39 protein-coding genes and 2 pseudogenes (2 of these 41 cut by a window edge) are annotated in these 57671 nt (G+C 73.4%); 8 read left to right on the top strand and 33 right to left on the bottom strand.

The window, feature by feature from the left end:
* Positions 1-380 carry the 3' portion of a protein translocase subunit SecD gene (secD, locus tag AAFN69_RS29275; protein ID WP_347731878.1) on the top strand. It extends 1900 nt beyond the left edge of the window, so only the last 380 of its 2280 coding nucleotides appear in the window; its start codon lies beyond the left edge, outside the window; its stop codon occupies positions 378-380.
* Positions 381-437: 57 nt separating this feature from the next.
* Here the strand turns inward: secD and AAFN69_RS29270 are convergent, their stop codons facing one another.
* The 5 genes from AAFN69_RS29270 to ligA all read right to left on the bottom strand — a co-directional run bounded on the left by AAFN69_RS29270 (position 438) and on the right by ligA (position 6019).
* Positions 438-947, bottom strand: coding sequence for a GNAT family N-acetyltransferase (locus AAFN69_RS29270; RefSeq protein WP_347731877.1), 510 nt, complete (start codon positions 945-947; stop codon positions 438-440).
* 10 nt (positions 948-957) lie between these two features.
* Complete coding sequence (locus tag AAFN69_RS29265) at positions 958-1356, bottom strand: VOC family protein (RefSeq protein WP_347731876.1); 399 nt, start codon at positions 1354-1356, stop codon at positions 958-960.
* Between the two features lie 251 nt (positions 1357-1607).
* On the bottom strand, positions 1608-2330 hold the full coding sequence (locus tag AAFN69_RS29260) for a siderophore-interacting protein (RefSeq protein WP_347731875.1): 723 nt from the start codon (positions 2328-2330) through the stop codon (positions 1608-1610).
* Positions 2331-2492: 162 nt separating this feature from the next.
* Positions 2493-3746 carry an acyl-CoA thioesterase/bile acid-CoA:amino acid N-acyltransferase family protein gene (locus AAFN69_RS29255; protein ID WP_347731874.1) on the bottom strand — a complete coding sequence of 418 codons (1254 nt, stop codon included), beginning with the start codon at positions 3744-3746 and terminating at the stop codon, positions 2493-2495.
* An 89-nt stretch (positions 3747-3835) separates the two neighbouring features.
* On the bottom strand, positions 3836-6019 hold the full coding sequence (gene ligA, locus AAFN69_RS29250; protein WP_347731873.1) for an NAD-dependent DNA ligase LigA: 2184 nt from the start codon (positions 6017-6019) through the stop codon (positions 3836-3838).
* A 535-nt stretch (positions 6020-6554) separates the two neighbouring features.
* Between ligA and AAFN69_RS29245 the strand changes: the two genes are divergently transcribed.
* Entirely contained in the window at positions 6555-7994 is a 1440-nt protein-coding gene (locus tag AAFN69_RS29245) for a SpoIIE family protein phosphatase (RefSeq protein ID WP_347731872.1), read from the top strand.
* Between the two features lie 94 nt (positions 7995-8088).
* Here the strand turns inward: AAFN69_RS29245 and AAFN69_RS29240 are convergent, their stop codons facing one another.
* Positions 8089-9582, bottom strand: coding sequence for a hypothetical protein (locus AAFN69_RS29240; RefSeq protein WP_347731871.1), 1494 nt, complete (start codon positions 9580-9582; stop codon positions 8089-8091).
* A gap of 244 nt (positions 9583-9826) precedes the next feature.
* Here AAFN69_RS29240 and AAFN69_RS29235 point away from each other — a divergent pair, with 244 nt between their 5' ends.
* Both AAFN69_RS29235 and AAFN69_RS29230 read left to right on the top strand, forming a co-directional pair.
* Positions 9827-10939 (top strand): aminoglycoside phosphotransferase family protein, encoded by a 1113-nt coding sequence (locus tag AAFN69_RS29235; protein WP_347731870.1) that lies wholly within the window; start codon positions 9827-9829, stop codon positions 10937-10939.
* Positions 10940-11134: 195 nt separating this feature from the next.
* A complete protein-coding gene (locus tag AAFN69_RS29230) occupies positions 11135-13360 on the top strand; it encodes a terpene synthase family protein (RefSeq protein ID WP_347731869.1) in 2226 nt (741 codons plus the stop codon).
* 84 nt (positions 13361-13444) lie between these two features.
* Here AAFN69_RS29230 and AAFN69_RS29225 read toward each other — a convergent pair whose 3' ends face one another.
* The gene (locus tag AAFN69_RS29225; RefSeq protein WP_347731868.1) at positions 13445-13945 is read right to left on the bottom strand and encodes a hypothetical protein; all 501 of its coding nucleotides are present in this window, start codon (positions 13943-13945) and stop codon (positions 13445-13447) included.
* Between the two features lie 247 nt (positions 13946-14192).
* Positions 14193-14501 (bottom strand): annotated as a pseudogene (locus AAFN69_RS29220) (lipid-transfer protein); the annotation flags it as partial.
* Between the two features lie 291 nt (positions 14502-14792).
* On the opposite strand from AAFN69_RS29220, the gene AAFN69_RS29215 reads away from it, so the two are divergent.
* The gene (locus tag AAFN69_RS29215) at positions 14793-15893 is read left to right on the top strand and encodes an ionic transporter y4hA (RefSeq protein ID WP_347731867.1); all 1101 of its coding nucleotides are present in this window, start codon (positions 14793-14795) and stop codon (positions 15891-15893) included.
* 522 nt (positions 15894-16415) lie between these two features.
* Here AAFN69_RS29215 and AAFN69_RS29210 read toward each other — a convergent pair.
* Positions 16416-16580 (bottom strand): annotated as a pseudogene (locus AAFN69_RS29210) (nitronate monooxygenase); the annotation flags it as partial.
* A 180-nt stretch (positions 16581-16760) separates the two neighbouring features.
* Between AAFN69_RS29210 and AAFN69_RS29205 the strand changes: the two are divergent.
* A complete protein-coding gene (locus AAFN69_RS29205) occupies positions 16761-18608 on the top strand; it encodes a serine hydrolase (RefSeq protein WP_347731866.1) in 1848 nt (615 codons plus the stop codon).
* Between the two features lie 47 nt (positions 18609-18655).
* On the opposite strand, the gene AAFN69_RS29200 is transcribed toward AAFN69_RS29205, so the two are convergent.
* Together AAFN69_RS29200 and AAFN69_RS29195 are read right to left on the bottom strand one after the other, a co-directional pair.
* On the bottom strand, positions 18656-20197 hold the full coding sequence (locus AAFN69_RS29200; RefSeq protein WP_347731865.1) for an NAD(P)/FAD-dependent oxidoreductase: 1542 nt from the start codon (positions 20195-20197) through the stop codon (positions 18656-18658).
* Between the two features lie 64 nt (positions 20198-20261).
* Positions 20262-22511 (bottom strand): serine/threonine-protein kinase, encoded by a 2250-nt coding sequence (locus AAFN69_RS29195; RefSeq protein WP_347731864.1) that lies wholly within the window; start codon positions 22509-22511, stop codon positions 20262-20264.
* A 695-nt stretch (positions 22512-23206) separates the two neighbouring features.
* On the opposite strand from AAFN69_RS29195, the gene AAFN69_RS29190 reads away from it, so the two are divergent.
* The gene (locus tag AAFN69_RS29190; protein ID WP_347731863.1) at positions 23207-23848 is read left to right on the top strand and encodes a phosphatase PAP2 family protein; all 642 of its coding nucleotides are present in this window, start codon (positions 23207-23209) and stop codon (positions 23846-23848) included.
* A 34-nt stretch (positions 23849-23882) separates the two neighbouring features.
* On the opposite strand, the gene AAFN69_RS29185 is transcribed toward AAFN69_RS29190, so the two are convergent.
* The 20 genes from AAFN69_RS29185 to AAFN69_RS29090 all read right to left on the bottom strand — a co-directional run bounded on the left by AAFN69_RS29185 (position 23883) and on the right by AAFN69_RS29090 (position 50089).
* Positions 23883-25208 (bottom strand): glutamate-1-semialdehyde 2,1-aminomutase, encoded by a 1326-nt coding sequence (locus AAFN69_RS29185; RefSeq protein WP_347731862.1) that lies wholly within the window; start codon positions 25206-25208, stop codon positions 23883-23885.
* A complete protein-coding gene (gene rfbC / locus AAFN69_RS29180; protein WP_347731861.1) occupies positions 25205-25768 on the bottom strand; it encodes a dTDP-4-dehydrorhamnose 3,5-epimerase in 564 nt (187 codons plus the stop codon). The genes AAFN69_RS29185 and rfbC overlap by 4 nt, the downstream gene beginning before the upstream one ends.
* Positions 25765-27021 (bottom strand): polysaccharide pyruvyl transferase family protein, encoded by a 1257-nt coding sequence (locus AAFN69_RS29175; protein WP_347731860.1) that lies wholly within the window; start codon positions 27019-27021, stop codon positions 25765-25767. Before AAFN69_RS29175 ends, rfbC begins: the two co-directional genes overlap by 4 nt.
* Positions 27018-27965, bottom strand: coding sequence for a glycosyltransferase family 2 protein (locus AAFN69_RS29170; protein ID WP_347731859.1), 948 nt, complete (start codon positions 27963-27965; stop codon positions 27018-27020). Before AAFN69_RS29170 ends, AAFN69_RS29175 begins: the two co-directional genes overlap by 4 nt.
* On the bottom strand, positions 27962-29272 hold the full coding sequence (locus tag AAFN69_RS29165) for a hypothetical protein (RefSeq protein ID WP_347731858.1): 1311 nt from the start codon (positions 29270-29272) through the stop codon (positions 27962-27964). The genes AAFN69_RS29170 and AAFN69_RS29165 overlap by 4 nt, the downstream gene beginning before the upstream one ends.
* Positions 29269-30552 carry a DUF4910 domain-containing protein gene (locus AAFN69_RS29160; protein ID WP_347731857.1) on the bottom strand — a complete coding sequence of 428 codons (1284 nt, stop codon included), beginning with the start codon at positions 30550-30552 and terminating at the stop codon, positions 29269-29271. Before AAFN69_RS29160 ends, AAFN69_RS29165 begins: the two co-directional genes overlap by 4 nt.
* A complete protein-coding gene (locus tag AAFN69_RS29155; RefSeq protein WP_347731856.1) occupies positions 30540-31565 on the bottom strand; it encodes an SDR family oxidoreductase in 1026 nt (341 codons plus the stop codon). The genes AAFN69_RS29160 and AAFN69_RS29155 overlap by 13 nt, the downstream gene beginning before the upstream one ends.
* Positions 31566-31568: 3 nt before the next feature.
* A complete protein-coding gene (locus AAFN69_RS29150) occupies positions 31569-32216 on the bottom strand; it encodes a PIG-L family deacetylase (protein WP_347731855.1) in 648 nt (215 codons plus the stop codon).
* Positions 32213-33010 carry a glucose-1-phosphate cytidylyltransferase gene (locus AAFN69_RS29145; protein ID WP_347731854.1) on the bottom strand — a complete coding sequence of 266 codons (798 nt, stop codon included), beginning with the start codon at positions 33008-33010 and terminating at the stop codon, positions 32213-32215. Before AAFN69_RS29145 ends, AAFN69_RS29150 begins: the two co-directional genes overlap by 4 nt.
* A 13-nt stretch (positions 33011-33023) precedes the next feature.
* Positions 33024-34259: a class I SAM-dependent methyltransferase gene (locus AAFN69_RS29140; RefSeq protein WP_347731853.1), complete on the bottom strand. Its 1236-nt coding sequence runs from the start codon at positions 34257-34259 to the stop codon at positions 33024-33026.
* Positions 34256-35533, bottom strand: coding sequence for a glycosyltransferase (locus AAFN69_RS29135; protein WP_347731852.1), 1278 nt, complete (start codon positions 35531-35533; stop codon positions 34256-34258). The genes AAFN69_RS29140 and AAFN69_RS29135 overlap by 4 nt, the downstream gene beginning before the upstream one ends.
* Positions 35534-35541: 8 nt before the next feature.
* Positions 35542-36822 carry an O-antigen ligase domain-containing protein gene (locus tag AAFN69_RS29130; RefSeq protein WP_347731851.1) on the bottom strand — a complete coding sequence of 427 codons (1281 nt, stop codon included), beginning with the start codon at positions 36820-36822 and terminating at the stop codon, positions 35542-35544.
* Between the two features lie 101 nt (positions 36823-36923).
* Entirely contained in the window at positions 36924-38873 is a 1950-nt protein-coding gene (locus AAFN69_RS29125) for an alginate lyase family protein (protein WP_347731850.1), read from the bottom strand.
* A complete protein-coding gene (locus tag AAFN69_RS29120; RefSeq protein WP_347731849.1) occupies positions 38870-41050 on the bottom strand; it encodes a bi-domain-containing oxidoreductase in 2181 nt (726 codons plus the stop codon). Before AAFN69_RS29120 ends, AAFN69_RS29125 begins: the two co-directional genes overlap by 4 nt.
* Positions 41051-41077: 27 nt before the next feature.
* Positions 41078-43006, bottom strand: coding sequence for an asparagine synthase (glutamine-hydrolyzing) (gene asnB / locus AAFN69_RS29115; protein WP_347731848.1), 1929 nt, complete (start codon positions 43004-43006; stop codon positions 41078-41080).
* Between the two features lie 3 nt (positions 43007-43009).
* Complete coding sequence (locus AAFN69_RS29110) at positions 43010-44581, bottom strand: Wzz/FepE/Etk N-terminal domain-containing protein (RefSeq protein WP_347731847.1); 1572 nt, start codon at positions 44579-44581, stop codon at positions 43010-43012.
* On the bottom strand, positions 44578-45969 hold the full coding sequence (locus AAFN69_RS29105) for a Wzz/FepE/Etk N-terminal domain-containing protein (protein ID WP_347731846.1): 1392 nt from the start codon (positions 45967-45969) through the stop codon (positions 44578-44580). The genes AAFN69_RS29110 and AAFN69_RS29105 overlap by 4 nt, the downstream gene beginning before the upstream one ends.
* On the bottom strand, positions 45966-47255 hold the full coding sequence (locus AAFN69_RS29100) for a glycosyltransferase family 4 protein (RefSeq protein ID WP_347731845.1): 1290 nt from the start codon (positions 47253-47255) through the stop codon (positions 45966-45968). The genes AAFN69_RS29105 and AAFN69_RS29100 overlap by 4 nt, the downstream gene beginning before the upstream one ends.
* On the bottom strand, positions 47212-48537 hold the full coding sequence (locus AAFN69_RS29095) for a nucleotide sugar dehydrogenase (protein WP_347731844.1): 1326 nt from the start codon (positions 48535-48537) through the stop codon (positions 47212-47214). Before AAFN69_RS29095 ends, AAFN69_RS29100 begins: the two co-directional genes overlap by 44 nt.
* A 73-nt stretch (positions 48538-48610) precedes the next feature.
* A complete protein-coding gene (locus tag AAFN69_RS29090) occupies positions 48611-50089 on the bottom strand; it encodes a sugar transferase (protein WP_347731843.1) in 1479 nt (492 codons plus the stop codon).
* A gap of 1168 nt (positions 50090-51257) precedes the next feature.
* On the opposite strand from AAFN69_RS29090, the gene AAFN69_RS29085 reads away from it, so the two are divergent.
* Entirely contained in the window at positions 51258-52316 is a 1059-nt protein-coding gene (locus AAFN69_RS29085; RefSeq protein ID WP_347731842.1) for an enoyl-CoA hydratase/isomerase family protein, read from the top strand.
* A gap of 72 nt (positions 52317-52388) precedes the next feature.
* On the opposite strand, the gene AAFN69_RS29080 is transcribed toward AAFN69_RS29085, so the two are convergent.
* Both AAFN69_RS29080 and AAFN69_RS29075 read right to left on the bottom strand, forming a co-directional pair.
* A complete protein-coding gene (locus AAFN69_RS29080; RefSeq protein ID WP_347731917.1) occupies positions 52389-54530 on the bottom strand; it encodes a SpoIIE family protein phosphatase in 2142 nt (713 codons plus the stop codon).
* 230 nt (positions 54531-54760) lie between these two features.
* Positions 54761-57671: the 3' portion of a phosphodiester glycosidase family protein gene (locus AAFN69_RS29075; protein WP_347731841.1), read on the bottom strand. Its footprint extends 635 nt past the window's final position; the window shows 2911 of its 3546 coding nt (coding positions 636-3546); its start codon lies off the right edge, out of view; the stop codon is at positions 54761-54763.

Genomic DNA, 57671 nt, shown 5'->3' with positions numbered 1-57671 from the left:
TCCTCGCCGCCCTGCTGACGGTGGTCGGCTACTCGGTCAATGACACGGTGGTCGTCCTGGACCGGCTGCGCGAGCTCCGGCGGGCGTTCCCGCGCGGGGCATGGCCGGAGCTGGCGGACCGGGCGGTGGCCCAGACTCTGCCGCGTACGGTCAACACCGGTATGGGCGCGCTCTTCGTCCTGGTGGCGCTGGCCGTGCTCGGCGGGGACTCACTGGCCGACTTCGCCGTGGCGCTGCTGGCGGGGGTGGTGGTCGGCATCGCCTCGACGGTGTTCACCGCGATGCCTCTGGCGGTGGCGCTCCAGCACCGTCATCCGGACCGCCCGCGCGCCGCGACGGCGCGCGGGCGCGACCGGAGCGGTACGGGGGCGGTCGTCTGACCGGTGCGGCCCGGGCGGGACCGGCCCGATCCGCGAGGGGAGACCCCGGGTCGTTTCCTACGGATCCGGCTGGGTGATCGGCAGCAGCAGTTCGGGGCGGTCCCAGGGCACGGCGGGCGGATTGGCCCGGACGGTGCCGGTGCGCCGGGCGCCCATGCCGAGGTAGAAGCCCTCGGCGGGCGGGTGGGAGACGATCCGCACGGCGGGGATCCCGGCGGCGCGTGCCTCGCCGGTCAGATGCCGGATGAGGCGGCGTCCGATGCCCAGGCCCTGTGCGGCGTCCGAGACGAACATCAGATCCAGTTCGGGCGGGCTGAGCAGCAGGGCGTAGAAGCCGAGCACGGTGTCGTCCGCGTCGACGGCGGTGAAGACCGGGTGGGTCTCGATGTAATCGGGCCCCACCCGGTAGCCGGCCACCATCGGCGCGTACCGGCCCTCGTAGGCGCGCGAACGGCGGACCAGCGCGGTCAGCCGCCTGGCATCGGAGGCGGTGGCCCGGCGGATCCGTGTCGCGTCCGGCCCTTGCCGGGTCGCCCGGCGGCCGGCGCCTGTCAGCTGTGACGTCATCGATCGAGTATTACACCTGCTGGTCGGCGACTGCCGTGAGGAAGAGACAGAAGGGGTGGCCGGCCGGATCCAGCAGGACGCGTACGTCGTCGTGCTCCCGGTCACCCGCCTCGGTGGCGCCGAGGGAGACGGCGAGCCGGGCCGCCGAGTCGAGGTCGTCCACCCGGATGTCCAGATGGAGCATCTTCTGCTGCGCACCGCGCACCTCGGGCCAGTGCGGGGGCTCGTACCCCGGCTCGCTCTGGAACGAGAGCCCGAGGGCACCGTCCGGGGACCGCAGATGGACCCAGTCGGCCTCGCTGGACCTCACCTCCCAGCCGAGGAGCCGTCCGTAGAACCCGGCAAGGGCATGGGCGTCCCGGCAGTCGATGACGATGCTCGCCAGCGACAGCCGAGGGGAGCCGGTCATGGGTGTGTCCTTCCGGGGTGCGGATGGGAGGGACCAGCATGCCGGGAGGTGTCTCACAGGACCAGTGCGGATACGGGGTTGGCCGGGCGGTGCGGGTGGCCCGCTGCCCCACTGGCCCGTCGGGCCCGGGGGACGGACCGCCGCACGCCCTGTGCGTGTGTCCGGCCCGGATGGCCGGAACCGGCGGAGCCCCGGACCGCCCCGGGCGCGCGGGCGCCGGACCCGCACCCGCGCGGCGGGTGTGCGCGCGGTCAGGCGGCGGCGCGCCAGTAGCCGAGCGCGTTCACCCGCTCCTTCGGGAGGCCGAGTTCCTTGCGGGCCCAGCCGGCGAGGGCGCGGGTCGTGGCGGTGTCGCAGGCTATCCAGACATACGCCTCCGAAGGGTCGCCCAGGAGGCCGGGCAGGGCGGACTTGACCTCGGAGACCAGGTGCCGGCCGCGGCGCGGCACGAGGTGAAGTTCGTGGTGGGCGGCCTCCAGCCGCAGGGGCAGTTCCTCGCCGGTGTCGTGGCCGGTCTCGAACCAGATGGTGGCGGGCACCCCGGGGAACGCCTCCAGAAGGGAGTTGACCGCGGGGAGGGAGGCGGGGTCGCCGATGACGAAGAGTCTGGCGGGGAGCGGGGCGGGCGCGGCGAAGCCGGTGCCCTGGAGGGTGGCGTCGACGGTGTCGCCGGGGGCGGCGGCACGTGCCCAGTCGCATGCGCGGCCGTCGTGCAGGGCGAAGTCCATGCCGAAGGTGCCGGCTTCGGGGTCCGGGTCGACCAGGGTGTAGGCGCGCTGATGCGGTTTGTCGCCGTTGTCGAACCAGACGCGGACCCACATGGTGGGGTGGACTCCGGTCCGGGCGAGCATGCCGCCGTCGGAGAAGTGCACCCGGCGGAAGTGCTCCGTGATCTGTTCGGCCCCGGTCACCGTGAAGGTGAAGTCCTTGCCGCGCATCAGTTTGAGGACGACGCCCTCCCAGCCGTGCCCCATGGACCGCTCCTCCCCGGTGGGTCCGGCTCTTCCTGGCCGCCGAACGCGCGAAATTTAGGTCAGCCTAACCTAACTTTCCACGGAGGGAAGCCGCCGGTGCGGAAGAGCCGCGGGCATCGCGCCGAGAGGCACGCCCGCGCCGGCCCGGCCGGCCGCCGCCGGTCAGGGGCGGGCGATGAGTTCGAGTATCTCCGGCCAGCTCTCCGCCCGGCCCTCGGCGTCGAGCGCCCGGGTACCGCCCAGGTCCAGCTCCTCGCCCTCCACCGGGTGCACGAACCTGATGCCGCCGGGGGTGTAGGGCCGCCCTCCGGCGGCGTGACCGGCGTCGGGGTGGAGGAGGGAGCGGTGCGGGCCCGAGACGCCGCGCTTGCGGCCGATGGATTCGGCGGACTTCAGGGAGTCCCAGAGACGGTCGTCCCCGGCGCCGATCGCGAGCACGGTGCCCCGGACCCGGTCGAGGGGTATCTCCTCACCGGGCTCCAGGCCCTTGCCGCGCTGGGTCCAGGCGAACCCGCCCTCGGGATAGCTGCCGTGGACCCGGTCCCCCGGGACCACGGCGATGGCGTCGCGCACCAGCTCCGGATAGCGCTGGGCCAGCAGCTGGGCGGCCTCGCTGCCCCGCGAGACCCCCACGACCGCCGTCTTCGCCGGGTCCGCGCCCCGCTGGGAGCCCAGCAGCCGGACGGCCTTGACGAAGTACTCCAGTGGTATGTCCTTCAGCGTCCTGGGCAGCCCGGGGCAGCGGAAGTAGCAGAGGGCCAGGGTCGGGTGGCCCCGGGAGGCGAGCAGTGCCGCCTCCCAGTCGTCGGCCGTACCGCCGTCGGAACCGCCGAGAAGAAGGACCGGGGCACGGCGCGGCCCGCCGGAGCGCGGCAGATAGAGGGATCCGCTCACCTTGTCGTCCGCCAGGGTGACCTCCCGCATCTCGACGCCCTCCCGCATCCACTCCCGGGTGAGCACCTGGGCCGTCTCGCTCCCGTCCGCCCGCCGTACGGAGATCCGCAGGGTGAACGACGCCTCCCTCGACGGATAGTCGGTGTGGAACCACTGCTCGTCGGGATCCCCCTCGGGCGGGACCATGGACCAGAACAGCCCCATCCCGTCCGCCTTCCGGTAGGTGCCCGACAGCGGCTGGGCACGGGTGAGGTCCACCGTGCCCGCGCTGTCGGCCCGGAAGACCGCCCTGCCCTCCCAGTCGGCGCCCTTCCAGTCGGTGGCGTCGGAGCTGACGGTGATCCTCTCCCCCGCGCCGAGTCCGCCGATCCGCACCCGGACCGGCTCATCGGCGAGCGCGGTCCGTTTGTCGACCCGGATCACGGTTGCGCCGCCGGCGGGCTCCGCCCGCGCCGTGCATCCGGTGGCGGCCAGCGCGATGACGAGTCCGGCCGACAGCGCTGTGCTCCCCCTGTGTCCCATGCCCTCAATCGTGCCGATGATCTTGCGAAACGACCAGCCGGAACGGCGTGATGACCACCTCGGATTCCACCCGGCCCGGGGGCCCGGACTCAGGAACCGCTCCCCGGGAAGTCCGCGACCATGAGCGCGAATTCGTCCGGGGTGGCCGTCCGGGTGCCCAGCTGCTCGGCCTTGGCCCGCTTGGAGCCGGCGTTCTCCCCGGCCACCAGGAGAGAGGTGCGCTTGGAGACCGTGGACGAGGACTTGCCGCCGGCCCGCTCGATGAGCTCATTCATCTGATTGCGGGTGAGCTTCTCCAGTGCGCCGGTCATCGCTCCCGTCACCACCACGGTCATCCCGGCGAGCGGACCGCCCGCGGCGGAGCCGGTGTCACCCGCGCTCTCCTCGGTCTCGGCGGCGGGCGGGGTGGCTCCCGGTTCGTCCATCCGGACGCCCGCGGCGATCAGCTTCTCCAGCAGCGGCGCCAGTTCGGCCAGTTCGGCGACGACCATCGCGGCCTTCTCCACCCCGATGCCGTCCACGCGCTGGAGGGCATCGGCGTCGGCCGCCCGGATCAGCTCCATCGTGGCGAAGTGACGGGCGATCCGCCGGGACATGGACCGGCCGGTGCCCCGCACACCCAGCGCGCAGAAGACCCGGGACAGCGGCCGGTCCTTCGCCGCCCCGATGGCCGCGAGCAGATTGTCGGTACTGGTCTCCCCCATGCGCTCCAGACCCAGCAGCTCCTCCCGGGTGAGAGTGAAGAGATCGGCGAAGTCGCTCACCAGGGCCGCCTCCACCAGCTGGACGACGCGCGTGGTGCCGAGTCCCTCGATGTCGAGCTGGTCGCGCCCGGCCGCGTACGAAATGGAGGCCACCAGGCGGCAGTCGCGCCCGCGCACACATCTCCACCGCTGTTCGGAGCTGTCGATCCCGGAGCCGCACTGGGGGCACACCTCGGGGAAGACGATCGGCAGCTCCGCGCCCGTCCGCAGATGGACGACCGGCGCCTCGATCCGCGGAATGATGTCACCGGCCTTGTGGACCATCACCCGGTCGCCGATGCGCAGATCGCGGCGGGTGATGTCGGCGGGATTGTGCAGGGTGGCGTGGGTGACGGTCGACCCGTCGATCTCGACCGGCTCCAGCACGGCCCGGGGCGCGATGGCGCCGGTGCGCCCCACATTCCACTCCACCGCCAGCAGGGTGGTGACCTTCTCCACGGCGGGCAGCTTGTAGGCGATGGCCCACCGCGGCGCGCGGGACCCGGAACCGGCGGCGTCCCGGTCCGCGGCGAGGTCGGCCCGGACGACGATGCCGTCGATGCCGAAGGGCAGCACGGGACGGAGCGCGGCGATCTCCTCGATCCGGGCCCGGACCGCCTCCACACCGGTCAGCGCGCGCGGCGGGACCTCGGTCTCCCGGGCGGTGTGGATTCCGAGGCCGGAGACATATGCCAGCAGCTCACTGTGCGGCGCCTCCGACAGCTTCCCGGTGAGCTCCGGCCCCGATTCGGCCAGCGGCAGCACGCCGTAGCCGAAGAAGGTCATCTCCACCCGGTACTCGCGGTCCCTCGCCCGGAGGGTCCCCGCCGCGCCGTTGCGCGGATTGGCGAACGGGGCGCCGCCGTGCTCCGTGCGCACGGCATTGGCGCGCTCGAACTGCTCCCGGGTCATCAGGACCTCACCGCGCACTTCGAGCGTGACCGCCTCGGTGAGCCGGCCGGGCAGTCCGACGACGGTGCCGATGGCGTGCGAGACGTCCTCGCCCGCGGTGCCGTCCCCCCGGGTGATCAGACGGGCGAGGCGGCCCTCCTCGTAGCGGGCGGCGACGGCGAGGCCGTCCAGCTTCGGTTCGACGCTCCACTGTTCGACGGGGCGGCCGATCCGGCGCTCCAGGGAAGCGGTCCAGCTCAGCAGCTGTTCGGGGGAGAAGGCATTGTCCAGGGAGAGCATCGCCGCGGTGTGCGGCACATCCCCCGTCGCCGCGCCGCCCGCGACCTTGCCCGTCGGTGAATCGGCCGCCACCTCGCCGGGGTGGGCGGATTCGTACACCGCGATGCCGCGCGCCAGCCGGTCGTACGCGTCGTCGTCGAGGTCGCTCTCCCCGTTCGCGTAGTACGCGGCGGCGGCACGGGCCGCGGTCTCCACCGCGGCCGTGTACGCGGCGGGGTCGGCGGGAACCTCCGCGGGGGAGACCGGCCCGCCGGCCGGGAGGCCGGCGGCCTCGTCGGGTGCCGCGGCGGCGGAAACCGAAGGCGCGGCGACGGCAGGAACAGCAGTGCGAATCGTCATGGTCCACATACTGACTCCCCCCACTGACAATCGCCGTGACCTGCGATTTCACCGGCAGTCGGCACATCACGCGGGCCACCGCGGCGACACGTACCACACGCCACGCCCGCCCCCTGGGCAACACCCAGAGTGCCTCCGGGCACCCCCGAACGCCCTCGAACAGACGGTGAACACCGTGTGGCCGGCGGAATCTTTCCCGCCCCGTCGGCCGGTCCCGTCCCGCCGGCCGCTCCCGCCCGGGATCCGGCGAACGTCCGGATTCCGCCGGTACCGCCCCTGCCGCCGAGCGGGTCCGCCCCGGTGTACGGGGCGTCCGGAGAGTTCCCCCGACTCGCCGTCCGGGCAGGCCGCTTCGCACCTTGGCCGGATCACGACCGCCTCGATCACCCCATGGGGACATATGACGGGGGCATCACCATGCCGAGTGTCGCCAAATCCCTTACGGGCCATCGCTCCCTGTGCAAGAGTCGTAACGGCCCATAGCTCAGACCGTGTCTCAGACCTGGCCGAGGCCACGCCTGTATCGGAGTACGACATGCCGTCCCAAGTGTTCGCGGACCGTCCCGCCCCACAGCCGCCCGACCGCGGCACCGTCGACGCTCTGATCAGCAGAACGCACCGGCTCCGCGGCGATCTGGACGCCGTACGGCGGAAGGCCGCCGCCGCCGAGGACGATCCGCAGGGCCGCTGGCAGCGGGCGCTCTGCGATCTCGCGGCCCACCATCTCGACGACCTCGGCGCCCACCTGGGTCAGCTCAGGGAAGGGCTGCCGAGCGGCGGCCCCGGGGACGCGTTCGACCGGGAGCTCACCCCGTACGAGGCCGACGGCGCCCAGCGCACGGGCTCCCTGCTCAGCCGTGTCGGCAGCGCCGAGTGGAATCTGCTCACCGACGAGGTGAGCTGGTCCGACGAGCTCTTCCGGATTCTCGGCCGAAGCCCGGCGAGTGGCCCCATGACCCTGGATGAGCTGCCGTCGGTGGTCTTCGCCGAGGACCAGGCCCTGCTCACCGCGATGGTGACGGGCTGTCTGGTCGACGGACGCCCCATCGACGGCGAGTTCCGGATGGTCAGGACCGACGGCCGGGTGCGCACGGTGCACATGACCGGGGAACCGGTGCTCGACTCCGACGGCTCGACCGCCTCCATGTGGGCGGTCTTCCGGGACGTCAGCGAATTGCGGCGCAGCGAGCGCACGGTGCGCGAGAGCAGGGACTCCCTCCACCGCCAGCAGCACTTCGAACACACCGAGCGGCGGCTCGCGGTCGAGCTCCAGGAAGCGGTGCTGCCGCCCTGGCAGGGGTCGCTGCGGGTGCCCGCCGAGGGCTCGGCCGAATTCGAGGTCGCGGCCCACTCCTTCCCCTCCGCGAACAGCGCGCTCATCGGGGGCGACTGGTACGACGCGGTCCGCCTCCCCTCCGGTGCCTGCCTGCTGGGGATGGGCGACCTCACGGGGCACGGGGTGACGGCCACCTCCTCGATGGCGGTGCTGCTCGGCGCGCTCCGCGGCATGGGGCTGGCCGGGGTCGAGCCCGCGCGGCTGATGGGCCATCTCAATGAACTGCTGGAGACCTCGCCGCAGCCGGCCCTGGGCAGTGCCGTGTGCTGCAGGTTCGACCCGGAGGAGGGTCTGCTCTCCTGGGCGCAGGCGGGCCACCCCGCCCCGCTGCTCTTCCGCAACGGGACGGGGCGCTCGCTGACTCCCCCCGACGGTGTACTGCTGGGGGCGACCTCCGGCGCCGTGTACGAGCAGGCGGAGACCCGTCTGCAACCGGGTGATGTGCTGGTGCTGCACACCGACGGCCTGACCAGGACGAGCGCGGCCGGGGAGTGCGACACCGACCGGCTGCTCGCGCTCGCACCGCGATTCGCCCGGGCCAGGGACGCCCGGGAGTGCGTCCGTGTCGTGGTCGACATGTTCGGTGCCGAGGGCCGGCGGGACGACGCCTGTGTGATGGTGGCCAGGATCGGCCCCTGAGAGCCCGCGGCGGCCCACGAGAGCCCCCGGGGGCTGCGGGAGCCGGGAAAGGCGGACGAAGGCGTACAGCACCGCGCAGGACGGCCGGAGGCGGCTACACCCCGACGATTCCGGCCTTCCGCGACGGGCTGTTCGGCAGGGCGATACGGATGTCCTGGCGCAGTTCCTCGATCTTCAGATAGCCCGAGTACTGGCCGGTGAGCCGGTACATCTCGCGCAGCCGGTCCCAGGTCCGGTGCGATGAGGTCTCCCCCATCGACACCAGGGCCAGCCTGGCGTAGCGGTCGGCCTGCTCGGGATCGTCGGCGATGAAACAGGCGGAGGCCATGGAGATGTAGTCGAAGATCTTCGACCGCTGCCGCCCCCCTTCCCGCAGCTCCAGGGCCTTGCGGGCATGGCGCTGCGCGATGCCCGCGGCCGAGGGATCGTGCTCCGCGAGGGTGCGGTAGGCCAGGGCCTCCATGCCGTGCAGATCCGCCTCGTCGAACATCTGCATCCAGCTGGGCGGCGGCACATCGCCCGTGTCGGAGACGAAGAGCTCCTCCGCCTCGCCGAGGGTGCGCCGCATGGCCTGGCCGTTCCCCATCGACGCCTGGGCCCATGCCTCGATGGTGCAGAGCATCGCCCGGGTGCGCGGCAGGGTCCGGTCGCCCGAGCCGGACTTCGCGAGTTTCATCAGATCGAGTGCGTCGTCCGGGCGGCCCAGATGGACCATCTGCCGGGCGGCCCGGGACAGGGCCTCCCCGGCACGCGGCCGGTCCCCGCCCTCCCGGGCCGCGTGGGCGGCGATGACGAAGTATTTCTGGGCGGTGGGTTCGAGGCCGACGTCGTGGGACATCCAGCCCGCGAGGACGGCGAGATTGGCGGCGACTCCCCAGAGCCGCCGCTGAAGGTGTTCGGGATGACGGTAGGCGAGCATGCCGCCCACCTCATTGAGCTGTCCCACCACGGCCTTCCGCTGGAGCCCGCCGCCACGGGAGGCGTCCCAGGCGCGGAACACCTCGACGGAGCGCTCCAGTGCCTCGATCTCCTGCGACCCGATGGGGGCCGCCTCATAACGGTCGAATCCGGCGGGGTCGGCGTGCGGGGTGCTGTCGGCGTAGGGGATGTCCGGTACGAGAGCGGGGTCGCTGTGCAGCCAGTCGTGCATGGCGCTGCTGAGTGCTGTCCCCGCGGCGAGCGCGGCGCCCGCGCCCACCAAGCCGCGTCGGTTGAGCATGAGGTCCATTCCCGTGAATTCGGAGAGGACCGCGGCCGTCCGGTCGGGCGGCCACGGGAGTCCGTCAGGGTTCTCGCTTCCCTGCGCGTCCTTCCGTCTGCCCGCTCGCCCGCTCCGCACGAGTCCGAGGTCCTCGGTGGTCACGACACGGCCGAGCCGCTCGGTGAAGAGAGCCGCCAGCACCCTGGGCACGGGATCGCGCGGGATCTCGCCCGTGTCGATCCACCGCCGCACCCGCGAGGTGTCGGTCGCCAGCTGCGGATGGCCCATGGCCGCCGCCTGCCGGTTCACCAGTCTCGCGAGTTCGCCCTTGGACCACCCGGTCATGCCGAACAGATCGCTCAGGCGGGTGTTGGGTTCTCCGGTCACGTCAAGCCCCCAGGTTCTCGGCTGAGTTGACAGTAACCCTCCGTCAACCCCTCCTCCGACGCGCGGCGCGCATTCGCCAGGGGTTCGCCAGGGTGCGCCACATGGTGTGCCACCCGTTCGGTGGTGTGACGTAGGAACGCGCCACCCCGGCCCGGCGGCGGTCGCACTCCCCAGGGTGCGAATCTCCGCCGGGGCGGGGCGCGCGTACGCAATCTGTCGGCGCACGAAGGGATCTGTCACCCCCATGCACACAGCATCGTCCTCCGTGTCCGCCTCTCACCGGCCGCAGCGCGCCGCCTTCCAGACCGGCACCGGACCGTTCTCCGCACCGTCGTTCCCGAACCGGGCGCGGCGGGCGGCGGTGCCGGCCGGTCAGCCCCTGAGCGGGAGAATCGACTTGTCCGGGGCACAGGGCGCACAGCTGCGGATGGCGGTGGCGGCCGTGCACCGGATCTGCCCGGAGTTCCATCCGGTGCAGGTGCTGCGCCGCAGCGGGCGTTCCGTGCTGATCGTGGGCACCACCGGGCGGGCGACCGCGGTCGCCAAGTGCCTGCTGGACCGCTCACCGGTCTGGACGGAGCGGTTCCAGCACGAAATAGCCGTCTACCGCGCGTTCGTCCGGAACCGCCCGCCGGTGCGGGCGCCGCGGCTGATCGCCGCGGATCCGGAGAACTGCACCCTGGTGATCGAACGGATGCCCGGACGGCCCGCCGCCCTGACCCGGCACCCGGCGGAAGCGCCGCCGCGGGCCGATCTGCGGGCGGTTCTCGGGGCGGTCGGACGGCTCAACAGCTGGCGGCCCCCGGCCGAGCTCTTCGAGCGCCCGCTGGACTACTCGTCCCGGATCTCCCGCTATCACGAGCTGGGGCTCTTCACCGACCGTGACCGGGGGGATCTCCAGAAGCTGCTGCGCGGGCGGGCGTTCGCCGGCGGCGCGCGGGGGATGCAGCAGTTCTGCCACGGTGACGCGCTGCTCTCCAACATCCTCCTGGCACCGACGGGTCCGGTGCTGGTGGACTGGGAGCACGCGGGCTGGTATCTGCCCGGGTACGACCTGGCCACCCTCTGGTCCGTACTGGGGGACGCGCCGGCCGCCCGGCGGCACATCAGCCAGCTGGCCCAGCGGAACGGCCCGGACGAGCGGGACGCCTTCCTGGTGAATCTGATGCTGGTGCTGACCCGGGAGATCCGCACCTATGAGACGGCGGTGCAGCGGACGATGCGCGAGTCCGTGGCCGCCACCGCGACGGCGAGCGGCCTCTCCCCCGGTGAGGAACAGCGGTTGTTACTGCGCCGGCTGCACGACGACTGCGCGCTGGCCCGCCGGGCGGTGCGGGCGGCGGTCGGCACGCGCTGACCCCGCCGGGTCCGGAAGGGGCGGGCGGATCCTGCCATCGGGATCCGTTCGCCCGGCCGGGTGACCCCTCCGGGCCCGAATCCATCCCAGCATTCTGGCGGATTCCATGACTTTTCAGCTGATATGTGTGGCCTGTTCGGGTGATGGGTAGAGCTGCCGCACGAATCCCGTCCCCCTCCGAAAGGCCCTCCGCGCATGGCACAGCCGTTCGTTCTGCCCGACTTCTATGTGCCGTACCCGGCACGCCTCAACCCTCATGTCGGCACCGCCCGGACACACACCCGGGAGTGGGCCAGGGGCATGGGGATGCTGGAGGGGTCCGGCGTCTGGGAGGAGCGCGATCTCGAAGCGCACGACTACGCGCTGCTGTGCGGCTACACCCACCCCGACTGTGACGCGGACGCCCTCTCCCTGGTCACCGACTGGTATGTGTGGGTCTTCTTCTTCGACGACCACTTCCTGGAGATCTTCAAGCGCACCCTGGACCGCGAGGGCGGCAAGGCGTATCTGGACCGGCTGCCCGCCTTCATGCCGCCTGACCCGGCCGAGCCCACACCGGAGCCCACCAATCCGGTCGAGGCGGGGCTGGCGGACCTCTGGGCCCGGACCGTACCGGCGATGTCCCCCGCCTGGCGGGCGCGGTTCGCCGAGTCGACCCGCAATCTGCTGAATGAATCCATCTGGGAGCTCTCGAACATCAACGAGGGCCGTGTCGCCAACCCGGTCGAGTACATCGAGATGCGCCGCAAGGTGGGCGGTGCGCCCTGGTCCGCCGGTCTGGTGGAGTACGCCGCCGGTGCCGAACTGCCCGAGCGGGTGGCGGCCTCCCGGCCGCTGCGGGTGCTCACCGACGCCTTCGCCGACGCCGTGCATCTGCGCAACGACCTCTTCTCGTATCAGCGGGAGGTGGAGGACGAGGGCGAGCTGAGCAATGGTGTGCTGGTGCTGGAGACCTTCCTCGGCTGCACCACCCAGGAGGCGGCCGAGGCCGTCAATGATCTGCTGACCTCACGGCTGCTGCAGTTCGAGAACACCGCGCTCACCGAAGTGCCCCGGCTCTGCGCCGAGGAGGGGCTGTCCCCGGCGGAGTGCGCGGCCGTCGCGCTCTATGTGAAGGGTCTCCAGGACTGGCAGTCCGGTGGCCACGAATGGCACATGCGCTCCAGCCGCTATATGAACGAGGGCCTGGTCGGCGAGGGTTCGATGGCCGATGGTGTGCTCGGGACCTCGGCGCTCAACATCAGAAACCTCTTCGGGCGCCCGGCCGCGCAGCGGCTGCGCGCGCTGACGCATGTTCCGCACCGGAGGGTCGGGCCCTCGCTGCTGCCGGAGTTCGACCTGCCCTTCCCGCTGACCCTGAGCCCGCACCACCGGGACGCCCTGCAGAAATCGCTCCTGTGGGCGGACCGGATGGGGCTGCTGGGTGACATCTGGGACGGCCCGATGCTGCGCGGCTTCGATCTCGCACTCTGCTCCGCCGGGCTCGACCCGGATGCCACCCAGGAGGAGCTGGAGCTCAGCGCGGAGTGGCTGACCTGGGGAACCTACGGCGACGACTACTACCCCAAGGTGTACGGAGTGCCCCGCAATCCGGCCGGGGCGAGGCTGGCCCACGACCGGCTGCTCGCCTGTATGCCGGTCGCCGATCCGGCCGGCGCCCCGTCGGCGGCCGTCAGCCCGATCGAGCGGGCACTCGCGGATCTGTGGGCGCGCACGGCCGGGCCGATGGACGCGAGCGCCCGCCGGCAGCTGCGGGACGCGATCGAACAGATGCTGGAGAGCTGGCTCTGGGAGCTGCACGACCAGACACAGCACCGGGTCCCCGACCCGGTCGACTATCTGGAGATGCGCAGGCTGACCTTCGGCTCGGATCTCACCATGCTTCTCTCCAGGCTGCGCCACCGCGAGGAGCTGCCGGAGGGAGTGCTGCGCAGCGGCACCGTCCAGAGCCTGGAGAACGCGGCCCAGGACTACGCCTGCCTGCTGAACGACCTCTTCTCCTATCAGAAGGAGATCGAGGTCGAGGGCGAGGTCCACAACTCGGTGCTGGTGGTGCAGACGTTCTTCGACTGCGACTATCCGGCGGCGGTCCGCATCGTGGACGACCTGATGCGCGGACGGCTGCGGCAGTTCCTCCATGTGAAGGAAAGCGAACTCCCGCTGCTCTGCGCGGACTTCGCCCTGGACACCGCGGGGCGGGCAGCGCTCGGCGCCTATGTCCGGGAGATCGAGGACTGGCTGGCCGGCATTCTGAACTGGCACCGGACCGTGCGGCGTTACGGCCCTGAGGATGTGCGCTCGGGTGCGGGCACCGTCCGTCCGGGGCAGCGGCCGGCCGGACACGGCTGCGCCTCGGTCCTCGGGCAGCCGACCGGTCTGGGCACGGCGGCGGTCCGGGTGGCGACGATGCGCGCCCGCTGACACCCCTCACCCGGGACCACAGCCGTGTGCCGCGCAGCCGAAGGGGCTGCGCGGCACACGGGAGCGTGGAGCCCGGGAGCGGTGTCAGCCCTGCTGGAAGAGCTCCGCGGGCAGCGGCTTGAGCAGGGCGTAGAGATCGTCCGTGATCGGGCGGTCCCAGCTGGCGATGGTGACCAGCACCTGATCGCTCCGGTCGAACTGCACGCAGGAGATCCGGCTCTCCGAGAGCTTCAGCCGGCGCACGATCAGCAGATTGTCCCCCTGCATCACGGGGACGTCCTCGGTGCCGACGACCTCGACGGGCTCGTCGTTCTCCAGGGCCAGCAGCAGCTGGGCCACCTCGAAGGGGATCTGTCCCTCTTCCAGGTCCCGGGCCGGGGAGCCCTCCGGGAGATTCCCGATGATCATCGCGGGGCCGCGCCCGCCGAAGAGGTCGTACCGCAGAAAGACGCCCTGGCAGGTGCCGTCGGGTGCGGGAAGGAGTCCCGCACCGAGATTCCCGGGCCAGTCCCCCGGATCCATGGCCAGGACGTCGAAGTCCGGGCCCGCGGGTGTGGCGGCGCTGCGGCGGCGGAGGAAGGACATAACGCAATGGTACGGGTCCGGCGCCACTCGGCCGACCCGGGGCCGGGCCGGGAGCGGAACCGGCACGGCGCCGCGCGCCGGTCCCGCCGGTCACCCCGGCGCGGGGTCGGTGGCGACCGGCCACACGGCGGAGAACGGGGCCCCGCCGCCACAGGCATGGCCCCGTACCCTGCGGGCGCCGTCGATCCGGTGCCCGCCCGCGTCACCGCGAACCGGGGCATGCCGGAACTCCGATGGCACGGGTGGGGAGCACCCCGCCCGAGGGGTTGACTCTCACCCTGGAGTCGAGGTTGAGGGCTCGGCGCGGAACCGCTTCCCGGGAGCTGAACGGGGCATGCGGTTCGGCGGTGCCGACGGGCCGGCCGAAGGCCCCGGGGCGCTCGGCGGCGCGCCGGGGGGAGGGCGGTTCGGCGGGGTCGCGCGCTCCGAGGGGGTGCGCCTCGGTGCGATGGTCCATGGCCCGGAACCGGACGGGCCGTTCGCGCCGCACCCGGGCCCGGTCGCCGGCGGCGGGGATCAGCGCCGCGGCGCCGTCGCCGGTGCGCATCGGCCGGATGGGCCGGATGGGCGGGCGCGGACGCCGGAGGGCATCCGGGCACACTGCCCCGGCAGGCCGGCCGGGTACGGGCTCCCCCGCCGGCTGGTGATCGCCGGGGAGACGCGGCGGTCGCCGAGGGGAGAGGCGGACTGCCGCCGGGCAGGGGCGCGGCCGGACCGGGAGGACGGGACCGGCGGCAGCGGCACCCGGAGCCCGGTGACGGGATCCCGGGATCCGCGCGTACCGGAACGGCCCCTGTTGGCTCAGCACCACGCGCGCCGCGCCCCCGCGGCTGGCAGCGTGGCGTCCATGAAGACCGGCACCGCAGCGCTCCGTACGCAGTGGACGACCTGGGTGCCGCTCCTCGCGGTGGTCGCCCTCGCGTTCGGCTGGGGCCGCGAGCTGCCCGGATGGGCCATCGCCCTCATCGGCATCTGCCTCATCGGCGCCGTGCTCTGCGCGGTCCACCACGCCGAGGTCGTCGCCCACCGGGTCGGGGAGCCGTTCGGTTCGCTGGTTCTCGCCGTCGCGGTGACCGTGATCGAGGTCGGTCTGATCGTCACTCTGATGGCCGATGGCGGGGCCAAGGCGTCCACCTACGCCCGGGACACCGTCTTCGCCGCCGTCATGATCACCTGCAATGGGATCGTCGGGCTCTCCGTGCTGGTCGGGGCGCTGCGCAACCGGGTCGCGGTCTTCAACGCCGAGGGCTCCGGCGGCGCCCTGGCGACCGTCTGCACACTCGCCACCATGACCCTGGTGCTGCCGAGCTTCACCACCGGTCACTCCGGCAAGGAGTTCACCGGCGATCAGCTCGCCTTCGCCGCCGGGGCCTCGCTCTGTCTGTACGCGCTCTTCGTCGGCGTGCAGACGGTGCGGCACCGGGACTACTTCCTGCCCGTGCGGACCGATGGGAGCGAGGCGGGGCCGGACGAGCACGCCCCGCCCCCCGGTGACCGGGAGACCTGGTGGAGTGTGGGCCTGCTGCTGGTGGCCCTGGTCGCGGTCGTGGGCAACGCCAAGCTGGTCTCACCGGCGATCGAGAGCGGGGTGGAGTCGGCGGGGCTGCCGAAGACGGTCGTCGGTGTGGTGATCGCGCTGCTGGTGCTCTCCCCCGAGACCCTGGCCGCGGTCCGGGCCGCCCGCCGCGACCGGCTCCAGACCAGCCTCAATCTGGCGTACGGCTCCGCCATCGCCAGCATCGGCCTGACCATCCCGGCCATCGCCCTGGCCTCCATCTGGCTGGAGGGGCCCCTGATCCTGGGCGAGGACGCCACCCATATGGTCCTGCTGGTCCTGACCGCGGTGGTGAGCGCGCTGACCGTGGTGCCGGGGCGGGCGACGCTGCTCCAGGGCGGGGTGCATCTGGTGCTCTTCGCCGTCTTCGTCTTCCTCTCCTTCAGCCCCTGACCGCGCTCGGCGGGGCCGCCCCGCCGGCCTCTCCCCGTACGGCGCACGCGGCCGGCGCCGGTACGAGCCGCCGCCGGGGCAGCGGGGATTCTCGGCGACGGAGCCGACGCTCCGCGGGCGTTCGTACGCCGCCGGCGGCGAGCGCGTCGTCCGGCTCCCGGCCACCGCCCGGATCTCCTCTCCCGGCCGGTGCGCGGAATGCCGGAGACCGCCGCGTCCGCCGCTGCGGGACGGGAGAGCGGGGCCGACGCGGCCCCGGCCGGGGTGGATGCTCACCCCGGCCGAGATGATCAGGCCGTTCCTCCGGTCCCGGAGAGGGAGACAGCCGTCCTCGTACCGGAGGCCGGGGTCGCGACGGTGAAGGAGTCCCCCCTCCGGTTCCGTTCGGTCCCGGCGTCGTCCCGGTGGCGGCGGAAGCCATCGGTGCCCATCCGCGGATGGACCGCGCCCACCTCGCCGGGCGGCAGCCGGGCGCCGTTCTCCCCCGAGGACGGCGATCCCGGTGAGCGGCCGGGCCCCGGGATCGCGGCGGAGTTCACCGGGTCCGGCGCAGCGGACCGCGCCGAGGACGCCCACGCCGCCCGCCCCGCCGATGCCCGCGGCCACGGCCACGGCCACGGCCGGGAACGGTGTGAAGCCGAGGAGGGCGTACTCGATGCCCGGGGATTCGCTCGGCTCCGTCTCCATGGGCGGCGGGCCGCCGCGGCGGAGTGGGCGGGGAAGGACACTTACTGACACAGTGTCAGATCTCTTCGGGAGCGGCCGGCCCCGCGGAGTGGTTGACAGCGTCCCGGTACCGAAAGAAGGTTTCACTGCTGTTCGGAATCTCGAAAGATACTTTCAGATCTGTTCGGAGAGGGGTTGCGGATGAGTGAGGACGCGCCGGGCCGGGGAATCAGCCGCCGGAGAGTGGCCGGTGGGGCGTTCGCGCTGGGCGGGGCGCTGGCGCTGGGGCCGATTCCCTTCGCGGAGGCCGCCGGGGGCGGGGGCGCCGCCGCACCGGAGGGCGGGCACGGGGAGCGGGAGCGGCCGGTGCTCCGGCCCGGATCGCCGGAGCGGGCCGGGCTGATCGCGGCCGAGCTGGACCGGCTCGTCACCGACGCGGAAACGTTCCTGGGGCCCTCGCCGGTGCACCCCTGGTACGCGGGTGCGGTACTGCTGGCCGGGCGCGGCGGGACGGTGGCGCTGCACCGGCCGATCGGCATGGCGGTGCGGTACTCCTCGTACGACGAACGCACCGACACCGCGGTGGAGTTCCCGCCCGACCGGCAGATCGCGATGACGCCGGACACCGTGTTCGACCTGGCGTCCGTCTCCAAGCTCTTCACCTCGATTCTCGCGGTGCGGCGGATCGAGCGGGGGGAGGTGGAGCTGGAGGCTCCGGCCGCCGCGTATCTCCCGGAGTTCGGCGCGGCGGGCAAGGAGAACATCACGGTGCGGCAGCTGCTGACGCACACCTCGGGGCTCCGCGCCTGGATTCCCTTCCACCGCGAGCCGACCCGGGAGGGGAGGCTGCGGATGCTCTGGGACGAGGCCCCGGCCGAACCGCCGGGCTCCGTCTATCTCTACTCCGATCTCAATCTGATCGCGCTTCAGCTGATCCTGGAACGGATCACCGGCCGCCCGCTCGACGCGCTGCTCCGGGACGAGATCACCGCGCCGCTCGGGATGCGCCGGACCCGCTTCAATCCGCCGGCCTCCTGGAAGCCGGGGATCGCCGCCACCGAGGACGCCCGCCCGCCGTGGTCGGGCCTGGACCGGGGCCTGGTCTGGGGCGAGGTGCACGACGAGAACGCCCATGCCTTCGGCGGGGTCGCGGGCCATGCCGGGGTCTTCTCCTGCGCCTGGGACCTGGCGGTCCTCGCCCGTACGCTCCTCAACGGCGGTGTCTACGGCCGGTCCCGGATTCTGCGGCCGGAGTCGGTGGAGCTGCTGTTCACCGACTTCAACACCGCCTTCCCGGGCGATGAGCACGGCCTCGGCTTCGAGCTGTACCAGCACTGGTACATGGGGGCGATGGCCGGGCCGCGCACCGCCGGGCACACCGGATTCACCGGTACCAGCCTGGTGCTCGACCCGGAGTCGGACACCTTCCTGATCGTGCTGGGCAACTCCGTCCATCCAGTGCGGCGCTGGCGGTCGGGCAGCGCGCCCCGGGTCGCCGCCGCCAACCGGCTGGCGCGGGCCGTGCCGGTGCGCCCCCGCCGCGGGCGCGCCGCCTGGTTCTCGGGCATGGCGAGTGCCGCCGAGGCCACCCTCACCCTCCCGGGCCTGGCGCTCCGGGACGCCCCGTCCGCCGCCGGCGCGGGCGGCGGGCCGGTGCTGCGCTGTTCCCTGTGGTGGGACACCGAGCCGGGCGCGGACCGTCTCTTCCTGGAGGGCTCGGCGGACGGCGGGGCGACCTGGCGGCCGGTGGCGTTCACCACGGAACCGGCGGACGGGGAGGACGGAGACGGCGGGACCGAGCACCCGGCGGGCGCGGTGACCGGCTGGTCGGGCCGGGTCTGGCACCGGCTGACGGCGGATCTGTCGGCATGGCGGGGCACGGAACCGCGGCTGCGCTGGCGGTACACCACCGATCAGCGCTACGTGGGGCGCGGTGTGTACGTGGACGCGATCCGGGTGGCGGACCGGGGCCGTACGGTCTTCGACGAGACCCGGCCCCGGGACGCCCGGCGGATCGAGGCACGGGGCTGGACGGTCTCCCCGGACTGACCGGGCGCGGGAGGGCCGGTCCGCCCGGACGGACCGGCTCCCCGCCGTCACCTGCCCAGCGCCGCCATCGCGGCGTTGTGGCCGGGCACCCCGCTGACCCCGCCGCCGCGCGGCGCGCCCGCGCCGCACAGCAGGACATTGGGGTGCGCGGTCTCCACTCCCCAGCGGCCGGTGCCCGGGGAGCCGTCGGCGTACGGGAAGGAGAGGTCCCGGTGGAAGATGTGGCCGCCGGGCATGCGCAGCTCCCGTTCCAGATCGAGCGGGGTTCTGGCCTCGATGCAGGGCCGCCCGTCCGCGTCGGCCGCCAGCAGGCCGGTGATCGGCTCGCCGAGATGGGTGTCGAGCTCGGCGAGGGTGGCCGCGAGCAGCCGTGCGCGGGTGGCGTCGTTGTCGGCGGTGAAGAGCCTGGCGGGGGTGTGCAGTCCGAAGAGGGTCAGGGTGTGGTGGCCGCTCTCGGCGAGCGAGGGACCGAGGATCGACGGGTCGGTCAGGGAGTGGCAGTAGATCTCCGAGGGCGGTGCGCCGGGCAGCCGACCGGAGGCGGCCTCCCGGTGGGCGGCGGCCAGTTGCCCGTATCCCTCGGAGACATGGAAGGTCCCGGCGAAGGCGTCGCGCGGATCGACGGTGCGGTCGCGCAGCCGGGGCAGCCGCCGCAGCAGCATGTTCACCTTGAACTGCGCGCCCTCCGGGGCGGGTGCCGGCGGCTCCTCGCCGAGCAGGGCCGCGAGTTCCGCCGGGGCGGCGTTCACCAGGACCCGGCGGGCGGCGACCGTGCCCTCGCCGGCGGCCGACCGGTGGGTGATCTCGGCCCGGGTGCCGTCGGTTTCCAGCCGGATGGCCTCATGGCCGGTCACGATCTCGGCTCCGGCGGCCAGCGCGGCCGACGCCAGGGCGTCGGTGAGTGCGCCCATCCCGCCGACCGGCACGTCCCAGTCCCCGGTGCCGCCTCCGATGACGTGGTAGAGGAAGCAGCGGTTCTGGGCGAGGCCGGGGTCATGGGCGTCGGCGAAGGTGCCGATCAGCGCGTCGGTGAGCACCACGCCCCGGACCAGGTCGTGGGAGAACCGCTGCTCGATCACCCGGCCGACGGGTTCCTCGAACAGCGCCCGCCAGGCGGTCTCGTCGTCGATCCGGGCCCGCAGTCCGGCCCGGGTCGGCAGCGGTTCGGTCAGGGTCGGGAAGACCCGCTCGGCGACGCGCGCGGTCATCGCGGAGAACTCGCGCCAGGCCGCGTACTCGCTCTCGCCGCCGGTGAGCCGGGCGAAGGAGGCGCGGGTGCGCCCTTCGCCCACCAGCAGCCCGCCGGTGCCGTGCGGGGTGTAGGAGGAGATCCGCCGCTTCCGCACAGAGAAGCGGAGTCCGAGATCCCGGATGATCCGGGGCGGCAGCAGGGAGACCAGGTAGGAGTAGCGGGAGAGCCGGGCGTCGATCCCGGCGAAGGGGCGGGTGGAGACCGCCGCTCCCCCGGTGGCCGCCGAGCGTTCGAGAACCAGGACGGTCCGTCCGGCGCGGGCCAGATAGGCGGCGGCGACCAGGCCGTTGTGGCCGCCGCCGATGATCACGACATCGTACGAAGGGTGTACGGGCATGGCCCGAACATAACCGCCGCCGGCGGAGCCGAACCGTCCGGCGGAAAACCGCCGCTCCGCCGGGTCACTCCCCCGGGCGGCGGGCGGCGCCCCGGGTTCCCCGGCGTTCGCGCAGCGCGGCGACCCGGCGGTAGAGCTCCACCGCCTCGGAGTGCCGTCCCAGCTGCTCCAGACAGTGGGCCTCGTCATTGCGGCTGGCCAGCGCCTCGGGATGGTCCAGTCCGAACAGCCGCTCGCGGGCCTCGGCGACCCGGCCGTAGAGGGTGAGCGCCTCCGCCCAGCGGCCGAGCCAGCCGAGCCCGACCGCGATCTCGCGCCGGCTGACCAGGGTGTCGGGATGGTCCGGGCCGAGGACGCGTTCCCGGGCCTCGCCGACGGCGCGGGCCTCGGCCAGCGCCTCCTCCCAGCGGACGAGGCGGCCCAGATTCACCCCCACGCCGTGCCGGGCCCGGAGCGTCTCGGGATCCTCCGGGCCGTGCACCCGGGTGCGGTCCTCGACCAGCCCCAGATACAGCTCCAGGGCCTCGGCGCTGCGGCCCAGCCGCCCGAGGCTTATCCCCACCTCGTACCGGGTGGCCAGGGTGTCGGGATGGTCGGCGCCCAGGGCGCGGGTACGGGCGGCCGCGACCTCCCGGTAGGTCGCCAGCGCCTCCGTCCAGCGGCCCAGCTGCCCCAGGGCGTAGGCCACCTCGTAGCGGGTCACGAGGGTGTCGGGGTGGTCGGCGCCCAGGACCCGGGCGCGGGCCGCCGCGACCTCGCAGGCCATCCGGAAGGAGTCCTCCAGCCGTCCCAGTCTGCTCAGATTGAAGGCGAGATTGTGGCGGCAGCGCAGGGTGTCGGGATGGTCGGCGCCCATGGTGCGCTCCCGGGCCGCGAGGACGGCGGCATACACCTCGTTGGCCTCGAAGTGGCGGCCGAGTCTGCCGAGGACGTACGCGGACTCCTGGCGGGCGGCCAGGGTGTCGGGATGGTCGGGGCCCAGTGCCTGCTCCCGGCCCCGGGCGACCCGGCCGAACTCGCGGAGCGCGTCCTCGGAACGCCCGGTGCGGCTCAGGGTGAAGCCGATCTCGTACCGGCTGGCGAGGGTGTCGGGGTGGTCGGGGCCGAGGGCGTGCTCGCGTTCGGCGGCGACCGCGCGGTGCACCTCGCCGGCCTCCTCCCAGCGGCCGAGGCGGCCGAGGCTGAGCCCGGCGCTGTGGCGTCCGGCGAGGACGGCGAGCACCTCGGGGGACGGGGCGGGCCGCTCCCTCCCGGTCCGGGCCGGCGGGACCGCCGCGGCGCGCGGGTCGATGCCGGTGGTCCACTCGCCGGTCAGTCCGGCCGTGTGGTCGGGGAGCACGGTCCGCAGCGCGGTGCCCAGGGCCTTGTGACCGCCCGTCATCCCGCGGGTCCAGGCGGGCAGCCGGGGCTCGGCGGGCGCCGTGCCGGGCAGCCCGCCGAGCGGCGCGGGCAGGGTGGGCCGGAGCCGGCCGTCGGAGCGGATCCGGCGGCGCAGATGCTTGGCGTCGTCGGGCCGCCCGTCCGGGGTCTTGGCGAGCAGGTCGAGGACGAGCCGCTCGAAGTGGCCGGGGATGTCGTCCCGGTGGGAGCTCAGCGGCCGGGGCTCGGTGTCGCGGTGTCCCACCAGGACGGACCAGGCGTCCTCGTGGTCGAAGGGCGGTACGCCGGTGGCGATCTCGTACAGCACACAGCCCAGGGAGTAGAGGTCGCTGCGGTGGTCGATCTGGCCGCCGCCGATCTGTTCGGGCGACATGTAGTGCGGGGTGCCCATGGCGATGCCGACACCGGTGAGCTTGGCGGAGAGGCCGATGTCCGCGCCGAGGCGGGCGATGCCGAAGTCGCAGATCTTCACCGCGCCGTCGGTGAGTCTCATGATGTTGGCGGGCTTCAGATCCCGGTGGATGATGCCGCGTTCATGGGTGTAGGCGAGGGCGTCGGCGACCTGCTCGGCGATGTCGATGATCTCGGGCACCGCCAGCGGGCGCTGCTGGTTCTCCTCCAGGAGCTGGCTGAGATTGCGGCCCTCCAGGAGCTCCATCACCAGATAGAGGACTCCTTCGTACTCCCCGAAGTCGTGGACGACGGTCACCCCCCGGTGCTGGAGGGCCGCGGCGACGCGGGCCTCCCGGCGGAACCGCTCCCGCAGCACGGTGGTGAAGGAGGTGTCGTGCTGGAGTCCCATGGGTTTGAGGCATTTGACCGCGACGCGCCGCCCGAGCGACTCGTCCACCGCGCTCCACACCTCGCCCATGCCCCCGCGCCCGATGACTTCGAGCAGCCGGTACCGGCCCTGGATCAGCCTGGATTCCGCCATCGCCTGCTGTCGCCCCCGTCGTTGTGCTCCGCCCTCCCCGGCCCGTCCAGTATGGCCTCCTGTCTGCGCGGTTTGTACGGGATGGGCCGGGCCGCGGGGACGAGTCCCGTCAGCGCCGCCCGGACGCGCCGCGACACGGCCCCGGGGGGCTCGCCGACGGGCCCGGGCGGGCGGGAGCGGCGGGCCGCGAGGGCATGCGCGGGCGGCGCTGCAGGGGCGTTTTCCAGCCGGACTCCAGCGGGACTCCAGCCGGATCGCGGGCGATTCCGGGCGGGTCGCCGTACGGCAGCGGGCACTGGGAGTGCCCGCTGCCGTACGGCGGGACGATCCGGGGCCTCGGTCCGCCGGGGGCCGGCGGGCGGACCGCCCGACGGCCGGATTCCGGGACCCGTTCTTGGCTAGGGTGGCGGGTGGTACTGATTTCCGATGCCCCCGGCCGGGTGACGGACCGGCCGGCGGGGCCGGACACGACGGGGGGCTCGCTGGTGACGACGGGGCGAGGACGGCGGCCGGCGTCACCGGCCGGGAGCGGATCCGGGGAGCCCGGTGCCCGGCGCGGCGGCGCGGCCCGTACGGCGGCGGACGGTTCCCCGGAGCACGGCCACACGGGAACGGCGGGTGACACGACGTCATCGGCGCCCCGCGGCGAGGGCGGGACATCCGATGTCCGCCGGGAGCCGGCCGGCGGCGGACGGGTGAGAGGCGCGACGCCCGCCGTGCTGCCCCCGCCGCTGCGCGCGTGGCTCGGGCTGATCGCGGTCCTCGGTGCGCTGACGGCCTTCGCGGTCGGGGTGCTGTACGCCGGCCACAGCCTGCCCGGCGCGGTGGACGCCCGGCTCCAGCCGTCGCCCGAAGGTGTGCCGCCGTCGTGGCGGCGCGCCGCTCTGGCCGTGGACTTCCTGGGCGAGCCCGCCGGAGCGGCGGCGCTGGTCGCCGCCGTCGCGGCGGTCTGTCTGCTGCTCCGGCGGCCCCGCGCGGCGGTGCTCGCCCTCGCCGGCACCGGCCTCACCGTGGCGGCGACCAAGCTGATCAAGCCCCTGGCGGGACGCACCATCAACGGCGAGCACCTGTCCTATCCGAGCGGGCACACCGCCTTCCTCACCGCCCTCGCCCTCGTGGTGGCGCTGCTCGCGGCCGGCCGGCCCGGACTCGGCAGGGCGGCCGGGACCTCACTCGTACTCGCCGCGGCGCTGGTCGCCGGCGCCGCCATGGGCTGGGCGCAGGTGGCTCTGGGCGCGCACTACCCGAGCGATGCCCTCGGCGGCTGGTGCACCGCGCTGGCCGTGACGCCGACGACCGCCTGGCTGATCGACCGGACGGCCGGCCGGCGCCCCTGACGCCGGCTCACGCCCCGGCACCGCCGGCACCGGCTCACACCCGGCGCCGGAAGACCGGCTTCACCGGCCTTCCGCCCAGCCAGGGAGTGGGATCGGCGGCGTCCAGCGCCTTCCGGTACACCGCGCATGCCTCGGCGACCGTCTCGACGGTGTGGTCGATGTCGGCGTCGTCGAGCGCGCTGCTCACCACGAACGACGGGGCGAGCACCCCGCCCGCGAGGAGCCGGCGCAGGAACAGGGTGCGGTACGGCTGCGACGGCAGCAGATTCTCGTCGAGGGTGGCGAAGACCAGATTGCTGGCCCGGCCCCGGACGACGATGTGGTCGCCGACACCCATGCCGGCCGCGGCCTCGCGGACACCGGCGGCCAGCCGCTCGCCGAGGGCATGCAGCCGCGCGGTGACACCCTCCTCGGTGTAGGTGGTGAGCACGGCCATCGCCGCGGCCAGTGAGTGGGTTTCCGCGCCGTGGGTGGTGGAGAGCAGGAACACCCGGTCGCCGGAGTGGCGCAGCCCGCCCAGCTCCATCAGCTCCCGGCGGCCGGCCAGCGCGGAGACGGCGAACCCGTTGCCCAGCGCCTTGCCGAAGGTGGAGAGGTCGGGGACGACTCCGTACAGGCCCTGGGCGCCCGCCTCGGACCAGCGGAAGCCGGTGATCATCTCGTCGAAGACCAGTACACAGCCGTGCCGGTCGGCCAGTTCGCGCAGACCGGCGAGGTATCCGGGCGGCGGCTCGGTGTGGCCGGCGGGTTCGAGGATCAGACAGGCGATCTCGTCCCGGTGGCGGGTGAGCAGTTCCTCGGTGGCGGCCAGGTCGCCGTAGGGGAAGGCCACGGTGAGTTCGGTGGCCGAGTCCGGGACACCGGCGGACATCGGGGTGGTGCCGATGAACCAGTCGTCGACGGAGAAGAACGGATGGTCGCCGCAGATGGCCACCCGGGAGCGCCCGGTGGCGGCGCGGGCGAGGCGGACCGCGGCGGTGGTGGCGTCGGAGCCGTTCTTCGCGAACTTCACCATCTCGGCGGTCGGCACGGTGGCCAGGAAGCGTTCCGCGGCCTCGACCTCCAGGACGGAGGGCCGGACGAAGTTGGCGCCCCGGCCGAGTTCCCGCCGCACCGCCTCGGTCACACGCGGATGGGCGTGGCCGAGGCTGACCGACCGCAGGCCGGAGCCGTACTCGACATAGCGGTTGCCGTCGATGTCCCACACATGGGCGCCCCGGCCGTGGCTGATGACCGGGGCCAGGTTCTCGGGGTACTGGTCGTCGCCCTTGGCGTAGGTGTGCGCGCCCCCGGGGATCAGGGCGTGCAGCCGCTCGTTCGCCTGCCGCGACCGGGGCAGGCTGAACTCTTCGGTGTTCAAGCGGGCCTCACTTCTTCCTTGCGCCGCAGGACCTCGGCGAGGCTCGGTGCCTCCCGGTCCCGCGCGGACATCGAGGTGGCCGGAAGCGGCCAGGGAATGGCGAGCTCCGGGTCGTCGAAGGCGATCGTCACGTCCTCGGCCGGATCGTGCCGGCGGTCGATCCGGTAGGAGGTGTCGGCGGTCTCGGTCAGCGCCTGGAAGCCGTGCGCGCACCCCGCCGGGATGTAGAGGGTCCGCTGTGTCTCGCCGCAGAGCTCGAAGAAGGCCGTGTTGCGGTGGGTGGGCGAGTCCGCCCGCAGATCCACGACGACATCGAAGATCCTCCCGTACGAGCACCGCACCAGCTTCGCCTCGCCGGCTCCGGAGCGCAGATGCAGACCGCGCAGCACCCCCCGGGCCGAGCGGGACACGCTGTCCTGGACGAAGGCGTCCGGGTCGAGGCCCACCGAGCGGATCACATCGGCGTCGAAGGTGCGGCAGAAGAAGCCGCGTTCGTCGGCGAACCGCGCCGGCTCGAAGAGATACGCGCCGGATATCTCCGGGATCGGGGTCGCTTTCACGGTGTCTCCCGCAGGGCGTGGGTGGGGGTGGGGGTCCGTCCGGCCGCCGGGGAGGGCGGGAACACGGCCTCGGTCAGAGCGGTGAAATGCTCCTCCAGGCCGCGGGCGGCGGCCAGATTGCGCTCGGCGAGGGTCCGGCGCAGCTCCGCCGATCTCCGCTCCAGCGACCGGAACTGTTCGAGCAGCCGGCCGGGGTCGACCTCGCGGGCCGGGTGGCAGTACTCGTCCAGCCCCATCCGGGCCATCAGCGCGTCGCTCTTCGCCGCGTAACTGAGCGCGAGTGCGGGTGTGCCGGCCTTCAGCGCGCAGATCAGATTGTGGTAGCGGGTCGCCACCACGGTGTCGGCCGCCGCCGCCTCCCGCATCAGGTCGGCCAGCGAGGCCGCCCCGGCGGCGGTGACCAGCGGCGAGTCGACCGCTTCGAGGATCGCGTCGACCACCGCCCCGTCGGCCTCGTCACCGGTGAGCAGCCGGACCGGCCTGCCCTCCTCCGCCAGCGCGCGGACGAAGCGGATCGTCCCGTCGAGATAGCGGCGGTGGATCTCCCCGGCCCGGGCGCGGTCGTCGTCGCCGCCGTGGAAGTCCATCACCCCCACACAGACCGGGCCCGGCGGACCGCTGCGGGGCGCGCTCGCCGGCGGGGCCGGCAGGGAGAACGCGAGGTCCGGACAGACCTCGTCGCGCGCGGTGTCCACCCCCATCGCCCGTATCGCGTCGCGGGACTGCTCGTCCCGGTACGACCGGTACGCGGCCAGCCGCGCCGACCAGCGCACCAGGGCCCGGGTGGGCCGGCTGCCGATCGCGGCGGCACCGACCCCGACCAGCGCGACCCGGGTGCCGAACAGCCGGCCGGCGGCGCAGAGCAGGAAGAGGGAGTACGGGAAGCCCCACGGCCGCAGCGGCAGGGTGGCCTCCAGCACGCCCATGCCCGGCACGATCACCACATCGTGCCGGCGCACCCAGGCGGCGGTGCGGAAGACGTCGGCGAGTTTGCCCACTCCCTTCCCCGCGATGGCGCCCGCCCGCGAAGCGGTCCGGTACTCCCCCCGGTACCAGTGCAGCCGCGTGGCGGGGATCCCGTACCGGGCGGTGACGACCCCGGGGCCGCCGCACAGCGCGTCCACGGCCGCCTCCGGGTGCGCGGCGCGCAGATATCCGAGCACCGCCTCCAGCGAGCCGTCGTTGCCGAGGTTGCCGGAGCCCAGCAGGCCGAATACCCCGACGCGCACCGGGTTGCCGTTCGCGGAGCTCATGACCGGCCGCCCTCGCGGCCGGCCACGAGGGCGTCGACGGAGACGGTGAGACGGGCCGGGTCGACCGGGGCGCGGTCCTCGACCCGCTCGCCGGCGCCCGGCCGCGCCCGGCTGGCCAGCCACGCGGCCAGGTGGCGGTGGCATTCGCGCCGGTCGGCCGGGGAGAGCGGCGCCCGCCGGATGGCCGAGACGAAGCCCCAGACGTACTCGGCGAGCAGCCGGGGCGTCGGGTGCAGCGGTCCCGCCCGGCGGGGGTCCAGATTGACGCACCGGGAGCGCTTGCCGGGGTTGGCCCGCTCGGCGCGGGTGGGGTGGTCGCGGCGGAAGTAGAGCAGCTCGGGCACCTGGTGGAAGGGCCCGTGCAGACCGATCTCGGCGACGAAGGTGCGGTCGGCGTGGTGGTAGCTGTCGTGGGGCTTCACCCGGCGCAGCACATCGGCCCGCATCACCCCGTAGAAGTCGTCGCCGCCGGGCTCGAAGAGCATGCTGCGGAAGCGCTCCGGCGCGCGCGGCGAGTCGGTGGCGAGCGCGTACTCGTACGGCACCTTCACCCGGCCGTCGGCGTCGATGACGGCCTGGCCGCTGTGGGCGAGGATCATCCCGGGCCGCTCGTCCAGCGCCTCCACACAGCGCCGCAGCAGGTCCCGGGCGTACAGATCGTCGTGCGAGGCCCATTTGAAGAGCTCGCCGCGGCATTCGGTGAACACGTAATTGTGGTTGGGGGCGGCGCCGATGTTCCGGGGCAGCCGGATGTACCGGATGCGCGAGTCCCGCTCGGCGTACCGCCGGCAGATGTCCCGGGTCCCGTCGGTCGAGGCGTTGTCGGAGACGACCAGCTCGAAATCCTCGTACGTCTGGCCGAGCAGGGCGTCGAGCGCCTCGGCGAGGTACTCCTCGCCGTTGTACACGGGCAGGCCGATGCTCAGCCTGGGAACGGTGGTCATGACGTCCTCACTTCACGGATGGAGTCGCGGTCGCGCTCGCGCAGCGCGGCCCGCAGTTGCAGCCACCACACGGCCGAGCCGCTCAGCGTGGCGGCGGCCACGCCCCAGGCCGAGCCGACGGTGCCGCCCAGGGCCGCCCCGCCGAGCCCGCCGGCGACGTAGCAGGTGGAGGCGAACAGTTGGCAGCGCAGGCTGCGCCGGGCCGCCGCGAGGGCGCGCAGCCCGGCCGCGGCGCCGACGCCGAGGCCGGCGCCCGCGACGCCGAGCGTGGCCGGCACGATGAGTTCCGAGGCGGCGTGCCAGACACCGCCGAGGACCAGCTCACCGGCCCGGTCGGGCACCAGCAGCAGTGCCGCGCCCCAGATCAGGGCGGCGACGGCCTGTCCGCCGCCGAGCAGCAGGCAGAACTGGCGCAGCCGGTGCGGGGCCTGCCGCAGCACCCGGGCCGCCTCGGCCACGGTGACCAGCGACAGGCCCATCAGCACGGCGAGGAACGGGCCGAGCAGGAGCTCGGCGCCCCGGACCACGCCCACCGCGCTGACCCCGACGATCAGGCCGAGGCCGTACGCGCGGAGCTGGGCCGCGCCGCTGACACCGACGTTCTCGACCAGATACCGGTAGCCGAGGTCGCGGTGGTCGCGCAGCCACCGGCGCACGCCGGCCGGGCGGGGCAGGATGCCGGACTGGAGGCAGCCGTACCCGGCGGCCACCGCGGCGGCGGCCCCCCAGGCGAGTACGAAGGCGGCCACACTGCCCGCCCGGGCCGCCACCACCATGGCCGGGATGAGCGCGACGCCCCCCAGGAGGTCGTTGGCGAAGGCCTTCCGGCCGGTGCCGGCGGCGAAGAAGGAGAACCGCCAGGCGTCCTGGAGCAGCAGCGCGGGCAGGACGGCACCGAGGGCGGCGAAGGCGGACCCCACACCGCCGCCGATGCCGAGACCGGCCGCCAGGCACACCGTGCCGACGGCGGCGCCGACGCAGAGCGAGGTGCCCGACGCGCGGGCCGCCGCCGTGCGCCAGGAGTCGGCCGGCACCCCGCTGAAGCGCACCATCAGCGGGTCGGTGGCGACTCCGCGGGAGACGCTGAGCACCACGCCGTAGGTCACCCAGGCCAGGCTGAACACGCCGAAGGCGGCCAGTCCCAGCGAGCGGGCGACATAGATGCCCACCGCGAAGTTGGTCATGCTGCAGACCGCCTGGTCGGCCAGTCCCCAGGACAGCCGCCCGGCCAGAGCACGCTTCGCGGCCGGCCCGGCGGGGGCGGCCGGCGCCGTCGCCTTCTCCCTCCCGGCGGACATCGGCGTCATGCCTTGATCAGCCCGGCGCCGTGCAGGGCGTCGGCCGCGGCGGCGACGGTGTCGAACGGCAGCCCGGACCGCTCGGCGACATCCAGCAGACCGTGCTCCCCGTCGGAGAGGCTGAGCACCCACAGCATGGCCATCTGTGCCTGCTTGGCGTCGCTGCGCCCGCCGAGCGATTCGTACAGCCCCCGCCGGCCCAGCTGTGGTTCGCCGTGCGGGCTGAGGTTGAGATACCGCCGGTTGCGGTCCAGCACGGCGAACGCCTCACGGCAGACGGCGAGGGTGTCGGCCATCGCCTCCGCGGTGACGAAGTCCGGGTTGTCCCCCGAGGTGTGGTACTCGGGATAGCCGGCGTACGGGGTGCGGCTGAGCGAGCCCACCCCGAGATCGAATCCGGGCGAGCAGAACTGCCGCTCGTCGTAGCCGTACGGGGTGAACTCATTGATCCGGTGCGGGCGTTCGGAGGTACCGAGGACATGGCGCATCACCCGGTCGATCTCCGCGTCGCCGCGTCTGCTCCGCTTGTACGTCAGCTCGCCCCGGTCGCCGGCGCAGGCCAGCACGAGGCCGTGCCTGACCCGCTCCACCCGCTCCCGGTTGCGGGCCAGCCAGGTGATCGCCCCGATGGTGCCGGGCGCGAAGAGGAACCGGTAGGTGTAGTGGGGCTTCTCCTCGGCCAGCGCCCGGGCCAGGAAGACCGCCACCGCGATGCCGGCCAGATTGTCGTTGGCCAGCGACGGATGGCAGACATGGCAGGAGACGATCACCTCGTCGGCGACCCGGCCGGGGATCACGTGCTCGGCGTAGGTGAGATGGCCGTCGGCGAGGGTGGAGTCGATGCGGACCTCGTACTCACCGTCCGGCAGCGCGTCCAGGGTCTCCTGGGACAGGCAGAACCCCCAGTCCGGCTGGTAGTAGCTGGTGCGGTAGGGCACCAGGGACGGCTGGTCGGGCAGGGTGTGCAGATGGGCGCGCAGCTCGGCCAGGGGCATGGTCGCCGACACCGGCAGGCTGTAGCCGAGCACATGGAGGCTGGACTCGGCGAAGTCGACGACCCGTCCGCCGGCGGCGTCGGCGATGTACGCGTCCCGGATGTTCCACTCCTGCGGCACCGTCCAGTCGAGCACCTGTGTCCCGGTCGGCACCTCGTGCACCCGCAGCGGAATGTACTCGCCGACGATGTCCAGGGTGGCGCGCACGCCGTCGCCGGTGATGCTCCGGCAGAGCGGGTACAGCCGCCGCACCAGCTCGTGCATCCGCTCGCCGGCCGCGGTCATCGGCGCCACCGCAGGGTGTCGTCGACGGTGCCGGCCTCGGACGCCGCGCGCAGCACGGCCAGCCGGGTGAAGCGCCGGTCGAAGTCCTCCTTGGTCAGTCCGTGTTCCCGGTAGGCGTCGGCGAGTTCGAGCGCGCCCCGCTTCACCGTCCACTCGCAGTCGAAGCCGGGCAGCGCGGCGCGGAACCGGGAGAAGTCCACCCGGTAGGAGCGCGGATCGGCGCCGTTCTCGCCGGTGATGACCACACGGGAGCCGGAGACCGCCTCGGCGACCTGCGCGGCGATCTCGGCGACCGTGACATTGTTGATCTCGCTGCCGATGTTGAACGCCCGGTCGTGCACCGCCTCCCGGGGCGCGGCCAGCGCGGCCGAGAAGGCGCGGGCGATGTCGGCGGCGTGCACCAGCGGGCGCCAGGGGGTGCCGTCGGAGAGCACCAGCACCTCGCCGGAGAGCAGTGCGTGGCCCACCAGATTGTTCAGCACGATGTCGGCGCGGAGCCGGGGCGAGTAGCCGAAGGCGGTGGCATTGCGCATGTACACCGGGGTGAAGTCCCCGTCGGCCAGTGCGTGCAGATCGTCCTCCACCCGCACCTTGGACTCGGCGTAGGGGGTCACCGGGCGCAGCGGGGCGTCCTCGGCCACCAGGTCGTCACCGCCGGCGGCACCGTAGACGGAGCAGGTCGACGCGTACAGAAAGCGCCGCACCCCGGCGTCCCTGGCGAGCCGGGCCAGCCGTACGGAGGCGTGGTGGTTGATGTCATAGGTGAGGTCGGGCGCCAGCGCTCCCAGCGGGTCGTTGGAGAGCGCGGCCAGGTGGATCACCGCGTCCACCCCCGCCACGTGTTCGGCCGTGACGTCACGCAGATCCACCCGGTGCCCCGGCGGGTCGGCGGGCGGCGGGCCCAGCACGGAGCCGGCGAAGAGGCCGGAGTCCAGTCCGACGACCTCGTGTCCGGCTTCCGCCAGGATCGGGGCCATCACGGTGCCCAGGTAGCCCTGATGTCCGGTCAGCAGTACGCGCAAGGTTCATTCCCCCAGGTCGAGAGTTAGTTTGGTGACGGCGAACGCCTCGGCGTAGCGCTCCTGGCATTCGATGCCGCGGATCCGCGCGAGGCCGAGGAACGCCTCGCGGTCGTACCAGGGCCGGTGCCGCTGCGAGGGATAGTGCTCCTGGAGCAGCCGCACCTTGTCCTCGGCGGTCCCGGGCGAGAGCGGCTGATACGCCGACGGACGGCCGAGATCGCCGTCCCACTTGACGATCTCGTAGCCGAGCACGAGATGGTCGCGGAACGCGGTGGTCACCAGCTTCGCCAGCCCCCGGTGGTCCTGGTGCGCGTCGTCGGTGCGCGGGGCCAGTACGAGATCCGGATCGGTCCGCGTGCGCAGTTCCTCGACCGCGTCCTTGGCCTCCTCCCACCGGGCCGGCAGCCGGCCGTCGGGGAGTTTGAGCACGGTCAGCCGCAGATCGGCGCCCGGACAGAAGGCGCTGAGCGCGGCCCGCTCCTCCCGCTCCCGCTCGCCGCCCCCGCCGGAGAGCACCAGCGCGTCGACCCGGAGACCGGGCCGTGCGCGGCACATCGTCAGCAGGGTGCCGCCGGCGCCGATGGCGATGTCGTCGCAGTGCGCGCCCACCGCGGCGATCCGCTCCAGCGGTCCCGTCCCGAGCCGGATCACGCGGCCCCCGCCCCGGCGCCGTGCCGTTCCCACACGGCCCAGGGGCGGTCGCCCCGGGCATAGGCGGCGTCGAGCGCGGCCCGCTCCTTCACCGTGTCGGTCGGCTTCCAGAAGCCTCGGTGACGGTGTGCCACCAGCCGTCCGCGCTTGGCCAGTTGATGGCATCCGTCGGCGACCAGATCGCCGTTCTCCGGGATGTGGTCGAAGACCTCCTGGCGGAGCACGAAGTAGCCGCCGTTCTCCCACAGCGGCAGTTCGCTCACCGGGGTGATGCCTCCCACCAGACCGTCCTCGCCCAGGTCCACACAGTGGAACGAGGACTGCGGCGGCACCACCATCATCGAGGCGCCGGCGTCGCGCCGGGAGAACTGTTCGATCATCTCCGGCAGCGGGGCGTCGGTGAGCACATCGGCGTAGTTGGCGAGGAACATCTCGTCGCCGTCCAGATGCCGGCGCACCCGGCGCAGCCGCTCCCCGATCGGTGACTCGATACCGGTCTGCACAAAGGTGATCGTCCAGTCGGCGATGTCGGTGGAGAGCAGCTCCGTGCGGCCGTTGGCGAGCACGAAGTCGTTGGAGGTCGTCTCCTCGTAGTGGAGGAAATAGTCCTTGATGTGATGGGCGCCGTAGCCGAGGCACAGGATGAACTCCTTGTGCCCGAAGTGCGCGTAATAGCGCATGACGTGCCAGATCAGCGGCCGCGAGCCGACCATGGCCATGGGCTTGGGTATGTCGTCGGCCGCTCCGCTGCGCATGCGCAGTCCGTAGCCGCCGCAGAACAGGACGACCTTCATGCTGTGACCTCTTTCACGACGCGACCTCGACGATGCTGAGTTCCGGGATGGGGAAGACCAGCCGGCCGCCCCACTCGTGGACGAAGGCCAGCTGCTCGACCAGCTCGGCCCGCAGATTCCAGGGCAGGACGAGGACGTAGTCCGGCCGGTCGGCGGCTATCCGCTCGGGAGGGAGAATCGGGATGCGGGTGCCGGGGGTGAATCTGCCGTGCTTGTAGGGGTTGCGGTCGACCGTGTACGGGAGCAGGTCGGGCCGGATGCCGCAGTGGTTGAGCAGGGTGTTGCCCTTGCCCGGCGCGCCGTAGCCGACGACGGTCTCGCCTCGGTCGGCCGCCTCGACGAGGAACCGCAGCAGGTCCCGGCGCACCTTGGCCACCCGGGCGGAGAACTGGGTGTAGCCGGAGAGCTCCTGGAGGCCCGCGGCCTTCTCCCGGTCCAGCACCTCGGCCACCCGCCGGGCCGGCTCGCCGGCCGCCTCGGCCGGGCGGGCCCACAGCCGGATGGAACCGCCGTGGGTGGGCAGCAGTTCGACGTCCACCAGGGTGAGTCCGCCGCCGGCCAGCGCCCGGGCCGCGGAGGCGACCGTGTAGTACTGGAAGTGCTCGTGGTAGATCGTGTCGTACTGGTTCTCCTCGATCAGGGTCAGCAGATGCTGCACCTCGATGGAGACCCAGCCGTCGTCGGCGACCAGGGCGCGCAGCCCCCGGGTGAACCCGGTCACGTCGGGGATGTGCGCGTACACATTGTTGGCCACGACCAGATCCGCCGGGCCGTGCTCGGCGCGGACGGCCGAGCCGGTGGCCGGGTCCAGGAACTCCGTCAGTGTGGGAACGCCCGCCTCCCGCGCGGCGGCGCCGACATTCACCGACGGCTCGATGCCGAGGCAGCGGATCCCCCGGTCCACGAGGTGCTTCAGCAGATAGCCGTCGTTGCTCGCGACCTCGGTCACAAAGGAGTCGGGGCCGAGGTCCAGGCGTTCGACGGCGTCGGCGACGAAGGTGCGCGCATGCTCGACCCAGGAGGTCGAGTAGGAGGAGAAGTACGCGTACTGCGTGAAGGTCTCCTCCGGGGTGATCAGCGGAGGGATCTGCGCGAGCCAGCATTCGCCGCAGACGCGCAGATGCAGCGGGTAGGCCGGTTCCGGCAGGTCCAGTTGGTCCGCGGCGAGGAAGCTCTCGCACGGCGGAGTGGCTCCCAGGTCGACGACGCTGGTCAGCGCCGCCGAGCCGCAGAGTCGGCATCGTGTCATCTACTGCCCCCATCCCTGCCCGCGCGGGTGTCCCGCCGCGGGCCTGTGTTTCCGTCCCCTGTTGGCGACGGGCTCTCCCCGCCGCCGGACCGCGCCGCGATCACGGCGCGGTACCCCTCCACCAGGCGCTCCAGCCCGACTTCCGGGCTGAAACCCTGTTCGTAACGGATCCGGGCCGCCCGGCCCATCTCCCGATTGCGGGACCGGCCGGCCGTGATCAGGCGCAGGCGGTCCGCGAGCGAGCCGATGTCGCCCGGCCGGTGCAGCAGCCCGGTCACCCCGTCCTCGATGAGTTCGGTGAAGGCGCCGTGGCCGGCCGCGACGGCCGGCACCCCGGCCGCCATCGCCTCGGCGACCACCAGGCCGAAGGTCTCCAGTGCCGTCGAGGGAGCCACCACGGCGACCGAGCGCGCGATGGCCCGCCGGCACTCCCGCGGGTCGTACAGACCGGCGTAGCGCACATCGTCCCGGCCCGCCGCCCAGGCGCTCACCTCGCGCTCCAGCGGCCCGGCGCCGGCGATCACCAGCGGCACACCCACACCGCCGGCCGCGGCGATCTCGTCCCAGGCGGCCATGAGCTGCCCCACTCCCTTGGCCTCCGCGAGGCGGCCGAGGAAGAGCAGTTGTTCACCGTCGCCCTCGCGGCGGGCGCCGTGATCGGGCACGAAGTTGTGTTTCACCGCCAGCCGCTCGGGCGGCATGCCGGACCGCACCAGGATGTCGCGCTGGGCGGCGGAGATGCAGAAGAACCGCTCCACACCGGACCACCAGCGCCGCCGGTTGACGAGAAGACTCACCGCGAGCGGCACCGTCGCCGGCCGGGAGCCGCGGTAGCAGCCGTGCCGGATGGCGGGCAGCGAAGCGGGGGATCCCACGCACTCGGTGCACTCCCGGCCGTCCCGGTGCAGTGTGCCGGGCGGGCAGACCTGGGTGTAGTTGTGCAGCGTGGCCACGACGGGCACACCGGCGTCGGCGCAGCCGGCCAGCACCGCGGGCGACAGCAGCGGGAAGACATTGTGGACGTGCACCACATCGGGCCGCTCGGTGCGGAGCAGGGCGGCGAGTTCCTTGCGGACCGACGGATTCCACGGTACGAGGAGCGGCACCGCGACCTTGCCCGGCAGGGAACGGGCGGCGATGTCGTCACTGCGCCGCTCGAACAGCCCGACCCGGTGGCCGGCCGCCCGCAGCAGCTCCACCTCCTGGTCGACGACCATGTTCTCTCCGCTCGGCTGAGCCGAGGAGTAGCGATTGTGCACCACGAGGACGTGCATGTGTGCGGTCACCTCCGGTCCCGGGGCCATCCCGGGACACGTCGTCGAGGGGCTTCGGGCTTCGGAAGGGGCGTGGCCGCGGCGGGTGCCGCCAGCAGCGAGGCGGCCAGCGCCAGATGGAGCAGATACGGCGAGGCGTCGCCGAGGCCCGCCTCGGTGTAGGAGGAGATCGCGCAGTAGCTGATCAGGAAGATCGCGCAGGCCCTCGGCAGCGACGGCGGGCGCAGCAGCGCGACGCCGCCGAGCACGATGACCATCGCGGCCACCAGGGCGAGGCCGATCAGTCCCTGTTCCAGATAGACGGCGAGCCAGCTGTTGTCGATCGGCAGTCCGCCGAAGGACTTGTCGCCCAGGCCCACGCCGAACAGCTTCTCCGCGGTCGTCCGGGGCTCCGCCAGCAGGGCGTCCCAGACCTTGGCCCGGCCGGTGAGGCTGGAGAAGTGCTCCCGGCTCTGGCCGCGCAGGAACCACGCCTGGACCGCGGAGGCGAAACCGACGGCGGCCACCGCCGCGCACAGCACCGCCCAGGCGAAGAACCGGCGGGCGGCTGCGCTGGTCATGACGAGCGAGCCGATCGCCAGCGCCAGCCCGATGAGCATGCCCACCGTGGCGGTCCGGGTATGGGTCATCGCGAGCAGGACGAGTGACGGCACGATGATCACCGCCGCGCTGGTCCGGTCGGTGCGGCGGCCGATCAGGAGCAGCACGGTGAGCCCGATGATCACCGCGGAGTACTGGCCGATCTGCGGCGGGGTGAGCGGCCACAGCGCGCCGACCAGCCGCCCGCCGTAGAGCTCGGGCATGGCCGCGCCCGGCGAGATGACCAGCCCGGCGGCGGCGGTGGCGAGCACCGCGAAGTACAGCCGGATGTGGTGCCGGACGAAGGTCGGGCTCCCGTCCCACCAGCGGCTGAGCAGCCACAGGGTGCTGACGAAGAGAGTCAGCCGGGCACAGCGGAAGATCGCGCCGAAGCCGGACTCCAGGATCGCGCTGGAGATCACACTCGGCACCAGCAGCAGGGTGAGCAGGAAGACGAAGGCGCTGGGACGGATGCGCAGCCGGAGGTTGAGCGCGAGAGCCAGCGCGAACGCGGCGACCAGCGCGCCCATGGTGATCATCTGCATGAGGGAGCGGGGCAGCGTGATGATGGTCTTCGCCCCGGCGGAGCCGAGGGTGTTGAGGATCAGCAGTCCCCAGACGATCCCGGCCGTCCTCGGGGTGCCGGCGGCGGACGTGCCCGCCCTGTCCGCCGGCGCCGTCGGCGCTCCGTGCCCCGGTTCCCCGCTCATCGCGGCCACCGCCCCGTCTCCCGCCGCCGGGCCACGCGCGGCGGGCCCGGGGCGCGGGCGCCGGGGGTCCGTGGTCCGAGCTCGATCCCCACACCTCCTCCTCAGCCGTGGAACGCGAGCACGGTGGTGAACTCCCGCGCCCCGTCGGTGAATCCGGTGCCGACAAGGGTCGTGGCCGCCTCTTTGCGCCCGAAGCCGGCGGAGTACCAGCCCAGCGGCGGGCCCGTCTCGCCGCGGTGGGCCCGCCACTCCAGCTCGCCGGGGAGGTCGAGCACCGCGGAGCGGTCCTCGCCGTCCCGGGTCCAGGTGAGCCGCGCGCGATGGCCCGCCAGCTCCGCGGAGACCGCGGGACCGAGGTGGAAGGCCAGCCGAGCGGCCCGGCGCGGGCCGCGCACCTCGTCGGTCACCCGCAGCTCCCGGGTGGCCGCGGTCAGCTCCACCCGGCGGCGGTGCACGGAGCCCCGGTATCCGTCGTGCTCGGCGGACCAGCGGGCCGCGTCCGCGCCGGAGGTGTCCGCGGTCAGGACGCGGCTGCGGGCATGCCGGGTCCACAGGAAGGGGCCGCCGGAGACGGACTGGTCACCGCCGTCGAGTTCCAGGGTGTTGTGGCCGAGGGTGGACCGGAAGTACGTCCGCCACTCGGGCTGGCCGTGGTAGCAGAAGGTGCCCGGGTCGGCGAGGACATCGACCCCGTCGTGCCGGACCTCCACGGAGAGCGCGTCGGCGTGGGCGTGCGCGGCGATGGAGAGGAAGCCGTGCGGGCCGCCGTCGCAGCGGCACCAGATCCCGTCCGGGCCGCGCAGGATGGTGAGTCCCGCGTCGGCGAAGTGGGCCGGGCGCCTCGCCGGGCGGGCCGCGGCCGGTGCCGCGGGCCCGATGAGCGCGGCCAGCAGCGGGGTGCGCACATCGGCGGGGGTGACCTCGGGCCACCAGTCGAGCCGGCCGAACACGGCGTCCCCGGTGGCCAGCAGCGAGGCCCAGCGGTCGGTGCCCGCGCCGTCCACGACCAGGCCGTGTCCGTCGTCCGCGTCGCCCTGGCGCGGTGGCCGCAGCCGGCCGTCCACGACGGCGGCGAGCGCGTCGGTCATGCGCAGCAGCACCAGCCGGAGGGAGGCCGGGACCGGCACTCCGGCGGCGTCCGCCTCCGCCAGTGCGGCCAGGCCGAGCTCCAGTACGAGCCCGTGGTACTCGGTGGCCAGCTCGCGGTTGAGGCCGGAGCCGAAGGTGTTGGACCGCAGCCGGCGGTCCAGCGACCGCAGCGCGTCGGCCCGCCAGCGGGCCGACGAGGGGAACCATCCGAAGGCGCAGGCCGCGGCGAACTGCCCGGCGGCCTCGGCGACGATGTGGTTGTTCGCCGACGAGCCCCGGCTGGGGAAGGCGGCCAGCCAGCGCTGGTGGTGCCAGATCTGGTCGAGCGCCACCGGGTTCTCCTCGAACAGCCCGGCCGCGCCCGGCCAGCCGTCGAGCAGCCGGCGGATCCACACCCAGGAGAGCAGCCGGATGCCCAGCTCGATCCCGCTGATCCAGTGCACACCGCGCAGCGGCGGGTTGGCCGCCCACCACGAGCGCAGATGACCGGCGACCCGCTCGGCGTACCGGTCGTCGCCCGTGACCGCGTGGGCGGCGGCGAGCACGGTGAGGTACTGGTGCCGGGACGGCTCCCAGATCTGCTTGATGTCCCCGACCGCGCCCTCGCTCCGGTACGGCACGTCGAAGGCGTAGCCGTCCGGGGCCCGGCGGCCGGTCTTCGGGTCGTACCACCAGTCCGGGTCGGCCAGGTCGTCGCGGTCCACCCCGAAGAACCGGCCGTGCCCGGCCATCAGCCGGTCCGCCTCGGCGACGAGGAGTTTCGCGGCGTCCCCCGGCACCGCGGCGAGGGCGGCGGGGGGCAGGACGGCGGTGAACCGGGCACCGGTGACACGCGGGCGGTCCGGCGGCGCCGCACGCCACCGGCGCCTGCGCACGGTGTCGCCCACCCGGCCGCCGATCTCCCGAGGTCCCATCCGGGACAGCCGCCGCAGATACCAGCCCGGAGACGTGGTCCCGGTCATCGCGGCCCCGCCAGCGTCACCGGCGCGCCGCCGGCCAGGCCGGTCCGCACCGCGAGGGTGGCCGCCGTGGTGGCGACCAGCGACTCCAGCGGCACCGGCATCGGGCCGCCGGTCCGCACGGCGCCCAGGAAGGCGTCCAGTTCGGCGCGCTGGCCCTTGTCCCGGGCGCGGGAGAGCCGCGGGCTGCTCCACTTCGCGGGGCCGTGGACCGAGGCGCGGACGAAGTCGTCGAGCCGCAGCACCTTGCCGTCCGCGATCAGGTCCAGCGTCTCCTTGGGGAAGCCGCTCGATCCGGTGGTGACATAGCTGATGGTCGCGGTGGAGCCGTCCGGGTAGCCGAGGACGATCTGGAGGTCGTCGTTGCCGGGGGTGGCGACCGCGTACACCGAGACCGGATCGGCCCCGAGCAGCCGGCTCGCCGTGTCGATGAAGTGCCCGCCCTCGCCCTCGAAGCGGGTGCCCTCGGTGTCCTGCCGGAGGTACCAGCTGCCCCGGTCCAGCCGGCCGGCGTTGATGAGATAGCGCAGGCTCGCCGGGCCGGTGCGGGCGCCGAACCGCTTGTCCGCCTCCACCAGCAGCGGTGCGAACCGGCGGTTGAAGCCGACCTGGATCCGGTCGTTGCCGGACTCCTCCACCGCCGCGAGCACTCCGGCCAGCTCGTCCCCGGTGAGCGCCAGCGGCTTCTCCACGAAGACCGTCTTGCCGGCCAGCAGCGCCCTGCGGGTCAGTTCGGCATGCGAGCTGTGCCGGGTGACGACGAACACCGCGTCGACGGCGGGGTCGCCGAGCACCGCGTCGAGATCGGTGGTCGCCTCCGCGAAGCCGAACTTCCGCCGGGCGTTGACCGCGGAGAGCGCGGTCGTGGTGACGACCGAGGAGAGCTCGACGCCGTCGCGCCGGGCCAGATGCGGCAGCAGCATCGAGGTCGCGTAGTTCCCCGCGCCGATGAAGGCGAGCCGCACCGGCGCACCGGCGGGCCGGGCCGGGCCGGACGCCCCGCCGCCGCGCCGCACCTCGGGCACGGTCACCGCCGGGGCCCGCGTCTCCTCCTGCTGTTCCGGGTACCGGAACAGCACCGCCACGGCCTTCAGGTCCCCGTCCTTCAGGCGCTGGTAGGTCTCCACGGCGTCGTCGAAGTCGGCGATGTGGGAGATCAGCGGCTCCACGTCGACCCGGCCGGCCGCGAGGAGTCCGAGGAAGCAGGCCAGATTGCGGCGCTCGGTCCAGCGCACATAGCCGATCGGGTAGTCCCTCCCCTCCAGCTCGTACGCCGGGTCGTAGCGCCCGGGGCCGTACGAGCGGGAGAACCGGACGTCGAGCTCCTTCATGTAGTACGCGTTCCACGGCAGGTCCAGGCGGCACTTGCCGATGTCGACGACCCGGCCGCGGTCGCGGCTCAGCCGGGCGGCCAGCTCGACGGGCTGATTGCTGCCGCCGCCGGCGGCCAGATACACCTGGTCCACGCCGTGGCCGCCGGTGAGCTCGGCGACGGCGGCCTCCACGGCGGCGGACGCGGGGTCGCCGCAGGCCGCGGCGCCCAGACGGGCCGCGAGCTCGCAGCGGGCCGGGTCGGGGTCGGCACCGACGACGGTGACTCCCGAGGCGGCCAGCAGCTGCACCACCAGCTGCCCGATCAGTCCGAGACCGATGACCAGGGCCACGTCCCCGAGCTGTGACTCGCCGCGGCGCACGCCCTGAAGCGCGATCGACCCGACGGTGCCGAAGGCCGCGTGCCGGGGGGCGAGACCGTCCGGCACCGGTGTGTAGAGGTTCTTCGGCACCCAGTTCAGCTCGGCGTGGAGCGCATGCTCATTGCCGGCGCAGGCCACCAGGTCGCCGGCCTTCACATCGTCGATTCCGGTACCGACCCGCTCGACCACCCCGCAGAGCGAATAGCCCAGCGGTGTGTAGGAGTCGAGCTTGCCCATCACCTTGCGGTAGGTGGCGGGGACGCCGTTGGTGGCCACGCTCTGCATGACCTTGGCCACCTGGTCCGGCCGCGAACGGGCCTTGCCCAGCATCGACATGCCGGCCTCGGAGACCTTCATGAGCTCGGTCCCGGTGGAGATCAGCGAGTAGGCGGTGCGGACCAGCACACCGTCCGGCTTGCACCCCGGCACCGGCACGTCGAGCAGCGCCAGTTCACCGCTCTTGTAGTTCTGCACAACCTGTTTCAACCCGAGCTCCTCATTGTTTCCACGCTGTCAGGCCGCCCGGCTCCGGCCGGAGCCGGAGGTGGCGCCGCGATACCAGTACTCGAGAGTCAGCACATGCCACAGATGCTTGGAGTGGTCCCGGTGCCCGGCGGCGTCCTCGGCGACGAGCCGCTCCAGCGCCTCACGGCGCAGGAATCCGGAGCGCACGAGCACTCCGTCGTTGACCACCTCGCGCAGCAGCGGTGCCAGATCCCGGCTCATCCAGGCCCGCAGCGGGGCGCTGAAGAGGCCCTTGGGCCGGTAGACGATCTCCCGGGGCAGGATCGAGGTGGCCGCCTCCTTGAGCGCGGCCTTGCCCTGCCGTCCGACGATCTTGCGGTCGCCGGGCACGGTGAACGCCGCCCTGACCACCTCGACATCCACATACGGCACCCGCACCTCGGTCGACGCGGCCATGCTCGACCGGTCCGTGTAGGCGAGGTTCAGGCCCGGCAGGAACATCCGGGCGTCACCCAGGCACATGCGGTTGACGAAGTCGTCGAGGTCGTTGTCCCGGTAGATGTCCGCATGCTCGTCCAGTACGTCGTCGACCGTCCCGGCCAGATCCGGATTGATCAGGCCCAGCAGCTCGCCCCGGTCGTACATGGTGTAGCTGCGGCGGAACGCGGTCTCCTCCGGCAGTTCGGCGAAGGAGAGGAACCGCTTGGCGAAGCGCACCGACCGGTATCCCCGGCGGGAGGTGGCGACCGGCAGCCGGTCCACCGCCGCGACGACACCGCGCCGCAGGGGGCGCGGTACGCGCTGCCAGCGCAGTGCCAGCAGGTTGGCGACATGCTTGCGGTATCCGGCGAACAGCTCGTCGGCGCCCATCCCCGAGAGCATCACCTTGACCCCGGCCTCCCGGGCGGCCGAGCAGATCAGAAAGGTGTTGATGGCGGCCGGGTCGCCGATCGGCTCGTCCAGATGGTGTGTCATCCGGGGCAGCAGATCGAGCACGTCCGGCGCGATCTCGATCTCGTGCAGATCGACCCCGAACCGCTCGGCCACCTGCCGGGCGTAGCGCAGATCGTCCGGCATCGCCTCGAATCTGGCGTCCTCGGCCCGGAATCCGATCGTGTACGCGGAGATCCCGGGCCGGTGGCGGGCGGCCAGCGCGGTCAGCCAGCTGGAGTCCAGACCGCCGGAGAGGAAGGTGGCCACCGGCACGTCGGAGAGCAGATGGCGCCGGTTGGACTCCTCCACGACGGCGGCCAGGTCCGGCCGCTCACCGGCGCGGGCCCGCTCCCGGCCCTCGGCCGCGACGTCCCGGAGGTTCCAGTACCGGCCGCGCTGGACGCTGCCGTCGGGCCGGCACCGCAGCCAGCTCCCCGGGGGCAGTTTCTCCGCCTCGCGGTACGCGCAGCGCGAGTCCGGCACCCAGTAGTAGAGCAGCGAGGCGACCAGGGCCGCGTGGTCCACCTCCAGCGATCCGCCGGTCACGGCGGCGAGCGCCTTGAGCTCGGAGGCGAACATCAGGCCGGTGCCGCGCCGGAGCAGGAACAGCGGCTTGACGCCGAGCTGGTCCCGGGCGAGCACCAGGTCGCCGGTCCGCTCGTCGAAGACCGCGAAGGCGAACATGCCGCGCAGCCGGGGCAGACAGTCCGTGCCCCAGCGGCGCCACGCCTCCAGCAGCACCTCGGTGTCGGAGGTGCCCCGGAAGCGCACCCCGGCGGCGGCCAGCTCTGCGCGGAGTTCGGGCGCGTTGTACAGCTCGCCGTTGTACGTGAGGGCGAGGCCGCCGGAGACCATCGGCTGGGCGCCGGTCTCGGACAGGTCGATGATGGCCAGCCGGCGGTGCCCGAGGTGCACCTCACCGTCACCGGCGGGGTGGCTGTACCGGCCCGATCCGTCCGGGCCCCGGTGGGCGAGGACATCGGTGAGCCGGTCGGTCACGGCCTTTCCGTCCGGCCACTGGTAAGTGCCTGCGATGCCACACATGTTCTACCGTGCCTCCTGGTCGCTGTCCGGTACGAGGGCGGCCGGTATCGACGGCCGCTCCGTCCGCAGCTGGCTGGTGCCGTGCTGCCGGGCGGGCCGGTCCGCCCTCGGCTGGCCCGCGCCGTGCTGGCGGGCCGGCCGTTCGTGGGGGGCGCGCAGCGCGGTGTGCAGGCCGTCCCAGAGAGTGCCGTCGGTCCGGTCGCCCGGATCGGGGTCGATCAGCACCACACCGATCACCGCGATCCGCTGCTCCGCGAGCTGCCGGGCCACGGTGTGCAGCCAGGCGGCGCTGCCGTGTCCGGCCCGTACGACGAGCACGGTCCGGCCGCCGAGGTACTGGAGGTCCGTCCACGCCGTGCCGGGCGCGACCGAGCCGACGCCGAGTGTGCGGCCCTGGGCCGGCGCGGTCGCGGCGTGGTCGCCGGTGATCACGGCCGGGCCCCCCGGCTCCCGGCGCGTCCTGGTGAGTTCCCGGCCGGGCAGTCCGTCGATGACGGTGACCGGGCCCTCGGCCGCCAGCGCCCCGGCGACGTTCAGGGCGATCACACTCGCGCCGCGCGCACAGCCCAGTTCCAGCAGCGACACCGGTTCCGCGGAACCGCGCACGGTGCGCGCCAGGGTCGTGGTGAGGCGTTCGCGGGCCGCCCGGGTGCACCCGCGCTGCCACAGCCCGGGCGACCGGTGCGGCGAGCGGCGGAGCTCGGCGATGACCGAGGCGCCGAGATTGGCCGCGATCTCCCGGCGCAGTACGGGACGGTCGGCCACCGCCGTGCCGATCGCGGCCACCGCGAGCCCGAGGACCAGCCCGAGGACCAGCCCGATCGCGGCGTTGGTGACGGCGGTCCTCGGCAGTGAGCCGCGCACCGCGCGGGGGGCGTCCACGATCTGGGTGCCGGCGATGACCTGGGGTGTGCCGGTGCTCGCCTCCGCGGCACGCTGGTCGAATTCGGCGATCCGCGAATTGAGCTCGGCCCGGCGGGCGAAGAGCGACTCGGTGCTCGCCGACTCCTTCGGATCGCTCTCCGGAGTCCCCTTCCCGATCTCCTTGTTGACGCGGGTGAGCTCGGCCCGCATGCGGTCGCGCTGGTCGAGCAGGGACTTGGCCTCGGCCCGGGCGGATTCCCACATCCGCCGGACGTGGTCGGCGATGAAGGCGTCGGCGAGCGCGCCGGCCCGGGCCACCGCCTCCGCCTCGGTGCCGGCCGTCACATCGATCTGCATCAGGTTGTTGGTCAGGCCGGTGCCCCGGTACTCCTGGAGGAAGTCCTCGGGGTCGTCGGCGGACTTGAGGGATTTCAGGGCCATGCCGGCGATCCGTGTGGTCCCCAGCAGGGCGATGTCGGTGCGGATCAGGGTTCCGCTGTCGTTCGGCTGGTCCTCGCGGTGCGCGACGAGGACCTTGGTCATCGCGCTCGGCGGCGGCGGGAACAGCACCGCCAGCGCCGCGCCGGCCAGCAGCCCCACCAGCGCCATGACGGACCAGAGGCGGTGACGCCTGCGCACCGCCACCAACAGTGCCTGCAGGTCCAGCAGCGGCGTGGCCGCCGATGACTCCGCAGTCGTGCTCGTTGTCACACTGACTCTCCCGTCCCGGCGCCGCGAACCGCGAGCACCGGAGTGGCCTTCTCCGCAGGACGGCCGGCGGACCGCGCCGGGCGGGCCCGGACGGCGCCGGCGACGACGATGCCGACGACCTCGTGCCCGGCGTCCGTGCACGCCTCGGCGACACCGGCGAGCTCCCCCGCGGTCCAGTGGCCCGCGCTGAGCACGACCACGGCGCCGGATTCGGTGTCGCGGTCCGGCACCATCGGCCGGGACACCGGGACCTCCACCACCCGCAGGACGGGGTGTCCCCGGCCCGAGGAGTTCGGGGAGGGGTTGTTCCCGGCCTCGGCGACGAGCTGTCCGGCGGCCAGGCGCGCGGTCTCGTCGCCGTCCGGCACGATGACCAGGAGCCGCCGGGGGGCCGGTGCCCGGTCCCGGAGGCGGGCGCACACCCGGCGGTAGCGGATCCGCCGGTCGGCCTCGTCGCCGGATGTCCGCGGGGGCGGTGTGTCCCACGGGGTGTCGACGCCCAGCAGCCGGCGGAGCCGGGCCCGCGGGCCGCGGGCCCGGGGCCGGTGCGGGCGCCGTGCGCCGGGTACGTCGACGGTGCCGAGCAGCACCGAGCTCAGCGCCGCCGCGATCTCCGGTCCGGTGCGCGGCCGGCGAAGCACCCGTGCCGCGGTGAGATGGCCGATGACCGCGAGCAGGAAGAACAGCAGCGCTCCGGCGGCGATGAGGTGCACCCTCGTCGGCGGTGTCTCGCCGGCCGGGCGGGGCGCCGGGCCCATCACGACCAGCGCCGCCCTGCCGGAGGCCGGGTCCGCCTGGTCCAGCTTCTTCATGGCCTCCTCCAGCGCGGTGCGGAGTTTGGCGAGCCCGGTGCGGGCCTGCACGCTCTCCACGGTCCCGCCCGGATCGGCGGCGTCCGACAGGGCGGTGATGCGGCGGTCCGTCTCCACCATCCGCTTCCGCAGCGCCTCCGCCCCCTTGGCCGCCTCGGTCCGGTCGCTGTCGCCCGCGATCCTCGCGGTGAAGGTGACGAGCTGCCGTGCCACCCGGTCGGTGAGCTGCTGTGCGTGTTCCGGGGTGTCGGCGGTACCCGAGATCGTGATGATGTTGCCGTCGGCCGCCTTGGCGCTCACCCGGTCCCGCAGCTCCCCGGCGCCCGCCCAGCCGAGTGTGGCGGTCGCGCGGTCGACCACCGCCGAACTGGTCGCGATCTCCACCTGGGTCAGCAGTTCGCGCTCCTCCCACTGGCCCGGCAGCAGTACCGACGCCGAGGCCGTGTACCTCGGCGGGAACAGGACCGAGGTGCCGTAGCCGACGAGCGCGCCGACCACGGTGAGAACGGTGAGCAGCCGCCGTCGCCGGCGGAGAATCCGCCCGATCGTGACCAGGCGTATGGTGTCGTCGCTCAACGCCGCGGCCACTTCCCCGTCCGGGCCCGGCCGCCCGGCGCCACCGGGGCGCGGCCGCGGCAGGCGGCGGCGTAGGCGGCGAGCAGCGACGCCTGGGAGTTGGGCCAGGAGAGCCGGCCGGTGATCCGCTCCCGGCCGGTCCTGCCCATCCGGGCCCGTCTCTCCGGATCGTCCAGCAGCAGCGCGATGAGACCGGCGAATTCGGCCTCGTCGTTGGCGGGCGCGTAGAGGGCGGCGTCCCCGGCGGAGACCCGCGCCTCCCGGAGGTCGAAGGAGACGATCGGGCGGCCCATCGCCATGTACTCGAGGACCTTGTTCATGGTTGACACGTCATTGAGCGGATTGCGCGGGTCGGGGGAGAGACACACATCGGCGGTGGACAGATAGCGCACCAGATCGGCATCGGGTATTCGCCCGGTGAACTCCACCTGCTCCGAGAGCCCGAGCCGCCGGGAGAGCGCGACCATGGCGTCGAAGGCGTCCCCGGCGCCGACGAACACCGCATGCCAGTCGGTCCGCCCGAGCTCGTCGCGGAGTTTCGCGAGGGCGCGCAGGGCGTAGTCGACACCGTCCTGAGGGCCCATCACACCGAGGTAGCAGAGCAGATGGGGCTTGCCGCGCTTCAGCTCCGGCTCGGCGAGCACCGGCTGGAAGCGGTCGGTCTCGGGTGCGCTGCGCACCACGTAGACGTCCTCCGGCTTCCGGCCGCCGCGGCCGATCGCGACGTCCCGGTAGCTCTCGTTGGTGGCGAGCACGATGTCCGAGGCCCGGTAGGTCAGCCGTTCCAGCGCGCACACGGCGCGGTAGAGCAGGTCCTCGCCGCGGTCGAACCGGGAGAGGTACAGCTCGGGCACCAGGTCGTGCTGGTCGAAGACGAACCGCGCGCCGCGCCGCTTGAGCCAGAGGGCCGGCAGGAACAGCAGGTCGGGCGGGTTGCAGGCATGGACCACATCGACCGGGCCGACCCTGCGGGCCAGCCGGGCGGTGTGCCAGAGCGCCGTGCCGTACTCGCGGAGATAGCCGGCGGGCCCGCCGGTGGCCGCGCGCAGCGGGTAGCGGTGGATCCGCACCCCGTCGATCTCGGCCTCCGGCTCGGTGTCCCGCTTGGTCCCCTGCGGGCAGATGACGTGCACCTCCCAGCCCGCGTCGCGCAGTGTCCTGCACTCCTGCCACACCCGTCGGTCGAACGGCACCGAGAGGTTCTCCACCAGAATCAGCGCACGCCGGCCGGCGCCGCTCGCGTCACCAGGCAAGGCCCATGTACCCCGGTTCGGCCCGGCGCGCATCGGCGTCGGGGAGGCGGATGAGATCGATGAGCACCGGCCCGTCGCCGTGCGGCAGCGCCGACAGCACATCCGGATCGCTGGTGCCGACGAGGCACACCTCGGCATGTTCCAGCACCTCTTCGACGGAGTCGGCGAGGAGCTGCGCGAGGTGCGGGAGCCGGGTCTCGATGTACTCGCGGTTCGCGCCGAGCAGCCGGGAGAGGCTCACATTGGCGTCGTAGATCCGCAGGTCGTAGCCCTTGCCCAGCAGCCGCTCCGCCAGCTCGACGAGCGGGCTCTCGCGGAGGTCGTCGGTGCCGGGTTTGAAGGACAGTCCGAAGAGGCCGGCCCGGCGCTTGCCGGTGCGCTCGACCATCTCCACCGCGCGCTGGAGATGCGCGGAGTTGGAGGGGAGCACATGGGCGAGGATGGGTACCGAGACATCGGCCCGGTGTGCCGCGTGGACCAGGCTGCGCAGATCCTTGGGCAGGCAGGAGCCGCCGAAGGCGAAGCCGGGCCGCAGATAGGCGGGGCTGATGTTGAGTTTGCGGTCCGCCAGGAACACATCCATCACCTGGTGCGAGTCCACCCCGAGCGCCTGGTACACCGCGCCCAGTTCGTTCGCGAAGCCGATCTTGAGGCCGTGGAAGGCGTTGTCCGCGTACTTGATCGCCTCGGCCGTGGGGACCGGCACCCGGAACACCTCACCGGGCACCGTCTCGTACAGCGCGGCCACCGCATCGCCGCTGGCCGGGTCGAGTTCGCCGATGACCGTCTTGGGCGGGTCGAAGAAGTCCCGCACACTGGTGCCCTCGCGCAGGAACTCCGGATTGACCGCGACTCCGAAGTCCACCCCGGCGGTGCCGCCGGCGTACTTCTCCAGGATCGGCACCAGCAGTTTGAGGCAGGTGCCCGGGAGCATGGTGCTGCGGAAGACGACGGTGTGCCGCCCGCCCCGCCCGCCCCGCTCGGCCAGTACGGTGCCGATCTCCTCGGCGACCCGCTCCAGATAGGTGGTGCACAGACTGCCGTTGGGCTCCGACGGCGTGCCCACACAGACCAGCGACACCTCACTGTTCATGATCGCCTCGCGGATGTCGCCGGTGGCGCGTAACGCCCCGGTCCGCACGACGTCGGCGATGAGCTCGCCGATCCGTTCCTCGACCACCGGGGCCCTGCCGTCGTTGACCAGGTCCGCCTTCACCTGGTTCACGTCCACGCCGATGACCTCGTGGCCCATGCTCGCCAGGCACGCGGCCGACACACAGCCCACGTAGCCGAGCCCGAAAACGCTTACCCTCATGACCCGTCCCTCCCCCCAGGCAGGCCCTCGCGGCCCGCGGTCCGTGTACCGGCCGGATGGCGGTTCCCGCGCATCAGTAGGCCCCCTGCCCGTGGACCACCGCACGCAGCGTCTTCCAAAGAATCACCGTGTCCAGGGCGAGCGACCAGTCCTCCACGTACCGCAGGTCCAGCCGCACCGCCTCCTCCCACGGCAGGTCGCTGCGTCCGCTGATCTGCCACAGGCCGGTGAGTCCCGGCTTGACCAGCAGCCGGCGCCGGATGTCCGGGTCGTACGCGGCGGACTCCTCCGGCAGCGGGGGCCGCGGGCCGACCAGCGACATCGATCCGGTGAGCACATTGAAGAGCTGCGGGAGTTCGTCGACGGAGTACCGGCGCAGCACCGCTCCCACCCGGGTGACCCGCGGATCGCGGCGGAGCTTGAACAGCAGCCCGGCCCCCTCATTGCGGTCGGCGAGCGCGTCCCGTGCCCGGTCGGCCCCGGTGACCATGGTGCGGAATTTGAGAATGGTGAACTCGCGTCCGTCCTTGCCGACCCTGCGCTGGCGGTAGAACGCCCCGCCCCGGCTGTCCATCAGCACGAGCAGTCCGGTGACCACCATCAGCGGCGCGAACACCATCAGCAGGATCGCCGCGCCCATCCGGTCGACGACCTCCTTGACGACCCGGCGGCCGCCGCTGAAGGTCGGCATGCTGACCCGCAGCAGCGGGATCCCGAGCACCGCGTCGACGTGCAGCCGCGGTCCGGCGACTTCCATCAGTACGGGGGCCACGACCATCTCGGCGTCGCTGCCCTCCAGATTCCAGGCCAGCCGCTGGAGCCGGTCCGGTGACCAGTGCGGGTCGGGGGTGACGGCGACGACGCGGTAGCCGTCGCGGCGGACATGGTTGGCGACGTCCGCCAGCCGGCCCACCACCGGCACTCCGTCCATCAGGTCACCGTCGAGTCCGGGTCCGCCGGTGGTGCACACCGCGTCCACCCGCCAGCCGAGGTGAGGGGATTTGCGGGCCCTGGTGATGAGGTCGCGCACGGTGGCCGGGCTCCCGGCGGCGAGCACCGGTCTCAGGCACTCCCCGTCCTTGCGCTGCCGGTGCAGCCGGAGGCGGAGCAGATATCGCGCGGTCATGGTGACGAGCGCGATGGCGGGGATGGCGACGAAGATCCAGAGTTTGATGTTCCGCGAGGTGAGGGCGATCCCGCCGAGCGCGAGGACGACGGCCGCCATGAAGAGTGAGCGTCCGAGCCGGCGGAACTCCTCGGCGCCCTGGCCGAGTACGACCGGGGCCCACGACCGGCTCACCGCGAGCGCTCCCAGCACCAGCAGTTCGGTGCCGAAGGCCAGTATTCCCCACTTCTCGTGCCAGTTGGCCGCGTCCCGGGCTCCGAAGAAGCTGCCTATCGCCCCCACCACGAAGGCGGTGGCCACCATGTCGCTGGTGATCACGGTACGGCGGTACCGCTCCTCCCAGTCGGTCGCGGGCCGGCCGATCGTCCCGTTCGCCAACTGCCCGCGTGTCGACGGAAACGGGTTGTATAACTCCCCCTGCTGCACAGAACCCCCCAGGTCCCCAGCGGTTCGACGTGTTCGCCCAACACTGTTGCTCCCCTCGGGAGGCCCCCGCCCTCCCGCGCCGCGCTGTTCCGCCCCGGAGGCGACCGCGCAGGGCAGGCCGATCCGCCGGCGCTGCTTGAACACACCTCACCGCGGCGGCGCGGACGGGAATGTCCTGCCGGCCTCTGGACGTGCGCGCGGGAACCCGCTGATACCCCGGATGCTCCCCGCACCCGGGGCCCCCTCCGGGGCTCCGAGAATTGATCACCCCCTCGGCATGCGCCGGGAGGCGGTCACTGACTTTCGATGGCGCCGAACTTGAAGATCATTAATGTTCGCTTCACGCCCGAACAGCTGAAGCACGGTCAATCTAGACCATCGGCGCGGGTATGGAGAGGGAATGTGTGCAACTTGTGCTCAAGCTTTGGGAGCGGATTCACCAACCGCCCCCCTCACAGAGGTGAATTGACGGCGCGGAAGTACCTTGTGACCTGTGACGCAGGGAGTTCCCGGGGACTTTGGGCGCCGACGGAACCGGAGGCGTTCCGACGCCACCCGGAGGACCGCGCACCGGCCCTGCGACCGAAGTACCGCGGTGGAGCTCCGGCGGCCCGGGGAACCTCAACAGGCCATGGCACACGCGGAGTTCGGCCGGACATCCCGCGAAGGGCAGCTGACGGGAGGCCGCCGCCGGTGCCCGGGGCAGCGGGATCCGGTCGAACGGGTCACAGAAGACTCCGACTGGCGAAACATTCACGCCAATTGCGATCAACCGGTGCCCGGTATTGACCGAGTGGCGACTCTCTGATGAAAACTGGCCGGAAATGCACTGTGACATCCCGGCATGCAATTCGGCACGCCGCCCGGAGAGCGCGAGGCGTGTCCCGCGGCGGCCCGGCCGAATTGATCAAGGCACCGGCCATTGCGCTTTCACTTCCGTCCCATAAAGCCCGGCCGCACCGGGCTCGGCGGCACACCCGGGGCATTCCCGGCCCGGTCCACGCGATGCTCTCGCGCCGATCCCGCTGCTTCCGCCACCGAAGGCGAAGATCACCGCGGACCGGTTCACCGCGGGGCACCGCCCCGGCCGATCCCTGCGCGAAGCGGCCCGACGCGCCGGTGCGCGAGGATGGGCCGGGAGAGATCCGTACCCGGGAAGGAACCGCCGATGACCACCGACGCACCCGATTCCGTCCTGCTGCGCACCCGGGGGCACGCCGGATACATCACGCTCAACCGCCCGCGCGCGCTCAACGCCCTCACCCATGAGATGGTCCGGACGATCGACGCGGCCCTCACCGCCTGGGAGCACGACGACCGGGTACGGGTGGTGGTGCTCGCCGGCGCCGGCGAGCGGGGGCTCTGCGCGGGCGGTGACATCCGGGCCATTCACGCGGACGCCGTCGCGGGCGGTGACGCCGCACCGGCCTTCTGGCGGGACGAGTACCGGCTCAATGCCCGGATCGCGCGCTTCCCCAAGCCCTGGGCGGCCCTGATGGACGGCATCGTGATGGGCGGCGGTGTGGGGGTGTCGGCACACGGCTCGGTGCGGATCGTCACCGAGCGCTCGTCCGTCGCGATGCCGGAGACCGGTATCGGCTTCGTCCCGGACGTCGGCGGTACGCATCTGCTGGCCCGGGCGCCGGGCGAACTCGGCACCCTCCTCGCGCTGACGGGGCTGCCGGTGGGCGCAGCCGACGCCGTGCTGTGCGGTCTCGCGGATCACTTCGTGCCCTCCGGGCGGCTGGCGGGGTTCGCTTCGGCGCTCGCCGGCGGGACGGTCGGGGAGGCGCTGCGCGCGTACGCGTCCGTCGCACCCGGGGGCGAACTGGCCGCGCGCCGGGAGTGGATCGACGAGTGCTGTGCGGGGGATTCGGTGGAGGACATCGTGGCCCGGCTGCTCGGCCGCGGCGATCCGGCGGCGAAGGAGGCCGCCGGGACGATCCTCCGCAGGTCGCCCACCTCGCTGAAGGTCACTCTCGCCGCGCTGCGCCGGGCGCGGGCGCTCGGTTCGCTGGAGGCGGTGCTCGACCAGGAGTACCGGGTGTCCTGTGCCGCCTTCCGCGGACCGGATCTGATCGAGGGGGTGCGGGCGCAGGTCATCGACAAGGACCGCCGGCCGCGCTGGTCGCCGGCGGAGCTCTCGGAGGTGACGGCGGCGGATGTGGAGCGGTTCTTCGCGCCGCTGGGCGATCGGGAGCTCGGGCTGTCGTCCGCCGGCGGCTGAGCGGGCCGCCCGGCGGGCGCGGAGGAGCGGCGGCGGCGAGTCGCCGCGACAGCGCGACAGCGGATCGGCGACTCACCGGGTCGGGCGCAGAAGCAGCAGCGCGGTGTCGTCACCGCGCCGGCCGCCGGCGTCGACCGGCCCGATCAGCGTGTCCGCGACCGTCTCCAGGGAGCCGTCCGCCGCGCCGGCGAACCGCCGCGCCAGTGCCGCCAGCGAATCGTCCATGTCGACCCCGGGGGTCTCGATCAGCCCGTCGGTGTAGAGGGCGAGGACCGACCCGGGCCGCAGCGGTACGGCGGTGGTCGGATACACCGCGGCCCGGTCGACGCCCAGCAGCGGGCCGCCCGGGAGGTCCAGGACGCGGACCGTGCCGTCCGGCCCGCGCAGCAGCGGCTGCGGGTGTCCGGCGCGGGCGAGGAGCACGCGGCGGGCGGGGAGGTCGAGATGGAGATAGAGGCAGGAGGCCAGGAGCTCCACATCGAGGTCGATCAGCAGCCGGTTGGTGGACTCCAGCACCTGGCCGGGCCGCTGGCCGACCGCCGTGTAGGCGCGCACGGCGGTGCGCACCTGGCCCATCAGCCCGGCGGCGGTCACATTGTGCCCCTGGATGTCCCCGATGACGGCGGCGGCCGAGGGGGCGGATCCCGGGGCGGGGGTGATGGGCGCGGTGGGGACCAGATCGTAGAAGTCGCCGCCGATGTCCATGCCCTGGGTGCCCGGCAGATAGCGCGCGGCCACCTCCAGACCGGCGAGCGCGGGCAGTGAGTGCGGCAGCAGCGCTGACTGGAGTCCCTGTGCGAGGCGGTGTTCGGCGTCGTACAGCCTGGCGCGTTCCAGGGCCTGGGCGATCAGCCCGCCGAGGCCGGTGAGAACGGCGCGCTCCTCGGCGGTGAAGCGGTGTTCGGCGGCGAAGCCGAGGACACAGGCGCCGACGGGGCGCCCGGAGGCGATCAGCGGGAGATAGGCCCAGGCGGCCATTCCGTCCGGGGTGACGGCCCGGGCGGGGTAGACGCCCTCCAGCTCCGCGCGTGATTCGAAGAAGGAGGGCACTCCGGTGACCAGGGTCCGGGCGCCGGGGGTGTGGGCGGCGAGCGGCAGGCCGTCGAAGCGCTCGGCCGTTCGGGGGTCCCGGTAGCCGCGGTGGCCGAGCACCCGGAGCCGGCCGTGTTCGGAGGTGAGGATCGCCAGTGCGCTGCCGCCGAGGTTCGGCAGGATCTCGTCCGCGACCAGGGCGATCACATCGGAGACGGTGACGGCCTCGGTCAGGGCGATGGCCAGATTGGCGATGTGGGAGATGGTGACCAGCCGGCCCCCGTGTTCGGGCCGGGTGCCGTCCCGGGGGGCGTGCGCGGGACGGCCGGCGGGGGTGATGTGGACGCTGACACCGCTGCGGGTGGGGTGCAGCAGAAAGGTGAGCCACTCCCGGGGCGGTCGCCGCGCCGTGAAGGAGGTGGTGCGCTGCGTCATCATGGCCGCGCGGTGGCGCTCCTCGTACGCGGGGTTGTCCAGCCAGGGGACGGCGCTCCACAACGGCCGGCCGGTCAGCCGGGGGACGGGAACGCCGAGGAGTTCCCCGGTGGCGGGGTTGGCGTAGGTGACGCGTCCGTTCACATCGAGCGCGCACATGCCGTCGGGGACCCGGGCGAGCAGATTCTGTGCCTCGACCCCCTCGGTCCGGAACACACCGGCGCCGGGGCGGGGGAAGTCGCCGGTTTCGGCTGTCGCGTCCGCACCGGCGGCGAAGGGCGCTGCCGCCGTGTCCGGAAGGCCGGGGAAGCCCTCGCCGGGGACGACGGGGGTGCCCAGCTCGGCGGCGCGGCGCAGCCGCCGGGCGAGCCGGTCGCAGGCTGAGGTGAGGTGGGTGCGCTCGGTCTCGGTGAGCTCGCCGGAGTGGGAGGCGGGCCAGGTGACGTAGGCGGCGCCGTACACGGTTCCGGCGGTGGCGACGGGCAGGGCGGCCAGGCAGTACTGGTAGGGCAGCACGACCGCGATACGGGGGTAGCGGCGGGCCATCTCCGCCTCGCCGGGGACCCAGACGATCCGCCCCTCCCGCACCGCTTCGGCGACGGGGATGGGAGAGGTGACGGAGACCCGTTCCCAGGGCGCGGAGAAGGCCCGGGGCAGTCCGGCCTTGGCGGTCATTTCGAGGATCTGCCCGCTGTCGCCGTGCCGGAGCAGATAAAGGGCGCCGGAGTGGGCGTGCACCACGTCCATCAGGGCGGCGAGGGCAAGGGAGAGCAGGGGCACGGTGCCCTCGCCCCCGCTGCCCGGCGCTGCCGGCCCGGAGGTCTGCGGCCCGGTCACGGCCAACCACCACCTCCTCCGCAGCGCTCACGACCAAGGCTGCCCGCTGTGCGGCCTTCCCGCACGGCGAGCCCGGTCCGGCGGGGCCCGGGGAGCTTCCCCCCGCCCCCGCCGGACCGGGTGTCCCCACGGCGCCGGGGTCAGCGTCCGCGGGTCCCCGGCGGGCGGGCCGCCGCGGTGTCCGGGACGCGGATCACGGCGGTGCGGGAGACCCCGCTCACCGTGACGGTCAGGGTCACCGTCCCCGGGCGCAGGGCGGTGAGGCGGCCCGTCGCCGGGTCGAGCACCGCCGTGTGAGGCGGACGACCGCCGCGTCCCGCGCGCTGTCGGTGCTCTCCGAGGACGCGAAGGCCCGGGGAGCCCGTCCAGTCGGTGCTGAGCGGCGGCGCGGCGGGCACCCGCCGGGCGCCCTGGGTGACGGTCGCCCGGACGACCGCCGTCTCTCCCGCGGGGAGTGTGCCGGGCGCCGTCAGCTCCAGCCCGTCGGTGTGGGGGCGGCTCTGGACCGAGATCCAGTCGGGGCCCGGTCCCCAGGGTCGTTCCCGGGCGGCCCGCGCGGCGGCCGGGCTCACCGGGTCGACACCGACGAGGGACCAGCCGGTGAAGCCGCCCCCGCCGGCCGGGCCCGCCGGTGCCTTGCCGGAGTTCCCGTTGACCAGATACGGCACTCCGTCCACCCGGGACGCGTGGAAGACCCCCGCATGGCCGGCGATGAGGGCCGCCCCCTTCCCGGTGGTCCGCCGGAATTCGGCCAGCCACCGCTCGATCAGCGCGGCCTCCTTCCGGTCGCCGAGCGCGCTGCCCTGCTGGGGGGAGGGATCGCGCGGCGGCACGTGCTGGACCAGGAGAACCGACCCGATGCCCGGATCCCCGGCCGCCGCGTCCAGTTGTGCCCGCAGGCCGGCGATCTGCGCGAGGCCGCCGCCGCGCAGGGTCAGCCGGGAGGTGTCCAGGGTCAGCATGCGGGTGCCCCGGTGGTCGGTCACCCGCTGCGCGGGCCCGAACTCGGCGGTGAAGTCGTCGATCCGGCCGCCCATCACCTCATGGTTGCCCGGCACGTAGTACCAGGGCAGCGCGTCGCCCAGCTCCTCGGTGAGGATCCGGCGGGCGAAGGCCAGGTCCCGAGGTGATCCCTCGTCGACCAGATCGCCGTTGACCACGAGGAAGGCGGGCCGCGCGGCCCGGATCTCGCGCAGGGTGCGCCGGGCCTGCCGGACGATCGCGCTGTCGGGGTCGCGGGCGACGAACTGCGCGTCCGACATCACCGCGAACCGCCACTGGCGCCGCTCGGTCCGCGCGGCCGTGCCGATCAGCGGGTCGGGGGCGCGCGGTTCGGCGGGGAGCTCCACGGCGGGCGGCACCAGGGCGGTGAGTCCGTCGATCACGACGGCCCCGGTGTACTGGCGCCCGGCTGCGGTCTCGGCGAGGTAGAAGCGGTGCACGGCGAGGGGGGCGGGTGCGCCCGGGGGCACCGTGAAGGTCACCTGGCGCCACCCGGTCCAGGTGAGGTGGGGCCCGCGCAGCAGCTGGTCGGATCCGGCGGCGTCCCTGAGGTGCAGGGTGGGCCAGGCGCCCTTGCCGTCACCGCGGATCCAGAGGGTGAAGGACTGCGGCCCGCCGGGTACGGGGATGGGGCGAGGCGGGATGGCGTAGGCGGCCCGGGTGGCGGTGGACCGGGTGAAGTCGTAGGTCAGCTCCAGGCCGGTGCCGTTCCGCCCGCCCGGTGTCGCGGCGACCGAGCCGTCCGCGCGGGCCTGTCCGAAAGTCCACGACCCGGCGTCGTCGAATGCGGCGGCGGGCTGTTCGGCGAGGCCGGTGGTGACGGCGAGCGTGGTGGACAGGCCCCGGACGGTGGCCGTGATCCGGCCCGCTCCGCCGGGGGTGCGCGAGGTGACGGTGAAGGAACCCGCGCCGTCGTCGCGGACGGTGAGGAGTGCGGGGTCGTACGCCAGGCGCAGATCGGAGGGTTCGACGGGCGCGCTGTTGCCGTGCGCGTCCAGGCCGAGGATCCCGAAGGAGCCGCTGTCGCCCCCGGCGGCGAGTCCGACGCGCCGGGTCGTCGGCTCGATGCGGGTGAGGCGGTCCAGGACGGTGAGCGCGATGCCGCCGTGGACCCCGGCGCGTTCGGCGCGCACCACCGCCCTGCCGCTGTGGCGGGCGCGGAAGACGCCCCGGGGGTTCACCGTGCCGGCGGAGGGGTTCAGCGAGCGCCAGCGCGGTGCCCCGGCGGCGGGACCGTGGGTCTCGTCGTGTCCGGCCGCGGTGAGCCGCCGGGTCAGTCCGGGGAAGACCCGTTCGGGATGTCCGCCGCGCACCGGGTCGGCGGTCGGCGCGGCCGGGGCGGGGGTGAGTGTCTCCACGTGGTAGCCGCGGGGTTCTCCGCTCCCGGCGGGGACGGTGAGTGCGAGGCCGTTGGGCACCGTGCGCTCGCCGCCGTCGGAGGGGCTGTTCTCGACGGGGAGGGCGTCGCCGCCCGGCCGCCGGGCGAGGAGGGTGGAGGAGCCGCCGCCGTCGAGATTGAGGGCGTTGTGCGCGCCGGCCCGCCGCATCATCACGCCGAGTTCGGTCAGGGTGACCCCGCCGCTGTCGGCCTGCCGTCCGTCGACGGTGACGATCCGCATGGTCCGGCCGTCCGCCGAGAAGCCGACGGCGGTACGGGGCGCGGGGGCGTTGTTGCCCCGGCCCTCGTGGTTCTGCGGCACGCCGTCGACGACCAGCGGCTCCCTGCCGCCGACCGCCGTGCGGGGCACCGGGCCGCCGTCGGCGGTGCGCGGGCGGTACGCGAGCTCCACCGGGTCGCCCGGCCGGAGCGCGGCCAGCCGCGCGGCTCCGGCCTCCCGGCCGACCAGCACGGTGGTGCCGGGTTCGATGGGCCCGCCGCCGGGCCGGGGCGCGGTGGCGGCGACCTTCCCGTCGCGCACCACCGCTTCCGCGACCGGTCCGGCGGTGCCGGTGGTGAGCGCGCGGTCCGCGCTCCCCCAGCCGGCGGTGTAGGCGCCGACGCCGTCGCGCGGGACATGGGCGGCGTTGTACGCGCCGAGCGGCACGCTG

The organism is Streptomyces sp. CAU 1734 (genome assembly GCF_039888735.1).
Taxonomy (GTDB): Bacteria; Actinomycetota; Actinomycetes; order Streptomycetales; family Streptomycetaceae; genus Streptomyces.
Note: the sequence above shows the minus strand (reverse complement) of the source record. Positions and strands in the feature narration are given on the sequence as shown.

Bases quoted from the DNA above. Each gene is read 5' to 3' on its own strand.
- AAFN69_RS29270 (WP_347731877.1), bottom strand. From the start codon at position 947: ATGACGTCACAGCTGACAGGCGCCGGCCGCCGGGCGACCCGGCAAGGG.
- AAFN69_RS29265 (WP_347731876.1), bottom strand. From the start codon at position 1,356: ATGACCGGCTCCCCTCGGCTGTCGCTGGCGAGCATCGTCATCGACTGC.
- AAFN69_RS29260 (WP_347731875.1), bottom strand. From the start codon at position 2,330: ATGGGGCACGGCTGGGAGGGCGTCGTCCTCAAACTGATGCGCGGCAAG.
- AAFN69_RS29255 (WP_347731874.1), bottom strand. From the start codon at position 3,746: ATGGGACACAGGGGGAGCACAGCGCTGTCGGCCGGACTCGTCATCGCG.
- ligA (WP_347731873.1), bottom strand. From the start codon at position 6,019: ATGACGATTCGCACTGCTGTTCCTGCCGTCGCCGCGCCTTCGGTTTCC.
- AAFN69_RS29245 (WP_347731872.1), top strand. From the start codon at position 6,555: ATGCCGTCCCAAGTGTTCGCGGACCGTCCCGCCCCACAGCCGCCCGAC.
- AAFN69_RS29235 (WP_347731870.1), top strand. From the start codon at position 9,827: ATGCACACAGCATCGTCCTCCGTGTCCGCCTCTCACCGGCCGCAGCGC.
- AAFN69_RS29230 (WP_347731869.1), top strand. From the start codon at position 11,135: ATGGCACAGCCGTTCGTTCTGCCCGACTTCTATGTGCCGTACCCGGCA.
- AAFN69_RS29225 (WP_347731868.1), bottom strand. From the start codon at position 13,945: ATGTCCTTCCTCCGCCGCCGCAGCGCCGCCACACCCGCGGGCCCGGAC.
- AAFN69_RS29215 (WP_347731867.1), top strand. From the start codon at position 14,793: ATGAAGACCGGCACCGCAGCGCTCCGTACGCAGTGGACGACCTGGGTG.
- AAFN69_RS29205 (WP_347731866.1), top strand. From the start codon at position 16,761: ATGAGTGAGGACGCGCCGGGCCGGGGAATCAGCCGCCGGAGAGTGGCC.
- AAFN69_RS29200 (WP_347731865.1), bottom strand. From the start codon at position 20,197: ATGCCCGTACACCCTTCGTACGATGTCGTGATCATCGGCGGCGGCCAC.
- AAFN69_RS29195 (WP_347731864.1), bottom strand. From the start codon at position 22,511: ATGGCGGAATCCAGGCTGATCCAGGGCCGGTACCGGCTGCTCGAAGTC.
- AAFN69_RS29175 (WP_347731860.1), bottom strand. From the start codon at position 27,021: ATGAGCTCCGCGAACGGCAACCCGGTGCGCGTCGGGGTATTCGGCCTG.
- AAFN69_RS29170 (WP_347731859.1), bottom strand. From the start codon at position 27,965: ATGACCACCGTTCCCAGGCTGAGCATCGGCCTGCCCGTGTACAACGGC.
- AAFN69_RS29165 (WP_347731858.1), bottom strand. From the start codon at position 29,272: ATGACGCCGATGTCCGCCGGGAGGGAGAAGGCGACGGCGCCGGCCGCC.
- AAFN69_RS29145 (WP_347731854.1), bottom strand. From the start codon at position 33,010: ATGAAGGTCGTCCTGTTCTGCGGCGGCTACGGACTGCGCATGCGCAGC.
- AAFN69_RS29140 (WP_347731853.1), bottom strand. From the start codon at position 34,259: ATGACACGATGCCGACTCTGCGGCTCGGCGGCGCTGACCAGCGTCGTC.
- AAFN69_RS29135 (WP_347731852.1), bottom strand. From the start codon at position 35,533: ATGCACGTCCTCGTGGTGCACAATCGCTACTCCTCGGCTCAGCCGAGC.
- AAFN69_RS29130 (WP_347731851.1), bottom strand. From the start codon at position 36,822: ATGAGCGGGGAACCGGGGCACGGAGCGCCGACGGCGCCGGCGGACAGG.
- AAFN69_RS29125 (WP_347731850.1), bottom strand. From the start codon at position 38,873: ATGACCGGGACCACGTCTCCGGGCTGGTATCTGCGGCGGCTGTCCCGG.
- asnB (WP_347731848.1), bottom strand. From the start codon at position 43,006: ATGTGTGGCATCGCAGGCACTTACCAGTGGCCGGACGGAAAGGCCGTG.
- AAFN69_RS29100 (WP_347731845.1), bottom strand. From the start codon at position 47,255: ATGCGCGCCGGGCCGAACCGGGGTACATGGGCCTTGCCTGGTGACGCG.
- AAFN69_RS29095 (WP_347731844.1), bottom strand. From the start codon at position 48,537: ATGAGGGTAAGCGTTTTCGGGCTCGGCTACGTGGGCTGTGTGTCGGCC.
- AAFN69_RS29085 (WP_347731842.1), top strand. From the start codon at position 51,258: ATGACCACCGACGCACCCGATTCCGTCCTGCTGCGCACCCGGGGGCAC.
- AAFN69_RS29080 (WP_347731917.1), bottom strand. From the start codon at position 54,530: ATGGACGTGGTGCACGCCCACTCCGGCGCCCTTTATCTGCTCCGGCAC.